The following is a 57,522-nucleotide window of genomic DNA, read 5'->3' as shown; positions in this document are numbered from 1 at the left end:
ACGATATTATTGGAACAGAATATGCTGCCATGTTAAAAAATATTTATGCAGTTGCAGCTGGTATTGCACATGGTTTGGGTTATGGAGATAATTTTCAGTCGGTTTTAATGAGCAACGCCATTAGAGAAATGAAACGTTTTATTAAGAAAGTTCATAAAATGAAACGTAACATTAATAACTCTGCTTATTTAGGAGATTTGTTAGTAACTGGGTATTCTGTTTTTAGTAGAAACAGGCAATTTGGTAACATGATTGGTAAAGGATATACTGTAAAATCTGCACAAATGGAAATGAGTATGATTGCAGAAGGCTATTATGCTACCAAAAGTGCTTACAATATTAAAGAAGATAACAAGGCAAAAACACCTATTATTTGTACAGTGCACAGTATTTTATACAAAGGAAAAGACCCTAAAAAAGAGTTTAAAAAGTTAACAGAATTGTTAGATTAATTCTTCTTTCTATTTCTTTGCGGTCACTTCATATTTTTAGTTTATTTTTGAACATTCGTTTATAAATTTAAACAAAAATCATGAAAACCATACAAGAGGTTGTAGAAAGCACCATTAGAAAAACACCTTTTATTGAAGAAGCTTTAAATGAAAAACTGATAAATGTTTCTTCTTTAGCAAGAATAATTTTACCAGAAGTAGCCACAATTTTAAAGAAAGACGTAAAAGTTGGCGCGGTTATGATGGCAATTAACAGGCTTTCTCCTGCAAGTGAATTGCGTATTAGAAAAAACATTAAAAAACTTGCCTTAGATTTGGGTGATGTTATTGTACGGTCTGATTTATGCGATTTTACTTTTAAAAATACTACTTCTTTACTTAAAGAAATTGCTAAAATATTAATGAAATCTTCAGAGAGTTCAGATTATTTTTTAACAGTTTCTCAAGGTATTTTTGAAACTAATATTGTTACTAGTAAAAATTTAGAACCTTTTGTAAAAGATATTTTTGAGAAGGAAACTATAATTTCTAGCGTGTTAGATTTGGCATCAATTACCATAAAGCTACCCAAAGAAAACCAAGAACAATCTGGTATTTATTACTTTATTTTAAAGCAATTGGCTTGGGCAGATATTCCATTACAAGAAATTATTTCTACTACAAATGAAATGACAATTGTGGTGAAAGAAGAAGACATTAATCAAACTTTTGCCATTTTAATGGACATGAAATTGACTTAAATTCATGTCTAAAAACGATCCTTACGCGGCACTTCGAATTAGAGAATTCAATATTTTTTTATTTGTTAGATTCTTATTGGTTTTTGGCTGGTCTATGCAATTTATTGTCATAGAGTGGCAAGTATATTCAATTACAAAAGACCCTTTATCACTTGGTATTATTGGCTTAATGGAAATTATTCCAGCATTTTCTATGGCACTTTTTGCAGGTCATATTGTAGATCAAAGAGAAAAAAGAAACTTACTTGCAATTTGTACAGCAGCTTTTTCTTTAATCAGTTTGGGTTTGTTTCTCCTAACGTCGGATGCAATAATTGGCAATTGGTCTACAAATAGTGTATTATATGCTATTTATGCATTGGTTTTTTTCGGCGGATTTTTACGTTCCTTTTTTGGGCCTACTATTTTTTCTTTAGTAGCACTTTTAGTTCCCAAAAAAATATATCATAATGCTGCAACTTGGAGCACAAGTACTTGGAAAACAGCATCTGTTTCTGGTGCTTTATTTGGTGGTTTTTTTATAAGCTGGCTGGGTGTAGACAAAACATTGTGCTTAGTGTTTATTTTAGTATTGCTCTCTTTCTGTTTTTTGTTTTTAATTAAAAAGAAACCAATTTTAAACAAAAAAATTGGTGAGCCAATGAAAGAAAGTTTAAAAGCTGGAGTAAAATTTGTATTTAAAACCAAAGAAATTTTAGGCGTTTTAACCTTAGATATGATTGCTGTTTTATTTGGTGGAACAGTAGCAATTTTATCGGTTTTTGCACAAGATGTTTTAAAAGTTGGACCAGAAGGTTTTGGTATTTTAAACGCATCTATTTCTATGGGAAGTATTGTAACCATGTTTCTAACAACCTACATTCCTATCAACAAAAACACAGGTACAAAAATGTTGGTTTCTGTTTTTATATTTGGATTAAGTATTATTGCTTTTGGGTTGTCTTCTATTTTTTGGGTAAGTGTGCTGGCATTGTTTATAAGTGGTGCTGCTGATGGAATTTCTATGGTAATAAGACAAACCATTTTACAGTTAAAAACACCAGACGATATGCGTGGTAGAGTATCTTCTGTAAACTCTATGTTTGTGGGTTCTTCTAACGAGTTGGGTGCTTTTGAAAGTGGTTTAGCAGCCAAATTATTAGGGCCAGTTGCAGCTGTAGTTTTTGGTGGAACAATGACCTTAATTACAGTAGTTACCATTGGTGCAGTAAACCCAACTTTAAGAAACTTAGATTTAACAAAAGAGATTGAAGAAAACGAAAAGGAAAGTGTTACAGAAACGAATGAAACCTAATATTTCGAACTTGAAACTTAGTTAGGAATCGTTCTAAAATTACCTAGTAAAAGCGTCCAATCATACGTTTTAAAATTTAAATTGTTTGGTTTTTCTGGTGTTATTTTATATTGATGTAGTATTTTTTTGGCTCCAGAAGTACCGTTAAAATCACCTCTAAACCAAGACATTAAAGCCACAGAAGTTGCCGTTTTTGTTTCAGAATTATAAGAAGTTTGTTCTTTTAAGTAAGCTGTGGTCATAAAATCAAATTCTTTGTCTAAATTTTCTGACGAATAAATGGCAACAGGAGGACAACTTTTTGCACCACAGTTTAAAGCAAAATGCACGCGCCAATCGATTTTGCCGTTAATGCGTAATTTACGTTCCCAATTTGGGTTAAACCATTTTCTAAGGTATCCTAAACTAATTTTAATTCTAGATTTTCTTATAATTCCATGCTCAATATCATCAAAAGATAAAATTTCTCCGGCAATTTTTACTCTTTTATCACTAAAAAAATCGCCTCTATTTTCGTACAATGCAGGTTTTTCAGTTAAAGAGATTTGTATAAAAGCATTGTAAACATTTACCCAAAATGCAATTTTCTGTTGGTCGGTTTTTAGTTGATTTACCAGTTCATTTAAAGTACTTTTCTCTAAAATTTGCACTTCTTTTTGGTAGGTATTACCTGCCATAATATTATGTAGCAATTGTTGTGAAATTGCTTCGTAATTTATTTTATCTTGTGAAAAACTTATAGAACTAAATAATAGTAGTGCACATAAAAAAAGCTGTTTCATATAAAAATACGTATGTTTAAGCATGATGTTAAGTATTATAATTCCTGTTTATAATGAACAAGAAAACCTTGTAAAAAGGTTGTCGTTTTTATGCGAACAAGCTAACAAATTTTCAATAGAAATTATTGTTTCCAATTCTCCAGAAACTACAGACGAAAGCGCTAAAGTTTGCAAGAACTTTGATAAAGTTAAGTATTTACAGTCAGAAAAAAAAGGAAGAGCTGCCCAAATGAATTTTGGTGCGAATAAGGCAAAAGGTGATATTTTGTTGTTTTTACATGCAGACAATCAATTACCAGAAGATTTTTATAATGAAGTTACAAATGCAGTAAATAAAGGAAATAAAGCCGGTTTTTTTGCCTATAAATTTGATAAAGAAACGTTTTTATTAAATGTAAATAGTAGGTTTACAACTAAAGATGGTCTTTTTGCAGGTGGTGGAGATCAATGTCAATTTTTTACAAAAGAGGTTTTTAAAGCACTTAAAGGATACAATGAAACCTTTTGTATTATGGAAGATTTTGAAATGATAGATAAGGTTAGAAAGCATAAAATTCCGTATACAATTATACAGTCTAAAGCCATAGTAAGTGCTAGAAAATACGAGCACAATTCTTGGCTTAAAGTAAATGCTATAAACGGTTATGTTTTTTTACTTTATAAATTGGGTGTAAACCCTTTAAAACTAAGAAAAACGTATAAAAGTCTCTTAAGAGAAAGTGTTTAAGCTACTTTTTAATGAAATGTGGTAGCAGTTTCTAACTCTTTTTCCAATTCTTGTAAATGTTTTGCTGTTGTTTTGGCATCCCAAGAAAAGGCTTCTTTAAATAGGTTTACCACAAAATCTTTATGTTCAATTACGCTAGGTGCGTTAAAAAATAGTCTTCCAGTTCTGCGCATAAAAAAGTCTGTAGGTGTGCAAGTCATTTCGTTTTGTATGGCAAATAAAACTTCTGCTTTTAGCATTTTTTTAGGTTCACCTTCTTCAGACATTTGTAAAGACAAATCATCATAAATTTGCAAAATACTATCTGTTTGTTGTCCATAATTATGCACCAAATATTCAGCATCTTTTCTGTTAAAACCAACTTCTGTTATTCTATTTTGTATGGCATCTGTATAACTTTTTACTTCATCGTAATTTTTAAAAGTACCGCCAGAAAGAATAATTTCTTTGGTTTTAATTTCGCCAAATTCTTTGTCAAATCTTCTTTTGTATTTTTTAGCTACTAAATCTACAATACGTTCTGCCATTTTACGGTAACCTGTTAATTTACCACCAGCAATAGAAATGAGTTCTGTATCAGACACAAAAATTTCGTCTTTTCTAGACAATTCACTAGCAGATTTTCCTTCTTCATGAATTAAAGGACGTAAACCTGCCCAAGAAGATTGCACATCTTCTATAGAAATATTAATTTCTGGAAACATATTGTTTACAGCAGCAATTAAGTAGGTTGCATCTACCAAGCTTGTGGTAACATTGTCTTTATCTTCTTGATAATTGGTATCTGTTGTACCAAAATACGTTACGTTTCCACGCGGAATTGCAAACATCATTCTGCCATCTGGCACATCAAAATAAACCGATTGTTTTACAGGCAATTTATCATGAGCAACTACCAAATGTACACCTTTTGTTAAGTGCAAACGTTTGCCAACTTTAGATTTGTTGGTTTGCCTTAAAGTGTCTACCCAAGGTCCTGTTGCATTTACTACATATTTTGCTTTTATGGCAAATTCATCACCAGAAAAAACATCTTTTACTTTTGCACCAACCACTCTATTTTCTTCATAAATAAATTCGGTTGCTGCTGTATAATTTATAATGTTTGCATTGTAATTTAAAGCCGTTTTTAAAACCTCTAAAGTTAAACGCGCATCATCTGTTCTGTATTCTGCATAATAACCTGCACCGTTTAAAATAGCTTCTGGTAAGAGAGGTTCTTTGGTTAAAGCCTCGTCTTTTTCTAGCATTTTACGTTTGTCTTCGCCTTCTACGGCTGCCAAAATATCGTATACTTTTAAGCCAATAGACGTTAACCAAGAACCGTAAGTTCCACCATCAATTAAAGGCAATAACATTTTTTCTGGCACAACTAAATGTGGTGCTAATTGGTGTACAATTGCACGTTCTGTACCTACTTCTTTCACCAACCAAAAATCGAATTGCTTTAAGTAACGCAAACCACCATGAATTAGTTTTGTAGACTTACTAGATGTTCCTGAAGCAAAATCTCCCTTTTCTATTAAAGCAACTTTCATACCTCTAGAGGCAGCGTCTAAAGCAATACCTGCTCCTGTAATTCCACCTCCAATAATAAGAACATCAAATTCAGTTGATTTTAAGTTAGCTGTAATTTTGGTTCTATTTAAATGTGAAAAAGTACTCATATATAATTGTTGTTTTTTAAAGTCTAAAAAAGAAGTAAGCCACTAATTTAAAATAAAATACAAAAGGGTAGTGTTATTTATGATTAAATATTTAACAAATTTTAAACATTATTTAGTATAGTTCTAAATAATTAATACGACCTAATTTAGAAAACATAAACATATGGGATTATCAGAAATATATACAAACGGAAAACAAAAGCAGAATAGAGGGCACTTTGCAAATATTGTAAAAATTGCAAAAGCAGATGATAAAATAACAGAAGAAGAGTATCTTTTTTTAAATTGTATGGCAAAAAGTTTAAACTTAAGTGTGCTTAGTTTTTGTAGAATTTTAGAGAATCCAGAAAGTTTTCCAATAAATCCACCAACAAATTTTGAAGAAAGAATAGCACGTTTACGAAATTTAACGCACATGATTTTAGCAGATGGTGATGTTACAGACAAGCAAGTAAAATTGTTAAATAAAATTGCTGTAGGTTTGGGTTTTTCTTCTAAAAATGTGACTAAAGTATGCCAAAGAGCATTAGAACTTGCCATAGCAAGAACAGATTTAGACACTTTTATAAAAGAGGTTAGTAAAGTAAATAGAGCAAGAGATTAGGTAATTTTTTTATCTGTATATTTCTTTTATGTTCGAAATGTTATATCTTTAAAGAAAAAAATATGGGATTATCAGAAATATATACAAACGGAAAACAAAAACAAAATAGAGGGCACTTTGCAAACATTGTAAAAATTGCAAAAGCAGATCATAAAATAACTATAGAAGAAGAACATTTGTTATTACAAATAGCAAAACGATTAAATATTAGTCAATCTAGTTTTATTAAAATTTTAGAGAATCCAGAGAAATATCCTATTAATCCACCAGGAAATTCAGAGGAAAGAATAACGCGTTTGCACGGTTTAACGCAAATGGTTTTGGTAGATGGAGAGGTGGCAGAAGAAGAGGTAAAATTAATGCGAAAAATAGCAATTGGTTTAGGGTTTTCTTCTAAAAATTTAGATGGTGTTTGCGAAAAAGCAATAGCCTTGGTAAAAACAAATATAGATTTAGAAGGTTTTATAACGGAAATTAAAAAAGTGAATAGAGCTTAAAATTAAATAGACTTATTTTAATAAGTTGGTAGGTAAACCATCTATACTGGTTTGATTTTTATCTTTCCAGTATTTTTGAATGCCTTCTTTTCCTTGCTTTGCTGCCCAATCATTAAGTTCATTTCTTTCGCCTTTGTAATCAAAAAAGGGAATGGACATGCCACAAGAAGTTTGGGCAGAGTCTATGGTAATGTCAAAAATTTGACGCGTTCCTGGTGTTTTTGGAAATAACGATATCAATTCGTCCCAAGAAGCATCACCTTCTTTTATTTCTTTTCCTTTTCCGTACAAACGTAAAATGTTTGGTGCACCTTCAAAAGAACAAAACATAAGTGTAATGCGTTTATTTTCTAGTAAATGCGCTGCAGTTTCGTTTCCACTACCTGTAACATTTAACCACAAAACACGGTTTTCATTTATAACTCTAAAAGAATCCATGCCTTTAGGTGATAAATTTATGCGACCAGAATTAGGCGCAGTGGCTACAAAAAATATTTTTTGAGCTGCTATAAATTGCTGAAGTCTTGCCGTTATTTTTTCGTAGAATTTAGACATTGATTTTATGTATTTTAAGGACTACAAATTTACAACATCTTAAAATATTAATTTGATTACCTTTAGCCAAATTATTTTTTTATGGAATACGGATTTCTATCAATATTACCACCAGTAATCGCCATTATTTTGGCATTAAGAACCAAGCAAGTATACATTGCTTTGTTGTTTGGTATTTGGTTTGCTTGGTTAATTATTAAAGGTTTTAATCCCTTAGAAGGCACTTTAGCCATGATAGAAGGTTTGGTAAACGTTTTTCAATCTAAAGGAAATACAAGAACCATATTATTTAGTGCTTTAGTAGGATCTTTGTTAATTTTTATTCAGTATTCTAAAGGCGTAGCAGATTTTATAAACATTATTAATAAAAAGTTAACCAAATTAGAAAGTAAAAAAACAGGGTATAGCAGAGTTATGGTGCAAATTTTAGCAGCTTTTACAGGTTTGTTATTGTTTGTAGAAACTAGTATTTCTTCTTTAACAGTAGGTACTTTGTACAGGCCAATTTTCGATAAATTAAAAATACCAAGAGAAAAACTCGCTTACATTGCAGATTCTAGTTCTGCGCCATCTTCTATTTTAATTCCCTTTAATGCTTGGGGTGCATTTATAATGGGTTTGTTGCTAACACAAGGTATAGACAAACCTTTCTCTGTAATGATAGCTTCTATAAAATACAATTTCTATCCGCTTTCAGCGCTATTAATTGTATTCATTATCATTTTATCAAAAAAGGATTTTGGCCCAATGAAAAAAGCCGAAAAAAGAACTTTAGAAACCGGTAAATTAATGAATGAAGGTGCAAAACCAATGGTTTCTGATGAAATTACTTCTTTTCCGCCAAAAGAAGGTATTAAAGCCAAAGCATATAATATGATTGTGCCTTTATTAACCATGGTTTTAATGATGCCAATAAATTTGATATACACTGGCTGGAGCTCTGTAAAAGAATCGACTTCATTTTTAAATCATGCTTCACAAGCAATTGGGCAAGGCTCTGGTTCTTCTTCTGTTTTATATGCAGTAATTACAGCAATTTTGGTAGCAATTACCATGTATTTCATCCAAGGAATTTTAAAACCAAAAGAAGCTGTAAACTTAACCTTGAAAGGCATTAGCGAGTTAATGCCTTTGGCACTTTTAATGTTGTTAGCATTTGCAATTGGAGATGCCTGTAAAGAACTAGAAACTGGTGTTTACGTTGCAAATGCCACTAAAGAATGGCTTTCTCCAGAACTATTACCAGCTGTTGTTTTTATTATCAGCTCTTTTATTGCGTTTTCTACAGGCACATCTTGGGGCACTTTTGCAATTATGTTAGCAATTGCAGTACCAATGGCAAATATTCATAATGCAGATATTACAATTGTTGTGGCAGCAACTTTAGGTGGCGGAATTTTCGGAGACCATTGTTCGCCAATATCAGACACTTCTATAATTTCCTCAATGGCTTCTGCCAGCGATCATATAGACCATGTAAAAACACAACTGCCTTATGCATTATTTGGTGGCGTAATTACGGTTTTTTTGTATTTAATTATTGGATTTTTAGGCTAGTTTATCGATTATTTTTAAAGTACCAATACACATTGTCTAAAGTCCAAGTATTGCCAGCAACCAAATCGCTAATTAAGGTTTTGTCTTCAAGCGTTTTTAAATTTTGGTAATTTACATTACGCTCTTTTTCTTGAAACAACTCTTGAATAGAATTAATGTTTTCTGGTGAATTATGTATGTTATCATAACGATTTTTAAGCGGTTTTTCTAAATAATTTTCTGTAAAAAAATCATACGAAGAAAACGTAACAAACTCTGTTATTTGCGCATAATTAAACCACACAAAAGCCCCAATATTTATATGAAGCCAATCATAAAAATCTAATAAGTTGCGCTCACTATAAGGCGTATTCATCAAGTTACTTTTGCATAAATTTTTAAGAACTGTGGTGTCTGCCTCAGTAAAATCATCAAAAATAAAATGCCCATCATCATCATGATTAAAAACAATGTATTGCAGTATTTCTTTATCAGTTAAGTTTGTGTTTCCTACAAAATCTAACTTTTTAAAATTAAAAGCAGGCTCATGCAAAACAAACTGATACATGGCTTTTAACGCATCTTTTACCAAAAAAACTGGCCACTCTTTATTATCGCCAATTAAAAGCGTTCTATGGTTTATTTTAAAAGGCAATGCACCTGTATCTGCTTTTAAAACATTAAATATGGGCCTGTTGCCTAAAACTCCAATTAATTCTTTCTCTACAAACTGTAACATGCAAAAGAAAATTACAAAATATTTGTTTTTTGGCTTAGTCGTTTTTTTACTTTCGTTTTATTTTTTACAATTCTAAATTATAAAAAAATTAGAAATAAATTTTGTGCTCTAAGCAACAATTAACAGATTTTTATATGGCATATTTTTCTTAAGCATTTTATTTTTTGGGCGTTACCACAAGGGGCGCGCTTTCCACTATATCTTTTTGTGAAAAACAAAAAGGATGCCGTTTCAATCGCTAACGCAGGCGTATTTAATAACAAATTACATAAGTAAAAGACGTAAGTTATTTTTTAGTGAGTAGCAATACCAATTAAACAGTAAAATAACCCATATAAATAGTTTCTTTTTACCTTTATCTGCGTTAAAATTTTAAACCATAGCTAAGGCTATGATTAAAAATTTCGCCTTTAAAAAGAAAAAAATAATACAATTTATTTATGTATCATTTTAAAATTTAATTGGTATAAGCACATTTTGTGATTTCAAGAAAAAGAAAGAAGGTAGAAGTAAGGCATAGATTTTATTCTAATAAAGTACAACTTAGCGCTACGTTAGCAAGTTTATGCGACTTCTCACTACGTTAGAAGTGACAAATCTTGTGGGTTTACGATTGCTTTATACTATTGTGAATTTGCGCTAGTTTTGGTGTGTATTTACTCATAATTTCATAATAGAATTCTATTCTTTTAAACGATAGTGAGAAAACACACAAGCAACACATCAAAAAGAAAGGAAAAAGAGTGTATTACTTTGCTAAAACGCCACGTTTTTTAATAGCATCAATAGTACGTAAAGCACCTTCTTTAACTGTATTTTCTTTAAAGAGAAAGGTTTTTTCATACAAAGTATTTTCTTCAAAAAAAGTAACCTGAAAACGATTGTTTAAAGCAAACAATTCTGGCTGAATCAATTCTATTTTGGCAAAAGAATTGGCAGGTAATTTTTCTACCTTTTTACGCAATAAAGAAGTAGTTTTCGTATCCGAAAAACCTTGAGAAACAATAACCACCATTTCTAAATCAACATTTTTATTGTTGATGAGGTACACATTCCAATCGTTAGTGTTATAGATATCGTTAAATTCATAAACGATAGCCATTTCTACGTTGGTTACTTCTGGTATTTTTATGTCTTTTTTCAAAATTAGTTTGTAAAGTTTTTATGGTTTAAAGTTGTAAAGTGAAACTACTTTATACCTACATCTTTATTCATTTTTCTAATAATTAAGACTAAACTAACTATAGAAAGTATCATAATTAGTAAAGAACCTGTTCTCTTATTTTCAAAAGGTAGAAAATCTAAAATAGCATTCAACCCAAAAAAAATTAAACCAATACTAGGCAACAAAAGTAGTACACCAAATATATCAAGCTTTTTCATAAAATGAGTTTGTAAAGTTTGAAAGTAAAAAGTTTATAAAGTTGCAAAACTTTTAAACTTTAAGAACTTTAAACTTTTTAACTAACTATATAACCGACTTAAATTGCTCTAAAAATCGCTTATCATTCTCATAAAACATTCTAATATCTGGTATTTGATACAATAACATAGCAATACGTTCTATTCCCATACCAAAAGCGTAACCAGAATATTTTGTTGGATCTATGTTTGCGTTTTTCAACACATTTGGGTCTACCATACCACAACCCATAATTTCTAACCAACCTGTACCTTTTGTAATTCTATAGTCTGTTTCTGTTTCTAAACCCCAATAAATATCTACTTCTGCACTTGGCTCTGTAAACGGAAAGTAAGAAGGACGCAATCTAATTTTAGACTTGCCAAACATTTCTTTGGTAAAATATAATAAGGTTTGTTTTAAATCTGCAAAAGAAACATCAGTATCTATATACAAACCTTCCACTTGATGAAAAATACAGTGTGCTCTCGCAGAAATATCTTCATTTCTAAAAACTCTACCTGGAGAAATGGTTCTAATTGGCGGTTCATTTTCTTCCATATAACGTACTTGTACAGAAGAAGTGTGTGTTCTTAGTAAAATATCTGGATTTTGCTCTATAAAAAACGTGTCTTGCATGTCTCTTGCTGGGTGATATTCTGGCAAGTTTAATGCTGTAAAATTATGCCAATCATCTTCAATTTCTGGTCCTTCAGAAACCGTAAAACCAATTCTATTAAAAACCTCTATAATTTGGTTTCTTACTAAAGAAATTGGGTGTCTAGAGCCTAAATTAATAGGTTCTGCTGGTCTTGTTAAATCGCCATAAATACCTTTTTCTTCAACAGCATTTTCTAGAGAATCATTTAACTCAGCTACTTTACCTTCAGCAGATTGTCTAAGATTATTTAACGCTTGGCCAAGGTCTTTTTTAAGTGATGCATCTACATTTCTAAATTCTGTAAACAATCCTTTAAGCAAACCTTTGCTTCCTAAATACTTAATTCTAAACGCTTCTACTTCTTCTTTAGAAGTTGCTTTAAACGCTTGTACATCTCCAATTAACTCTTTTACTTTATCTAACATGTTCAAATATCATTAGGCTACAAATTTAATCTTTTTTAAATAGTTTACTTGGCAAAATGTAAGAAAAGCGAATTATCAAGACAAACTTAGGGTAATAGTTTATAATAGATAATGCTGTTTTTTTAAGAAAACTTTTTAATATTATCATATTTAAAATGAACTATATTTGTCAAGTTAAATTTTTATTAATATCATAAAAAATTATGGAAGAAAATATAAAATCCAAAATTGAAGGTTTCATGGAGTTGGTAAAACAACGTAATGGACACGAACCAGAATTTTTACAGGCTGTACAAGAAGTAGCAGAGACTGTAATACCCTATATTATTGCAAATGATATTTATTGTGGTAAAAATATTCTGTTAAGAATGGTAGAGCCAGAAAGATTAATTTCTTTTCGTGTTTCTTGGGTAGATGATGATGGTGAAATTCAAGTAAATAGAGGGTATAGAGTACAAATGAACTCTGCAATAGGACCTTATAAAGGAGGTTTACGTTTTCATAAATCTGTAAATGCAAGTATCTTAAAGTTTTTAGCTTTTGAGCAAGTGTTTAAAAACTCGTTAACTACTTTACCAATGGGCGGTGGTAAAGGAGGTTCTGATTTTGATCCTAAAGGAAAATCAGACAACGAAATTATGCGTTTTTGTCATGCTTTTATGACTGAATTATTTAGACATATTGGGCATAATACAGACGTACCTGCAGGAGATATTGGAGTAGGTGCAAGAGAAATTGGTTTTATGTTTGGTATGTATAAAAAACTTAACAATACGTTTACTGGAGTTTTAACTGGTAAAGGACAATCTTGGGGTGGTTCTTTAATTAGACCAGAAGCTACAGGTTATGGAACCGTTTATTTTGCAGAAAATATGTTAAAAACAAAAAACGATTCTTTTGAAGGAAAAACAATTGTAATTTCTGGTTCTGGAAATGTAGCACAATTTGCGGCAGAAAAAGCAATAGAATTGGGCGCTAAAGTACTTACACTATCAGATTCTGGAGGTTATATTCTAGATGAAGATGGTATTGATACAGAAAAGCTAGAGTTTGTTATGGATTTAAAAAATAACAAAAGAGGTAGAATAAGTGAATATGTGTCTAAATATCCTAATGCAAAATATTTTAAAGGAGAAAGACCTTGGTCTGTAAAATGTGACATCGCTTTACCTTGTGCAACTCAAAATGAATTGAACGGAGAAGAGGCAAAAGCATTAATTGATAATGGTTGTATGTGTGTTTCTGAAGGAGCAAACATGCCATCTACACCAGATGCAATGCATGCTTTTCAAAAGTCAGGAATTTTATTTGCGCCAGGTAAGGCAAGTAATGCAGGTGGTGTTGCAACTTCTGGATTAGAAATGAGCCAAAACTCACTAAGAATTTCTTGGTCTAGAGAAGAGGTAGATAGAAGATTAAAAGACATTATGGAAGATATTCATGATTCTTGCGTGCAATATGGTAAAAATGATGATGGTTCTATAGATTATGTAAGGGGTGCAAATATTGCTGGTTTTGTAAAAGTTGCAGATGCAATGTTAGCACAAGGTGTTATCTAAAAAGATCTTTTTAGAATATATAAATATAAAGCGCATCATTTTATGATGCGTTTTTTTTGCATTAAAATTTAGAATATACTATTTAACCATATAATACCAATTAAACAGTAAAATAACCCATATAAATAGTTTCTTTTTACCTTTATCTGCGTTAAAATTTTAAACTATAACTAAGGCTATGATTAAAATTTTGCCTTGATAAAGAAAAAAATAATTCAATTTATTTATGTATCATTTTAAAATTTAATTGGTATAACTTTGTAAAATGACAAGCTTTCTGCTCTTTATTTTTGGGTTTTTATTTTGTTTTGGCGGTTCTATAACACCAAGCATGTTAAATATGACTGCCTTAAAAATTAGCTTAGAACAAGGTCAGAATCAAGTAAAAAAATATGCTTTGGGCATTTCTTTGGTTGTAATTCCGCAAACTATAATTGCTATTTTTTTGACAAGGTTACTTTCAGAAAACCCAACAATTTTACAAACTTTAGAAAAGTCAGGAATTGTAATTTTTATTGTACTATCCTTTTATTTTTACAGAGAATCTAAAAAAGAAACAACGCCAACAAAAGCAAATACAAACCATTATAAAAGTGCATTTATAGTGGGTATTACACTTTCTATTTTAAATATGTTTGCCATACCTTTTTTGTGTGGCACAATTATTTTCTTAGAAGAAATAGGGCAGTTTAGTAGGGCTATTATTCCACTACTGTTTTTTATTTTAGGCTGTCCAATAGGCACTTATTTTATTTTGATTTTGTATGGAAAATATGCCAAAATAATTCAGAAGAAAACTGGAAAACTAACCAAAAACATCAATTTAATTTTAAGCTTTTTAACTGCTTTTGTGGCTATTTTTACGTTGATTAAACTATTTTTTTAATACCAAAAACGTAATTTTTATAAACAAAAACCGACTTAAAATATCACAAACTATAGCACATGATTATTGTTTTTCTTTTTGGATTTCTCTTCTCCTTTTTTGGTTATATGTTTCCAAGCGTATTAAACATGAATGCTTTAAAAATTAGCCTAAAAGGAAATAATAAACAGCTTACACATTTTGTTTTTGGTGCGTCTTCTATAGTTTTTTTACAGGCCTATTTGTCTGTGTATTTAACCGTTTTTATTAGAGAAAACCCTTCATTTTTAATTTTTCTAGAGAAAACTGGTGTGTTTATTTTACTGGGTTTATCAGTTTACTTTTACACACAAAACAAGAAAGATAGAAAACAAATAACAACTAGAAAAGTAAGTAAAAATGGATTTATAACTGGGGCAACTTTGTCTTTATTAAATATGTTTTCAATTCCGTTTTTCTTTGGTAGTGCATCTTTATTAATGGCTTTTGATAGCATAACTTTTGATTTTTATGCCAAAACGTTTTTTGTTTTAGGCGCTGTTTTGGGGTGTTTTTTTATATTGAATTTGTATGGCAAATACGCTACAAAAATTCAACAGAAAACAGGTACACTTACAAACCACCTTAATTTAATATTATCTTTTATAACTGCTATTTTTGCTGTATTTACTTTTCTTAAATTTGTTATATAAATTTTTATAAATGAAAATTCTAAAGAATATAATTGTTAAGGGGCAACACCAAAAACCTATTGTAACAGACGTTTTTTACAAGGAGAATCATCAACCAAAAAAAATAGTAGTTTTTTGTCATGGTTACAAAGGTTTTAAAGATTGGGGCGCTTGGAATGTAATGGCAAAGGCATTTGCAGCAGCAGGTTTTTTCTTTGTAAAATTTAATTTTTCGCACAATGGAGGAACATTAGAGCAACCTATAGATTTTCCAGATTTAGAGGCTTTTGGCAATAACAATTACTCCAAAGAATTAGACGATTTGGGTAGTGTTTTAGATTGGGTTTCATCCGAAGAAAAATTTAAAAATGAAGCAGATGTAAACCACATTGCTATAATTGGCCACAGTAGAGGTGGTGGTATTGTGTTGTTAAAAGCAAATGAAGATGCTAGAGTTAAAAAAGTAATTACTTTTGCTGGTGTTTCCGATTATAAGAGCAGATTTCCTAAAAAAGATAATTTTGTAAAATGGAAAGAAAAAGGTGTTTTTTACGTTAAAAATGGTAGAACTTATCAAGAAATGCCTCATTTTTTTCAATTTTATGAAGATTTTGTAAAAAATGAACAGCGTTTAAACATTCAGAAAGCAACACATCATTTAAAAATACCACATTTAATAATTCATGGGGACAAAGACACTTCTGTAAAAATTAAAGAGGCAGAAAATTTACATGCCTGGAATAAAACGAGTCAATTTGAGATTATAAAAAACGCAGATCATGTTTTTAACGTTTCCCATCCTTGGAAAACAGAAGTAATCTCTAAAGAATTAAACGAGGTAATTGGACTTTCCATAGATTTCTTAAAAGCATAATTCAGCTTTGCTAATTTGCAGATTTTGTGTTTAACTTCGTAAATTAGTCACATGGAATTGCAGCCTCCTTTTAGAAAAATAATTCATGTAGATATGGATGCCTTTTATGCATCTGTAGCAGCATTAGACAATCCAGAATTAAAGGGAAAAGCCATTGCAGTTGGCGGTGGTGGAGATAGAGGCGTAGTTTCTGCGGCTAGTTATGAAGCGCGTAAATTTGGCGTAAAATCTGCCATGAGCAATGTTTTGGCAAAGCAAAAATGCCCACATATAATTTTTGTAAACTCAGATTTTGCTAGATATAAAGAACTTTCTGCACAGATTAGAACAATATTTTTTGACTATACAGATTTGGTAGAACCACTTTCTTTAGATGAAGCTTACTTAGATGTTACCCAAAATAAAAAAGGAAATCCGTCTGCAAATGCTATTGCTAGAGAAATAAGAGAACGCATTTATAAAGAAACGGGTTTGCAGGCGTCTGCTGGCATTTCTATCAATAAATTTATTGCAAAAGTTGCTTCTGATATTAATAAACCTAATGGTCAAAAAACGGTGCATCCAGATGAGGTAATTCCTTTTTTAGAAGAATTGCCAGTACATAAATTTTACGGAGTTGGTAAAGTTACTGCAGCAAAAATGTACAATTTAGGAATTTTTGTGGGGAATGATTTAAAGCAAAAATCCTTAGAAGAATTGGTAAAATTATTCGGTAAATCTGGTGTGCATTATTACAATATTGTACGCGGAATTCATAATAGTGCTGTTAAACCCAATAGAGTTCGAAAATCTTTAGCCGCAGAACGCACTTTTAGAGAAAACTTATCTTCAGAAATTTTTATGATAGAAAAATTAGATAAGATTGCAGATGAATTGGAAAAAAGAATGCTTAAAAATAATACCAAAGGAAAAACAATTACTTTAAAAATAAAGTATTCAGATTTTACACAACAAACAAGAAGCAAAACCAAACCGCATTTTATGCAAACTAAAAAGGAGTTTTTTCCTGTCGTAAAAGAGTTATTGTATCAGGATAAATTGGTAAATTCTGTGCGTCTTTTAGGCTTGTCTTTTGGCAATTTAAATACAGAAATTAAAGAGCCTTTTTGGGTGCAATTACAGTTTGAGTTTTAGTAAAAATTAAGTTGATAATTAAAATTTAAGAACACATTTATAATTGTTTTTAAAACGTATAAATAACAATGAACACAAATTTAGACATAATAATAATTGGTGGCGGTTTAGCAGGTTTGTGCAATGCAATTCACCTATCTAAATTTGGTAAAAAAGTTTTGCTAATAGAAAAAAACAGCTATCCAAAACATAAAGTTTGTGGTGAATATATTTCTAATGAAGTTTTGCCTTATTTGAAATATTTAGATGTAAATCCGTTTGAATTTGGCGCTGTAAAAATTGATGAATTTCAATTATCAACCACAAAAAATAAAGTAATTGCCGCAAAATTGCCTTTGGGTGGTTTTGGTATTTCGCGCTATACTTTAGATTTAGAATTGTATAAAAAAGCCAAAGAAAACGGAGTTACTATTTTACAAGATACAGTTGTAGATGTTATTTTTAAGGATGATTTTTTTACAGTAGAAACCAAAGAAAATAATCAGTTTCAAGCAAAAATTGCAATTGGTTCTTTTGGCAAACGAAGTGTGCTTGATGTAAAAATGAACCGTGATTTTATCCAACAAAAGTCGCCCTATTTGGGCGTAAAAATACATGTTAAAGGTAATTTTCAGCAAAATTTGGTAGCACTTCATAACTTTAAAGGCGGTTATTGTGGGGTTTCTAAAGTAGAAAATAATGCAATTAATTTGTGTTATATCACTAGTTTCTCAGCATTTAAAAAGTATAAAAATATTCCAGATTTTCAAGAACAAGTGGTTTTTAAAAATAAGTTTTTAAAAGAAATATTTAAGAATTCTAAGCCAAACTGGGAACAGCCACTTTCTATCAGTCAAATTTCTTTTGCCACTAAAAAGCCTGTAGAAAATCATATTTTAATGTCTGGTGATGCTGCAGGAATGATTCATCCACTTTGTGGAAACGGAATGAGTATGGCCATACAATCTGCACAAATGGCATCTAAATTGATTCTAAATTATTTAAACGGAACAGTTAAAGACAGAAAAACGCTAGAAAAACAATATATTAGACAGTGGAACAAAAAATTTAGTTTGCGTTTAAAAGCTGGGCATTTTATTGCCATGTTGTTTAGAAAAGATAAAATAGCGTCCTTTTTATTGCAAGTTTTGAAAAAACTCCCTTTTTTGTTACCTAAAATTATAAAACAAACGCACGGTAAACCCATGAAAATATAATGGCTTTTTTAGCAGATACTTCTAAACGTTCTGACCAAGAAGAAATGATGGACGATTTTTCTATTGGTGGCGATTTGTTACGTGATGTTTTAGATAAATTAGAAAGCATAAATCGTTGGTTAGGTGGTAATTTGGTTACTGTAAATGCCGTAAAAGCAGTTTTAAAAAACCACCCAAAAGAACAAGAAATTACCATTGTAGATTTAGGTTGTGGACATGGAGATATTTTACGTGATGTTGCAAAGTTTGGAAGAAAAAATGGTTATAAATTTAAGTTGATTGGTGTAGATGCCAACCCAACTGCAATTGATTATGCCAATGAATTATCTGTTGATTTTCCAGAACTGTCATTTAAAATACAAGATATTTTTTCTGATGATTTTAAAAAACAACAATTTGATGTAGTTTTAGCGACTTTGTTTTTTCATCATTTTAAAGAAAAACCTTTAGTTTCATTTTTAAAAGATACTTTAAAACAGACAAAAATAGCCATAGTTGTAAATGATTTGCATAGGCATAAAGTGGCGTATTATTTATTTAAATTATTGGCTGTTTTTATAACCAATAAAATGATTATTCATGATGGTTTGGTTTCTGTTTTAAGAGGATTTAAAAGAAAAGATTTAGAGGCAATGTCTAAGCAATTACAACAAACGGAACCAAATATTAAAGCAGTAGAAATTACTTGGAAATGGGCATTTCGTTGGCGTTGGACGCTGAAAAAGAGTTCATTTTAAACACACAGCATTTAAAAAACTATTAAAATATTCTTTTGAAGAATTTTTAAGATTTATGCCAAAATATAAAGAAAACCTATGAGTGTAAAAATAACAGCAGTTGCAAAACAATTGCCAGAATATTATAGAGAAACTAAAGATATTATTCCGTTTGTAGAAATGTGGATGGAAGGGCAAGAATCTCGTTTTAAAAGAAAAGTAATTAAACTTTTTGAAGGTGCAGCTGTAGACAAACGTTACTCTATTATGGATCCTGAGGAAGTTTTTATGGCAACTTCTTTCCAAGAAAAGAATGATATTTATGCAAGAGAGGTTGTAAAATTAGCCGAAAAATCTCTTAAAAAATCTTTAGAAAAAGCCAATTTAAAAGCAACAGATATCGATTATATAATTACTGTAAGTTGCACAGGTATCATGATTCCGTCTGTAGACGCGTATTTAATTAATTCTTTAGGGATGAAACAAAATATTGTGCGTTTGCCAGTTACAGAAATGGGTTGTGCAGCAGGTGTTTCTGGTATTATTTATGCAAAGAATTTCTTAAAAGCAAATCCTAATAAAAGAGCAGCTGTAGTTGCTGTAGAGGCACCAACAGCAACGTTTCAATTAGATGATTATTCTATGACAAATATAGTAAGTGCTGCCATTTTTGGTGATGGTGCTTCTAGTGTAATCCTTTCTTCTTTTGAAAAAGATAATGGTCCTAAAATTATAGACCAAGCCATGTATCATTTTTATGATGCTACTAAAATGATGGGGTTTAATTTGGTAAACACGGGCTTGCAAATGATATTAGATAAAGAAGTTCCCCAAAAAATTGCAGCTCATTTTCCAGATATTATTCACCCGTTTTTAGAAAAAAATAAGTTAACTATTAAAGATATAGATCATTTAATTTTTCATCCAGGAGGAAAAAAAATTGTACAAACTGTAGAAGATTTGTTTGGTAAACTAGGCAAAAATATTAACGATACAAAAGAAGTTTTGCGTTTGTATGGTAACATGTCTAGTGCAACTGTGCTATACGTTTTAGAACGTTTTATGGATAGAAATCCTGCCAAAGGCGAACGTGGAATTATGCTAAGTTTTGGTCCAGGTTTTTCTGCACAACGTGTTTTGTTGGAATGGTAAATGCTTTAATTCCTGCGAAGGCAGGAATCGAAACAATCCATAATATTGTCATTTCGACGTTAGGAGAAATCTCACTAAAAATTAACATACTATTTTAGCCTTTTTATGAGATTTCTTTCAAAAGGTTGAAACGACAAAACTGAGAACAGAAAGTTAATTATTATAAATGAACCAAACAGAAATCATAAAAAACCTTCCATATCAAAAACCTTTTTTGTTTGTTGATGAACTTACAGCAATTTCAGAAAACGGAATTACAGGCAATTATACATTTACACAAAACGAGTTTTTTTACAAAGGTCATTTTAAAGAAAATCCAATTACACCAGGTGTAATTTTAACAGAAACCATGGCGCAAATTGGTTTGGTTTGTTTGGGTATTTTTTTGTTGAAGGATGAAATTTCATCAGAAAAAAAACCACAAATTGCACTAACTTCTAATCAAGTAGATTTTTACAAAACGGTTTTACCAGGTGAAAAAGTTACTGTAGTTTCCGAAAAAGTGTATTTTAGATTCAATAAATTAAAATGTAAAGTAAAGTTGTTTAATGCCAAAGAAGAATTGGTTTGTAGAGGAGAAATTTCTGGAATGTTGGTAATGTAACATTTTATAAAACCTCACAGGTTTTAAAATTATTAAGAAAAATTAAAAAATAAGAACTGAATAATCAGATTCTTAAAAATCATTAAAATTAGTGTCTAAAAATAGAGTAGTAATTACAGGTTTAGGAGTTGTAGCGCCAAATGGTGTGGGTTTATCAGCATTTACAGATGCTATAAAAACAGGCAAATCTGGAATTACATTTCATCAAAATTTAAAAGATAAAGGATTTTCTTGTTGTATTGGTGGTATACCAGACGTTTCTGAAGAAATAAAAGCAAGCTATTTAACTCCATTACAATTACGTGACTTTAACAGTACTTCTATTTTATATGGCGTTATGGCTGGCGTTGATGCTTGGAAAGATGCTGGTTTTTCTGTTGATGAAAATTCGGCTTTAGATTACGATACTGGTTTAGTTTTTGGCGCAGGAACTTCTGGAATTGAAAAGTTTAGAGAATCCATTTATAAGATAGACGACCAAAAAGTAAGACGTTTAGGAAGTACTTCTGTTTTGCAAACAATGGCAAGTGGTATTTCTGCTTATTTGGGTGGTATGTTAGGTTTGGGCAATCAGGTAACTACAAATTCGTCTGCTTGTACAACAGGCACAGAGGCACTTTTATTAGGTTTTGATCGTATAAAATCTGGTAAAGCAAAACGCATGTTGGTAGGTAGTTCTAGTGATAGTAGTTTATATACTTGGGGTGGTTTTGATGCCATGCGTGTAATGAGTTATAAGCACAATGATACTCCAGAAAAAGGTTCTAGACCCATGTCTGCAAGTGCTGCTGGTTTTGTACCTGGAAGTGGAGGAGGAGCTTTGGTTTTGGAGTCTTTAGAAAGTGCTTTAGCAAGAGGAGCTACCATTTATGCAGAGGTTTTAGGCGGAAATATGAATTCTGGCGGACAGAGAAACGGAGGTACTTTAACTGCACCAAATGCTGAAGCCGTGCAAAGATGTGTTACAGACGCAATTATGGATGCTAAGATTACTGCAAATGATATTGATGTAATCAACGGACATTTAACAGCCACAAGTAAAGACAGTTTAGAGATAGAAAACTGGACGAAGGCGTTGCAAAGAAAAGGAACGGATTTTCCTTATATAAATTCTTTAAAATCCCAAGTAGGGCATTGTTTGGCTGCTGCAGGTGCTATAGAAGCTGTAGCTTGTGTTTTGCAAGTAAAAGAACAGTTTGTATTTCCAAATATTAATTGTGAAGACATGCACCCAGAAATAACCAATTTTATAGCGAAAGATAAAATTCCTGTAAAAAAATTAAATACAAATATTACTTATTTGGCCAAAGCAAGTTTTGGTTTTGGTGATGTAAATGCTTGTGTTATTTTTAAAAAATATCAATAGTACATATCATAAAAAAAAGCATTTCGATTGCTCAAAATGCTTTTTTAAATATAAAATAATATTTTTTTAATCTATTTCAGATACTCTTAAGGTATTTACCATTCCTTTTTCTTCTACAGGCATAGATGTAAGGTTTATCATAAAATCGCCTTCTTTTACGTAGCCTTGTTCTTTAGAAATATTGTTGATATCTACAACAGTATCATCTGTACTTAAATTTTTATCGTAATAAAAAGCTCTAACACCCCAAAGTAAATTTAGTTTTCCTAAAATTCTTCTTTCCGAAGAAAAAGCCAATATTTTAGATTGTGGTCTCCAAGCAGATATTTGAAATGCTGTATAACCACTGTTAGTTAGCGTAGAAATTGCTTTTGCTCCTATATTATTTGCCATTAAAGCAGCATGATGACAAACTGATTTTGTAATAAATCTGTTGGTTTTAATATGTGGTGCTTCATGAGGTACTTTAATCATTCTAGAGTTTTCTACAGCCTTAATAATCTCAGCCATTTTTTGAATAACTCTTAGAGGGTTTTTGCCTACAGAAGTTTCTCCAGAAAGCATTACTGCATCTGCACCATCCATAATAGAGTTGGCTACATCATTTACCTCTGCTCTTGTGGGTACAGAGTTTTCAATCATAGTTTCCATCATTTGTGTTGCAATAATTACAGGAATTCTTGCTCTTTTGGCACGTCTTACTAATTTCTTTTGAATTAATGGTACGTCTTGCATTGGTATTTCTACACCTAAATCTCCACGAGCTACCATTAAACCATCACAATAAGGTATTAAAGAATCTATATTTGCTACGGCTTCAGGTTTTTCTATTTTCGCAATTACAGGCACTCTATACTCAGAATGTTGCGAAATTAAGTCGCGTAACATTCTTAAATCTTCTGGTGTTCTTACAAAAGAAAGCGCCATCCAATCTACTTCTAAGCCTAAAGCAAAAATGGCATCTTCTTTGTCCTTTTCTGTTAAGGCAGGTAAAGAAATGGCAGTATTTGGCAAGTTTACTCCTTTTTTAGATTTTAAAGGACCACCAACAATAGTTTTAACGACTACTTCTTTGTCTTTATCTGTAGAAACTACTTCGAATAATAGTTTACCATCATCTACTAAAATTTGCTCACCAACTTTTACATCTTTAGGAAAACGTTGGTAGGTCATAAATGCTTTTTCTTTATTACCTATACATTTTTCTGTAGTAAATGTAAATGAATCACCGTCGTTTAAAACAACACCATCTTCCATTACACCAACACGTAATTTAGGACCTTGTAAATCTGCCAAAATAGCTACATTAAAATCATTTTCTGCATTTATTTCTCTAATTCTAGTTACATTTTGCTTTACAACTTCATAGTCTGCATGAGAAAAATTTATTCTGAAAACATTTACACCAGCAATGGCTAAAGCTCTCATTTTTTCTTTTGTATTAACTGCAGGACCTAGGGTTGCAACTATTTTGGTTTTTTTGTATAATTCCATATTTAAAATATTAAATAGTCTTTAGACTTTAATGTATTTTTATCTATTGGGTAAGCCGTAATTACTTGCTCAATATTTTTTATTTTATCTAATTTTTTAGAAACGTAGCTATTTGTTGTTTCTCCAGATATTTTAATAAAATAATCTATTTTTTTTTTTTCTGGTATTAAATAAGTTCTAGTTTCTGCTGTTAGTAAAAGCTGACTAATATCAGTTTGATTTTCCTTTTTAAAGCTATTTGCAATTAAAAACCATTCAAAATCGTATTTTTTACTGGTGTAATTATAAACAGAAAAAGTCGATTGTTCTCCGTTTTTAGAGAATTCTAAATCGCTTTTAGATTTAGAAAACTTTGTGTCTAAGTTTTTATTTAACAAATAGGCTAGTCTGTAGTCTTCTAATGTTGTGTGTATGCCTATTAAGGTATACTGTTCTTCACAAAAATCGTTTAAACTTAAAGCATGAATTTGCATATTTGTAAATATACTTATTAGTCTTATGTAATAAAACAAAGCTACTAATAGTTTACGAGTTTTCGTGCTTATTTTAACGAAAACGTTATCGCTATTTTTGCTAGAAAGTGTGTTATTTTAACTCTTTTACAAAAATTATGAGGTTTTTAAAGGTGTGTATCTGAGTTTTTTTATAAAAAATAGTTACGTTTTTAAGCTTTCTATTTAGTTTTATGGAGTAACACGCTTTCATTTGATTCGAAATGTTTAGTTTCACTAAAAAAAGTGAGCTATGAGATATTTACTACTTTTAACTATATTATTGGTTTCATTTTCTTGTGTATCATCAAGATATATACATATCCCTCCATTAATTTCAAATTTAGAAGAAAAAGGAGATTATGCAGTTTCTGGAAGTATTGCCACCAGCAGTGGTGTAAGAACGCTTAATGCAAATGCTTACTATGCCATTTCAGACCATTTTGTAGCACATATAGGTTTTACAGAAAGTAAAGATTATGTAAAAGATAGGTTTAATGCACAAGGTAATGTTACAAATATGGCTTTGGGTTATACTAATAACAATAAAAACAAAACCTTTTACATAGAAAACTTTTTAGGTTACGGCTTTGGAAATATTAGAAATACAGAATTACAAAATGCCGATAGTTTTGCAGACTTCTCTTTTTCAAATATATACAACCAATTTAATTTGAATTTAAAACGGAATGATGGAGGTGTAAAACGTGAAAACTATTTTTCTTTTCACTTGCCTATAAGGGTAGAGTATGTGCAGCTAAACAGTTTAGCATTTACTAATTATGATATTGCAGAAGAACGTAATATAAGAGATAACCCAAATTTGCTAATTTTTACAGTTAGTAAAGCAATACATTATAATTTTAAGCATTTCACCTTAGGTCTTTTTGTCTCTTATCATTCGCCAACAAATGGTTTGGAATTGCTTACAGCAGAAAACGCATACATTGGTTTTACAGCAAATTGGAGAAGTTTTTTGAAGGGTAAGAAAAAGAGATAAGCGGTACTTTTAATCTAAAGAAATTTCATCTTGAAAAGCATAGTAAACCCTTTTAGAGGCTTGCTCTTCAGCTTTTTTCTTTGAAGTTGCTCTGCCTTTAGCAATCTGCTTGCCATCTATGCTAATTTTTACGCTAAAGTGTTTTATGGGATCATTACCTGTATCTTCGTAAGAATCAAAATTGTATTTTTTCTTTTGTTTTTGACACCATTCAATAATTAAACCCTTGTAACTGGTAATTTTACCCTCTAGTTTTTCAATATCTACATAAGGTACAATAACCTTGTTATAAATAAATTTCTGACAAAAATTATAGCCTTTGTCTAAGTAAATTGCGCCAATTAAAGCTTCAAAAATATTACCATGTATATTGTCGCCAACATTGGATTGATCTATGTTACTTTTTACAAATTTAATAAGGTTTAAATCTTTACCTAACTCATTTAAATGTTCTCTATTAACAATTTTAGAACGCATTTGTGTTAAGTAACCTTCAGTGCCTTTAGGTACTTTTTTATAAAGATAGGCTGCAATTACAGATCCTAATATAGAGTCTCCTAAAAACTCTAAACGCTCGTAATTTATAGGAATGCCATTTTTGTCTAACATTTGCACAGATCTGTGTGTAAATGCTTTTTTATATTGGTTTATTTTTCTTGGAGAAAAGTGGAGTAATTTTTTCAATTCGCCATATAGCTCTAAATCTTCTTCAGACCTAGATTCTATGATATTACGAATAAACCCCATAAATGATTAATTATTATTCTTCTAATTTCTTAAAAGCTACACAAGCATTGTGTCCGCCAAACCCAAACGTGTTGCTCATGGCAACTTTAATTTCTCGTTTTTGAGGTTTGTTTAAGGTTAAGTTTAATTCTGGATTTATATTTTCATCTATGTTGGCGTGATTTATGGTTGGTGGTACAATACCATGTTCCATTGCTAAAATAGACGCAATAGACTCTATAGCACCTGCAGCACCTAATAAATGCCCAGTCATAGATTTTGTAGAATTAATATTGATGTTTTTAGCATGGTCACCAAATACTTCTGAAATTGCCTTAAGTTCTGCAACATCTCCAAGTGGAGTAGAGGTTCCATGTGTGTTGATGTGATCTACCTCTTCTGGTTTAATACCAGCATTTTCTAAGCAGTTTTTCATTACAGCAATTACACCAATTCCTTCAGGATGTGGTGCAGTAATATGGTAAGCGTCAGAAGACATTCCTCCACCAATTACTTCTGCGTAAATTTTTGCGCCTCTTGCTTTAGCGTGTTCATAACTCTCTAAAACAATTGCACCTGCTCCTTCACCTAAAACAAACCCATCTCTTTCAGCATCAAAAGGTCTTGAAGCTGTTTTTGGATCATCGTTTCTAGAAGATAAAGCGTGCATTGCACTAAAACCACCCATACCTGCAATAGTAACACAGGCTTCAGAGCCACCAGTTACAATAACATCACAAGTACCTAATCTAATGTAGTTCATGGCATCTATCATTGCGTTAGCAGAAGATGCGCAAGCAGATACTGTAGTATAATTTGGCCCCATAAATCCATTTTTAATGGAAATATTTCCTGGCGCAATATCTGCAATCATTTTTGGGATAAAAAAAGGATTAAATCTAGGTGTACCATCTCCCTCAGCAAAGTTTAATACTTCGTTTTGGAAAGTTTCTAGACCACCAATTCCTGCTCCCCAAATTACACCAACGCGTAATTTGTTTACTTTTTCTAGATCTAATTTTGCATCTGCAATTGCTTCATCAGAAGCTACCATTGCATATTGCGTAAATCGATCCATTTTACGGGCGTCTTTTCTATTGATAAAGTCGGTAACCGTAAAATCTTTTAATTCACAGGCAAAACGAGTTTTGAACTTGGCAGCATCATAATATGTTACAGGTGCTGCTCCGTTAACGCCGTTAACTAAGCCATTCCAATACTCTTCTATATTATTACCAATTGGCGTTAATGCGCCAAGTCCAGTGACTACAACTCGTTTTAATTGCATATAAATTTTACTTTTTTGCTTCTTCTATATAGCTAACTGCTTGACCTACTGTTCCAATGTTTTCAGCTTGATCGTCTGGAATTTGAATATCGAATTCTTTTTCGAATTCCATAATTAACTCAACAGTATCCAAAGAATCTGCTCCTAAATCATTTGTGAAGCTAGCTTCTGTTGTTACTTCATTATCGTCTACGCCTAATTTGTCTACGATAATAGCTTTTACTCTTGATGCAATGTCTGACATAATTTTTTAATTTTAAATTTTAAATCTCGGCAAAAATACAAATCTTATTAATTATAACTAATTTTTGATCGAAAAATGATTATTAAAAGTAAAGAAAAATATTTAATCTTCACTAAAAATAATCGGTTTGTTAATAATTATTCTTTTTTTTGTAGCTTAGAAAGATAGATATGAAGCGTATTGTTATTTTTGGATCTGGTTCTGGATCGAACGCAGAGAATATTATAAAGTTTTTTAATCACACTAAAACCGCTAAGGTTACTCAAGTGCTATGTAACAATGAACATGCCAAAGTTTTTGAAAGATGTAAAAACCTAAAAATAAGATGTTTACACTTTAATAGAGCCGATTTTTCTAAGACAGATAAAGTACTAAATCTTTTAAAAGAACAAGCAGATTATATTATTTTGGCTGGTTTTTTATGGCGAATTCCACAAAAAATTGTGGATGCTTTTCCGAATAAAATTATAAATATTCATCCTGCATTATTGCCAAATTATGGTGGAAAAGGCATGTATGGAATGCATGTTCATAAGGCTGTAAAAGCAAATAATGAGCCTGAAACTGGTATTACAATTCACTATGTAAATGAGAATTATGATGAAGGCGCCATTATTTTTCAAGCAAAAACCGCTTTAAATGATGCAGATACTGCAGAAAGTATTGCTGCCAAGATTCATGTTTTAGAGCAACAATATTTCCCAAAAGTAATTGAAGAGGTAATTTTAACTACCAATGAGTAAAAAAAAGTTTTATGTTGTTTGGAATGGCCGAAGAAAAGGCGTTTTTTCTTCATGGAATGTATGCAAAAAGCAAATTGATGGTTTTGAGCACGCACAATACAAATCTTTTATCAGTTTAGATGAAGCAGAAAAAGCATCTAAAGGCAAGTATGAAGACTATAAAGGTAAAACCACAAATAAAGTAGTTTTATCTGCAGCTGAAAAAGCAAAATATGGCAAACCTAATTTAGAAACCATTGCTGTAGATGCTGCTTGTGCTGGTAATCCTGGTAAAATGGAATACAGAGGTGTTTTTACACACAATAAAAAAGAAATTTTTAGAAAAGGGCCTTTTGAGAAAGGCACCAATAATATTGGAGAGTTTTTGGCATTAGTGCATTGTGTTGCTTTGTTAAAATCTAAAAATAAAGAAGATATTCCTATTTACTCAGATTCTAAAATTGCCATGAGCTGGGTGCGTCAAAAAAAATGCAAAACCAATTTACGTTTTGATGCTTCAAACAAAGCTTTATTAGATTTAATTAAAAGAGCCGAAAACTGGCTGAGAGAAAACACCGTTAAAAATCCTATTTTAAAATGGGAAACCAAAGCTTGGGGAGAAATTCCTGCAGATTTTGGGCGGAAGTAAATCCCATCCCAACCTTCCCAAAGGGAAGGGGCTAGCAAGTTTGTGTGAAATTAAAATAACTTCTTATTTATAATCTCTTTTTTGATGTGAAATACGCTGTATGTACATTGTGTTTTTATCAACCAAATAATGAATACCAAAAGGAAATTTGCGCGTAAATATTATTTTTATATTTCGATATCTTTGTTGAAAATGATTTGGATTTTTAGCTATTCTTGCAACAATCTCTATTAACTCTTTATGAAAAATTAATAATAAAATTGATGAAATTTTACCATAAAAATTTCTCGTTTCTTTAATATCTAGTTTGGCTTCATCACTAATTATAGCTTCATAAACCATTATTTTAAGAAGTCTTTTTTAACTTCACTCCAAGGTGTATAATTTGTTTTTCCTTCAATATGGTTGCTTATCATTTTATCCATCATTGTTTTATATGCCTCTGAAGGCTAAAAAGCGTAAGCATTTTCTTTTAAAACATTTTCCATATAATTTTTTAAATTACGCCCTTCACTTTCTGCTTTATATTGCAAAATAGCAAGTGTTTCTTCATCTAAAATAATCTCTTTTCTTTTTTTGGGAATCATATTTATGTGTTTATTACGATAAATACACGTAAATTAACCGATAATTAAATTCTAGTTTATGAAAAACCTAAAATGCCCTATTTATCAAACTTACACATAAATACATAGCGTACACATCCTTATCCGTTTGATATTCCTGCTATAAAATATGTTAAGAATTTAGACTTTTCTAAACGTGTTAGTTTTTTGGTTGGCGAAAATGGCTCTGGAAAATCCACTTTGCTAGAAGCCATTGCTTGCAGGTTGCAATTGCCACATATGGATGGCAGAAGTTATGCAAAAAACAGTTTTGATGCCGCTAAAAAATTGCTACCTTTTTTAGAATTGACTTGGCAAATAGAACGTTCTGTGGGTTTCTTTTTTAGAGCTGAAGATTTTGGAGATTACTTAAACAGTATTCATAGAGTTGGCACCACTATAGAAAATCAAATGGGCGATTTAGGGCCTGATGTTCCTACACACATTATCAATCAAATGAAAGAAAGTGCCAATTATCAATTAAAACAAATGCGCAGCAATTACGGCCAAGAGCTCAATGCTTTTTCTCATGGTGAAGCTTATCTTCATATTATGAATGAAATGATAAACACGAGAGGAATTTATTTACTTGATGAGCCTGAAGCTGCACTATCTCCCGCAAAACAGCTTACTTTAATTGCTTTTATAAAAAACCATTTAAAAGCACACAATTCGCAATTTATTATAGCCACACACTCTCCAATATTGTTGGCTTTTCCTGAAGCGAGTATTTTTGAAATTACTGAAAACACTATGGAGAAAAAGAATTTAGAAGAAACGGAACATTTTAACATTACAAAATCGTTTTTAAATAATCCTGAAGCTTATTTAAGGCATCTTTAGTTTAGTTGGCAGTTTTACAGTCTTCAGTATGCAGTCTGTTACGAAATGGAAACCAAAAACTGAATCCTATAAACGATTGTTTATTATATTAAAAAGCAATTTTATAATTTAAATTGATAAAACTACCAACTTGATGAATTTCTAAATCTATAAAATTATCAAAATTATAATTGTAGTTTATTAGTGATAAACCGTAAGAAACATCAATAGAAAATTTATTTTCCTTTTTTTGTATAAAATGCAATGATAATGGAGCAGAGTATAGATGATTTTATGCAGGAATTTAAGCGAAGAGAAAGGTCTAAAATGGAGAGGGAAATAAAGAAGACTCAACTGTTTAGAAAGCGAATTACTATTTTAAGGAAAATAGCAAAGGAAAGGCAAAAAGCAGGTTTATCTCAATATGATATGGGAATTAAAATAGGGTTAACAGAAAGTGGCTATTTTAAGGTAGAAAAAGGAGCCACCAAGTTAGATTTAGAAAGGTTATTGGAGATTTTAGATGTTTTAAATATTACACTTATCAATTTTTTTAAAGATATAAATGAAGATTAAATTAAAAAACCCAAAACGATATTTCGTTTTGGGTTTTTTAGTATTATTTAAGATTTCTCGATACAATTCCGCTAAAAAGCGGAATCACTCGAAATGACATCTGTTATTCCTTATAAACAGATTGTTTTACTGTCGTTCGCTATGAATCTTATACAGACGCTTTCATTAATTCTCTGTTCATTCTGGCAATGTTGTCTAAAGAAATTCCTTTAGGGCATTCTACTTCGCAAGCACCAGTATTTGTACAGTTACCAAAACCTTCTAAATCCATTTGAGCAACCATGTTTTGTACTCTATCTGCAGCTTCTACTTGTCCTTGGGGCAATAAAGCATATTGAGATACTTTTGCACCTACAAATAACATTGCTGATGAGTTTTTACAAGTAGCAACACAAGCACCACAACCAATACAAGTGGCTGCATCCATTGCTGTATCTGCAGCTTCTTTTGCAATTGGTATTGAGTTTGCATCTTGTGTATTACCAGAAGTGTTTACAGAAATGTAACCACCTGCATGCTGTATTCTATCAAAAGCAGAACGATCTACAACTAAATCCTTAACTACAGGAAATGCTGCCGCTCTCCAAGGTTCTATAGTAATTGTATCGCCATCTTTAAACATACGCATGTGTAACTGGCAAGTTGTTACACCTCTATCTGGGCCATGTGCTTCACCATTAATATACATAGAACACATACCACAGATTCCTTCTCTACAATCATGATCAAAAGCTACTGGCTCATCACCTTTATTAATGATTTGCTCGTTCAAAACATCCATCATTTCTAAGAAAGACATGTGCTCTGAAATTTCAGATACTTTATAATCTGTCATTTGACCCTTTGAATTAGCGTCTTTCTGTCTCCAAATTTTAAGTGTTAAATTCATTTTATTAGTTTTTGGTTATTGGTTGTTGGTTGTTAGTTTTTTGGTATTTACCACAAACTATCAACCACAAACCATCAACTATTTGTAACTTCTTTCTTTTACTTCTATATTCTCATAAGCCAAATCTTCTTTATGCAATACAGCATCTTTTGGCTCGCCTTTATACTCCCAAGCAGAAACAAACTGGAATTCTTTTAAACGTTTTGCTTCTCCTTCTGGTGTTTGGTGCTCTTCTCTAAAGTGTCCTCCAGCAGACTCTTCTCTAACTAAAGCATCTTTTGCAAACAGCTCTCCTAATTCTAAGAAATCTGCAACTCTACCTGCTTTGGCTAACTGCTCATTGTATTCTTTATCGGTTCCTGGTACATTTACATTTTCCCAGAAATCTTTACGTAAAGCAGAAATTTCTTCAATGGCAGATTTTAACCCTTCTGCATTTCTAGACATTCCACATTTATCCCACATAATTTTACCTAATTTTTTGTGGTAATAATCTACAGAATGCGATCCTTTATTGTTTACAAAGAAATTGATTCTTTCTTTTACTTCGTTTTCTGCAGCCTCAAATTCTGGAGTTTCAGTAGAAATTTTTCCAGTTCTAATATCATCAGCTAAATAATCTCCAATAGTATATGGTAATACAAAATAACCATCTGCTAAACCTTGCATTAATGCAGATGCTCCTAATCTATTTGCACCATGATCAGAGAAATTTGCTTCTCCAATTGCGTAACAACCAGGTATGGTAGTCATTAAATTATAATCTACCCAAACACCACCCATTGTGTAATGTACTGCAGGATAAATCATCATTGGTGTTTCATACGGATTTTCATCTACGATTTTCTCGTACATCTGAAATAAGTTTCCGTATTTAGCTCTTACAATTTCTTGCCCTAATTCTTTTATTTTAGCTTCAGAAGGATTTTTAATTCCTTGTATTTTTGCTTGCTCTGTTCCATAACGTACAAAAGAGGCAGCAAAATCTAAATATACAGCTTCACCAGTTGCATTTACACCATAACCAGCATCACAACGCTCTTTTGCTGCCCTAGAGGCAACATCACGTGGTACTAAGTTACCAAATGCAGGATATCTTCTTTCTAAATAGTAATCTCTATCTTCTTCTTTTAATTGTGTTGGCTTTAAAGTTCCTGCTTTAATTGCCTCAACATCTTTTAAATGTTTTGGAACCCAAATTCTACCATCATTACGTAAAGACTCAGACATTAATGTTAATTTAGACTGATAATCTCCAGAACGTGGTATACATGTTGGGTGAATTTGTGTATAACAAGGATTTGCAAAATACGCTCCTTTTTTATGCACTTTCCAACCAGCAGTTACATTAGAACCCATTGCATTTGTAGATAAGAAATATACGTTTCCATATCCGCCAGAGGCGATAACCACTGCATGCGCAGAATGACGTTCTATCTCACCAGTAACTAAGTTACGTGCAATAATTCCTCTTGCTTTTCCATCAACAACAACAACATCTAACATTTCATGTCTGTTAAACATCTCAATTTTACCACGAGCAATTTGTCTATTCATTGCAGAATATGCTCCTAATAATAATTGTTGACCTGTTTGTCCTTTGGCATAAAAAGTTCTAGAAACTAAAACCCCACCAAAAGAACGGTTATCTAACAAACCACCATAATCACGTGCAAAAGGCACACCTTGTGCCACACATTGATCGATGATATTTGCAGAAACCTCTGCTAAACGATAAACGTTTGCTTCACGAGATCTGTAATCTCCTCCCTTTACAGTATCGTAAAATAATCTGTAGGTAGAATCTCCATCTCCTTGATAGTTTTTTGCTGCGTTAATTCCTCCTTGTGCTGCAATAGAATGCGCTCTTCTTGGAGAATCTTGATAAGCAAATGCTTTTACATTGTAGCCTAATTCTGCTAAAGTTGCAGAAGCAGAACCACCTGCTAAACCTGTACCAACCACAATTACATCTATATGACGTTTGTTGGCAGGATTTACCAAGTTAATTTTATTTTTATAATCTGTCCATTTATCTTTTAATGGACCTTGAGGTACTTTTGAATCTAAAGCCATAATTGTTTAAGATTAATGGTTAAAAAAATGATATAATGCAATAAATATAAAGCCGAAAGGAATTATTACTGAATAAGCAATACCTACTTTCTCTAATTTTTTACGTAATGAAGCTGCTCCTACAGACTGAAAAGCCGAGGTAAAACCGTGTGCTAAGTGTAATCCTAAGAAAATAAAAGCAACTGCATAGGCAACAACTCTTATTGGGTTCATAAACTTGTGCACTAATTCTTCGTGATATCTAAAACCATCTACACCAGGCATGGTACCAGACCAATCTCCTTTTATAAATTTTGTGTTAATTTCTGGAAACCAAAAATCAATAAAGTGCAAAGCGATAAATGCTAGAATTGTAATTCCGCTAATTACCATGTTTCTACTAAACCAACTAGAGTTTGCAGCACCATTGTTTTTAGCATATTTAGAACCATTTGCTTTTCTGTTTTTAATGTCTAGGATAAAACCCATTACAAAGTGAAAAACTACTGCAAAGATTAAAACAGGTTGCAATGCAAATTGAACCACCGGATTTGTGCCCATAAAGTGAGATACTTCATTAAATAAATCTGGGTCTACAACCGATAAAATATTAATTGATAAGTGCTGAAGTAAGAAGAACATTAAAAAAAATGCTGAAAGTGCCATTGACACCTTTCTTCCAATTGAAGATTTGAAAAATCCGCTCATTGTATAATTAATTATTAATTTAGTATACAAAAATAAGGGTAAAGACTTATGAAAACAAAGATTTCACAACGTTTTCACGTGTATTTAGATTAATTTTAAATAACATGGTTAAACGTTTAACAAAAACCGATGTAATTGTTAAAATTTAAAGATTAGAATTTACTAAACATTTGTTGTTTTTCCATTTTCCTTTTAAAGATTGTTTAGAAATTATATTTCCTGAACAGGTTAAAAAATTACCCTTTTTATCTTTCTTTATAATTCTCATTTTACCAGATTTTATGGCGTTTATTATTTTATAAATGAGTGTTTTTCTAGAGGTTTTAGCATTCTTTTCAATAAGTTGTAAACCTTGCTCATTGTTGTGTAAATCCATTTCAGAAGAAATTTCATCGGGTACAATACCATCTTCTAATTTTGTTTTTTTGAAGGTAATGTAGTTGTCTTTCTCGTGAGCTTCACCTAAAGAACGCGCCGCTTTTTCACCTAAATCTTGTTTTAAGCGCGCCAACCAATAGGCATGTCTAAAAGCATCTACTTGTCCGCCACTTTTGTCTTTATCTAGTGCATTTGTTTTGGCAATAGAATCTGATACTTTATTAGTTTCTAAGGCAATTCTGTAAGATTTTTTTGCTTTAAACGGATGAAATAGCACCCACATTTTTATAGGTGTAGAAAGTTCAAAGAAACTTTTAGGTTTGGTTTGGGCGTTTAAAGATATTGTTATTGAAAACAAGAGTAAAAAGAATACTTTTTTCATTTGATGAAAATATAGATAGATTAATGTTTTATGAAATTTATTTTATAGTAGATTTTCTCTTTTTCCACTCAGTTTTGTCATTTCGATCGCAGAGAGAAATCATTGAACACTATATTCTTTTTCATTTTTTAGTATTACCCTCAAAGGGTTTTAAACCCTTTGAGGGATGAATTATAATTATTACTTTATCTCAAACTCACTTTCAGCAGCACCAATTTTAACGGTGTATTTTCCTTTAGGTAAATAATAAACTCCATTTTGTGCCTGTTTTAAGGCAGAACTTGCTGACGAATTTTTATTCGCTCTTTCAAATGCTTTCTTTCCTTTTTTAGAGAAAGAAAGGTCAAATAACATTTGGTTAAAACCTTTGTTTGCATTTGTAGTAATTGAGTTTACTTCTGTATTTTCAGCATAAATTTTTGCAGTTACTTTTTTAGCAGCATTTGTGTAAAAGGGAATTGTAATTTCTGGAGTATACGTATCTTTCCACTGACTAAAAGAACGGCCCCAATTGTTGTTTTTTCTGATGGATTTAATCGCAAAAACATGGTTTTCTTTTGCTAAAACTTCAGGTGTCATTTCTTGTAAAGGTGCAATGTTGGCTTTGTATAAACTTCTACCATGTGTACCTACAACTAATTCTTTTGCCGTGGGCTGAATTACTAAATCGTGCACAGCTACATTTGGGAAATTGTTAGCAAACGCTTCCCAAGAATTGCCTTTATTAAAAGAAACGTACAAACCATTATCTGTACCAACATATAAAACGTTTTCATTTGTTGGGTCTTCTTTAATTACATTTACTGCTGCTGTAGGAATTGAATTCCCAATATTTTTCCAAGTCGCACCAAAATCATCAGACATAAAAATAAAAGGTGTAAAATCGTCAAATCTGTAACCGTTTAAAGTTGCATAAACACGTTCTTTTTTGTGTGCTGAAGCAATTACTCTAGAAACCCATAAATTTTGCGGTAAATTGTTAGAAATTCTTGTAAAACTGCCACCACCGTTTTTGGTTAGGTTGATGTAACCATCATCTGAACCTGTGTAAATTAAACCAAATTGAAACGGACTTTCAGAAATGGTGGTTAACGTTCCATACGCAACATTTCCTTTTTTGCCACCTGTTGTTAGATCACCAGAAATGGTTTCCCAAGAATTTCCCTGATTTAAAGATCTGTGTAATTTGTTACCACCCAAATATAAAATATCTTGATTGTGCTTGCTTAATAAAATTGGAGTTTGCCAATTAAAACGATATGGAGTTTCGCCTAAAGTATGTTTTGGTTGAATGTATGCTCTATCTCCATTTGCCCTGTTAATTCTAAAGTAATTACCAAATTGGTAACCAGTATACACAATATTTGGGTTTCTATCATCTACTTGAACTTGCATACCATCTCCACCCATAATAGATTGATATGGATTTTGCCCTGTTTGATGCCAACGTTTGTTTACAGTAGCATTGTTGTTGGCAACCCAAACCCCATTGTCTTGCAAACCACCATACACTTTGTAGTTTTTTTGATTGTCTGCATAAACAGAATAAAATTGCCCAACAGGCGGATTGTTTAGTTTGATGTAACTCTCACCATCATCATAAGAAATATTTAAGCCACCATCATTACCATTAATAAGATGACCAGATTTTTGTGGATTTACCCACAATGCTTGATGATCTGAATGCACATTTTCTCTGCTAATTAGTGTAAAGTTTTTGCCTGAATCTTTAGATTTTATAATTTGAACTCCAAGCACGTAAATGCCATTTTCATCTTTTGGATCTACTCTAATTTCACCAAAATAATAACCATAAGAATTGTAAATGCCATCTAAATAATTTTTGTGTGTTTTTTGCCAATTTTTACCGCCATTTGTAGTTTTAAAGACTTCTGAACCAATTACTTGTGTATCAAACAACATAGCGTTTGCGTCTTCTAAATAACTGGCTAAATCTATTGGTTTTACAGAGCCTACGCGCACCATTTGTTTTACGTTTTGTGCCCTGTATTTTTCTTGAAATCCGTTGTTTTTTAAGTAGGTGTTTAGTTTTTTATTGTCTAAATTTAAAAACGCGTTTGCAGACATGGTTTTAAAATCTTCTTTTGTTAATCCGTTTGAAGCTTTTTTATTGTTGTCTTTTGGTCTTCTGTATTGACTATCATGCAACGCATAAACTGTATTTTCATTAAAAACAGCTAAGCCAATTCTACCAACTCCATTTCCTGTTGGGAAACCAGAATTTTCTGAAATTTTAGTCCATGAAGAACCTGCATCTGTACTTTTGTAAATGGCAGAATTGTTTCCGTTTCCTGTAAAATTCCATGCTTTACGTTCTCTTTGCCAAGAAGCAGCATACATTACGTTAAAATTTTCTGGTGCAAAGGCAACATCTATAATTCCTGTATCATTATTTATAAAAAGCGATTTTGTCCAAGTTTGTCCGCCATCTGTAGTTTTAAAAATACCACGTTCTGCGTTTGGCGAATACAAATGCCCAATAACACCAACTACAACTTCGTTTACATTATTTGGGTTGATTACAATTCTACTAACATGATGTGAATCTGTTAGACCCATATTTTGCCACGTTTTACCATTATCTGTAGATTTTAGCAGCCCAATACCTGCATAAGAAGAGCGTGAAGAATTTTTTTCTCCTGTACCAACCCAAATTGTTCCAGATTTAAAATCTATAGCAATATCGCCTATGTTTTGTGTTGGCGAATTGTCTAACAAAGGTGTAAAAGTTGTACCATTATTTGTGGTATGCCATAAACCACCAGAAGCATAGCCTACGTAAAATTCTGTGGGATTGTTTGGGTTTACAGCAATATCTGCAACACGACCACTCATAACTGTTGGGCCAATATTGGTAAACTCAATATTTTTAACCAAAGAAGATTGCATCATTTTTGATTTTTGAGTTAATGCTTGTTGCACAACCTTTGAGCTTGTTGGTGTTTGTGCGAAAGTTATAGCAGATAAAAAGAAGAAAAACTTAAAAATAGATTTCATTAGAATGTAGTTTAGTTTTAAAGTGATGAAATTACTACTTGTAAAATCAATATCAAAAAAATTAACATGTTTTGGGGATTTAGACATTGATATGCTCATGTTTAATGACTAAATTTTATGGATAAGCAATTTGCGTTAGGGATTGAAACGGCATCCTTTTTATTTCTTTTTCTGAAATAAAAAGATATAGTTGAAAGCCCGTTAAAACCTGCCTACCGCAGGCAGGCGCCCAAATAAAATATAAAAAAAGGGTTATGATTTCTTCTATTTTAAACAACGTATCTTTGCCACTGAAAACGCTACATAAAGCGCTTTTTATAATTAGTATTTATGACATTTAAAGATTTAGGTTTATCTGATGCAATTTTGAAAGCTGTGGAAGAGAAAGGATATACCAAACCATCGCCCATACAAGAAAAGGCGATTCCACATATTTTAAACGGTAAAGATCTTTTAGCATCTGCCCAAACAGGAACCGGAAAAACAGCGGGTTTTACCTTGCCTGTTTTAAATTATTTAGTAGCTACAAAACACCCAAAATACAGGCCTTTGCGCGCCTTGGTTTTAACGCCAACAAGAGAATTGGCAGCGCAGGTTTATGATAATGTTCGGGAATATAGCAAGTATGTAAACATAAAATCTGCGGTAATTTTTGGTGGTGTAAATGCAAAACCACAAATAGCAACTTTAAAAAGAGGTGTAGATATTTTGGTGGCAACACCTGGTAGATTGCTGGATTTACACGACCAAAAAGCGGTTTCTTTTAAACGTGTAGATGTGCTTATTTTAGATGAAGCAGATCGTATGTTAGATATGGGTTTTGTTAGAGATATTAACAAAATTATGAGTTTTATGCCTGTTAAACGTCAGAATTTGATGTTTTCTGCAACATTTTCTAAAGACATAAAGCAATTGGCAGCTGGTATTTTAAGAAATCCTGTAGAGGTAGAAACGGCGCCGCAAAATTCTACTGCAAAAAAGGTTACGCACAATGTGTACCAAGTTGATAAAGGCAAAAAAACGGAGTTTACCATAAAATTGATAAAAGACAACAACTGGAAACAGGTGTTAATTTTTACGAGAACAAAACATGGTGCTAATAAATTAACTAAAAAGTTGATTCAGGCTGGCATTTCTTCGGCTGCAATTCACGGTAATAAAAGTCAGGGAGCAAGAACCAAAGCCTTGCAAAATTTTAAAGACAATACTATTAAAATTTTGGTAGCTACAGATATTGCTGCAAGAGGTTTAGATATTCCGCTTTTACCAAACGTAATTAATTTTGAATTGCCAAATGTACCTGAAGATTATGTACACAGAATTGGTAGAACAGGTAGAGCAGGAGCTGCAGGAGAAGCCATTTCTTTGGTTTGTAGTGAAGAAACAGAATACCAAAATGAGATTGAAAAATTATTAAAACAGAAAATAAAATCTACCGTAGTTGAAGGTTTTGAACCTACAGATACTGCACCACCAAAACGTGCTGCTACAAGTAAAAAATCTTTTGGTAAGAAAAAAGGTGGTGGAAATTCTGGTAATAAAAGCGCTGGAACAAGTGCTTCACAAAAAAGAAAACCGCATTTTAAAGGTAATAAACCAAAACCAGCTACTGGAAGAGGTAGAAGTGGAGCGCCTAAAAAGAGAAGATAAATTAGTAGCAGTTGTTATTTTGATTTTTTTTGGAGAAGTTTTATAAGAATGAGTATTGTTATTTCTTATAGCAACTTATGTTTAGTTTTTTGTGAGATTTCTCTCTGTAGTTCGAAATGACAGGATTCACACGAAAACTAGGCAAACCCACAAAACCCGCAACAGTTGTCACTTCAAAAGGCAGAGAGAAGTCTCACAAGCGCGAGCAACTTTATTTAATATAGTAACTTATCTTTAAGTTCTCTTGAGCTTTCTCTCTAGTGTTTAAAATTTTAGGATTTACATAAAGGGAATTCTACGATAACCTATAAAAAAAACAGCCAATAAACCCTACACTAAATTTCTTACCTTTGTTTTTCAACATAAATAATCACGTATGAAATACGACAAAATAGACGCTAAATTATTTGTAAAAAATCGCAAGAATTTTATGGCTGCAATGCAACCCAAAAGTATGGCAGTTTTTAATTCTAATGACGTTTATCCAATAGGAGCAGATAGTACAATGCCTTTTCAGCAAAACAGAGATATTTTTTATTTATCTGGTGTAGATCAAGAAGAAAGTGTGTTGGTATTGTTTCCAGATTGTCCAGATAAAGAGTTACGTGAAGTACTTTTTGTTACAGAAACTAATGCACATATTGCAGTTTGGGAAGGCGAAAAATTAACCAAAGCAGCTGCTACAAAAACAAGTGGCGTACAAACAATTTTTTGGTTACAAGATTTAGAAAAAGTATTGTTTGAAATGGCATCTTACGCAGATACATTTTACATTAATACAAACGAACATTATAGAGCAAATGTACAAACAGAAACACGCGAAGACAGGTTTACAAAATGGTTATTAGCCAAATATCCTGCACATACTGTAGCAAAAAGTAATCCTATTTTACAACGTTTACGTTCTGTAAAAGACCAAATTGAGTTAGATTTAATGCAACACGCTTGTAATATTACAGAAAAAGGTTTTCGTAGACTTTTAGATTTTGTAAAACCTGGCGTTTGGGAATATGAAATTGAGGCAGAATTAATTCACGAATTTGTTAGAAATCGATCTAAAGGCTTTGCATACACACCAATTATTGCTTCTGGTAATAATGCCAATGTTTTGCATTATATAGAGAACAATCAACAATGTAAAAGTGGCGATTTAATTTTACTAGATGTAGCAGCAGAATATGCAAATTATTCTAGTGATTTAACAAGAACAATACCTGTTTCTGGGCGTTTTTCTGAAAGACAAAAAGCGGTGTATAATGCTGTAAATCGTGTTAAAAAGGAAGCTACAAATATGCTAATTCCAGGTACAATTTGGAAAGAATATCATATTGAAGTTGGTAAAATTATGACTTCAGAATTATTAGGTTTGGGGCTTTTAGACAAAGCAGCTATACAAAATGAAGACAAAAATTGGCCAGCCTATAAAAAGTATTTTATGCATGGCACTAGTCATAATATTGGTTTAGATACGCACGACTATGGTTTGTTGCACGAGCCAATGCAGGCAAATATGGTATTTACTGTAGAACCTGGTATTTATATTCCAGGAGAAGGTTTTGGTATACGTTTAGAAGATGATGTTGTAATTCAAAAACAAGGAGCACCTTTTAATTTAATGGGCAATATACCTATAGAAGCAGATGAAATTGAAGCGTTAATGAACAAGTAAAATCTTAAAATAAGAAATTTAAAAGGCTATTTAAAAAGTAATTCCAAGCTTTTATTTTAAGTAGTTGTTTCAAACTGTTGTTTGAAGTTGTCATTTCAACTTTATGGAGAAATCTTACTTAATCTTAATGAAATATGTTTTTTAGCTTCATTTCAGTTGAAATGATAAAAAAAAATTTGCAGACAGCCTTTTTTTTATGCCAAAGAAGAAATAAATTTTATGGTTTGGTTGTTAAAAGTTTCAGGCTGATCTACATTAACCACATGCCCACAATTGTCGATTACAAATAAAGTAGAAGTAAGGTGCTCTGAAACTATTTTTTTAATAGAAGGCAAAAACAAATGATCTTCTGCACCCATTACATACAACGTAGGTATTTTAATATCTTTTGCTCTAAAAAAACGCAAAAGCGGATTTATTTCTGAGGTTAATTTAAACCAACGGATAAATTCTTTTTGATATAATTTTTTGGCTTCGTTTACAAAAAGTAATCGCGATTTTTTATGATTTTTCTTTGGCATTATAATAAATGCAAAGAGTTTATACAACATCATATAAGGCACAACAGATTTAAAAATGTTTCCTACTTTCATTAAAATTTGCGAGCGGAAATTCATTTTAATAATAGCACCACCCATAATCATACTTTTTACCAATTGTGGTCTTTTTTCGGCTAAATTTCGTATTAAAATTGTACCCAAAGAAATACCCACAAAATGCGATTTTTCTATTTTAAGATAATCAATAACTTCTAAAATATCTGCAGTAATAGAATCGAAAGTATATTTTGTTTTAAAGGTATCTTTTAAAGAAGGTTGGCTGTTTCCATGGCCTCTTAAATCTAAAATTAATACATTAAAGTGCTTTTTAAAATCTCTAATTTGTTTGAACCAAATAGAACTACTACCACCTGCACCGTGTACAAAAGTTACCCAATCTTTAGAAGTCTTATGTGGATATGTGTAGTAATTTAACAAAATTATATTCTTTTACAAACGCTAAATTAACGCATATTTAGAGTTTTACAGAATTTTTGTGCTAGTTATTTCCTTTTGTTAGTTAAAATTTAACGTAAAAATCTAATAAATACTATCTTTGCAAAAATTTTTTTCTTGAAAAAAACCTTTTGTATCATATTATTTTTAGCGTTGGCTGTTAGACCTGTTTATCATTTAGGGTATATTGGTTATTTTGCGTTAAATATAGATTACATTATAGAAACTTACTGTGTTAACAAAGAAAAGCCACAGTTGCAATGTAATGGAAAATGTCATTTAGCGAAAAAAATTGCACCAAAAGTAGATGTAACTAAAGATGATGTACAAGGTTTTACAGTAGCCTCAGATGCTTTTTTTCCTGTTTTTCATCAGCAAATAGCAAGCTTTGTTTTGCAGCAAATTACCTTCCAAAAAAGGAAACTTATTTTTAAGAAAAACTCTTTATATGCTAAAAATTTTAGCAGTGGTTTAGAGCAACCGCCAGATTTTCATTTGTAAATACCCGTTTTTGTATAAATTAATTTATACCACCTTTTGCGTTGCGTTTTTATCTTTTTTAGGATAAAAGCATAATGTATAACAACACATTTATTTACAACAAATTAAAACTTCAATATAAAATTGAAGTGAAAAATATTAAAAAATGAAAATTTTAAAATACTTAACAGCTACTGTTGTAGCACTTACCATTACAGCTTGTTCTTCTAATGAAACTGAAATTTTAGAAGGCGAAGGTTCTTTAACCTTAGAATTTGATAATGCATACAAAACGTCTGATTTATTATTAAAAACAACACCTTATAAAGCAAACGAAACGGAACAAATTAAAATTTCTAAAGTAAAATATATTGTAAGCAATGTTCGCTTAGAAACTTCAGATGGTACTGTTTTTACATACCCTAAAAACGAATCTTATTTTATTGTAAATGAAGAGGTTACTGCTTCTCAATTTATTACTTTAAATAACATTCCAGAGGAAGATTATACCAAATTAACATTTGGAATTGGAGTAGACCAAGAAAAATATTTAGAAGGTGCTACAGGACAAGGTGATTTTTTAAGTTTGGCAAAAGATGCTGGTATGATGTGGAGCTGGCAAGCAGGTTATAAATTTATGGTTTTTGAAGGTGTGTATACTTCTACAAATACAGTAGAAGAAACTGCTTTTGCATTTCATATGGGAAGTCATGGTAGTGCTTTAGACAACTACAAAGAAGTAACTTTAGACTTAACAAATTCTGCAAGAGTTAGAGTAGATGCAACTCCAGAAATTCATGTTGTTGCAGATGTTGCTAACATTTTACAGGGAAATACAAAATTTATGTTAGATGATGCTGCACAAATTCATGTAGATGGTGTAAAATCTCCACAGATTGCAACTAACGTAAACGGAATGTTTACTATAGATCACGTGCATAACTAAAAACTTATTTGAGAGGGTCTAAAAAGTAGATCTGTTTGTTATTTTCAGCGGAATGTAATGGATTAGAAAAATATATTCAATAGTTTATATTTCTCCATAAAGTTGAAATTACAGATAGAAATTACTTTTTAGACCAGCTCTATTTTATTTTAAAAATATGAGAAAATTATTTTTAATTAGTGTAGGTTTTTTGTTATTGTTTTCTTGTTCTGCGGAAGAAGAGGAATATGTAAAAATTCCTACAAATATCGATTTACAGATACCGAGTAACTTTCCTGATATCGATTACGATTTGAGTAAAAATCCTTTAACAGAAGAAGGAATTGCTTTGGGTAAAATGCTTTTTTATGAAGGTAGATTAGCTTCTGATGGAATAATTTCTTGCGGATTTTGTCATGAACAGGCCTCTGCTTTTACGCATCATGGGCACACTACAAGTCATGGTGTAGACGGTAAAACAGGTTTTAGAAATGCACAACCCATACAAAATTTAGCTTTTTTTAGCGAATTTACTTGGGATGGAGCTGCAATTCATTTGGATTTGCAACCTATAATTCCAATTACAAGCGATTTTGAAATGAATGAAACCATACCTTCTGTAATTTCTAAATTAAGTAGTTATAAAGAGTATGATATTTTGTTTAGTAATGCTTTTGGTGATGCAGAAGTTACCTCAGAAAGATTGTTAAAAGCATTATCTCAATTTATGGTTACTATGATTTCTGGCGATTCTAAATATGATAAAGTAATTAGAAAAGAAGAGAACGCTGCATTTACAACTAAAGAAGAAAAAGGCTTTCAAATCTTTAGTAATAAATGTGCTTCTTGTCATTCTGGAGCCTTATTTACTGATAAGAATTACAGAAATAATGGCATACCTGTAAACTCTAGATTTCCTGAAGAAGAAGGTAGAAAACGTGTTTCTGGTTTTGCAGAAGATTTTTACAAGTTTAGAGTACCTAGTTTAAGAAATGTTGAAATGTCCTTTCCTTATATGCATGATGGCAGATTTGGAACTTTAGAAGACGTTTTAAATTTCTACACAGACGGAATGGTAGAAAATGGTAGTGAGGTAGACCCAATTTTACGAAAAGCAGATGGCAGTTTGGGTATAGATTTAACCCAAGAAGATAAAGAAAATGTAATTGCATTTTTAAAAACATTAACAGATAACACTTTTTTAAATGATGAGCGTTTTGCAGAATTTTAAAAAACAAACTTTTCTTTTTTTGCTGATTTTTTGTGCGGTTTCAACACAAAATTATGCGCTTGAAAATGAAAATTTATGCAGCGCCCATGAAGTAGGTTCTTTTGAATATTACTTTTGTGATTTATGTGGCTGTGCAACAAGTAGTGGTAGTTTTGGTGCAGGAACATTAAATAATGCTAGTTTTGTAGGAGTAAGATATATTTATCAGAAATTTGTTTCTAGAGATGGCATTTTTTCGAATTCGCCCACAAGTACAGAGAATTTTAACACCTACCAACTTTGGAGTAGAATACCAATAACAGACAAGTTTTATGTAAGTGCTATTTTGCCTTATCAAGATTTAAAAAGAGCATTTACAGATAGAAATGAGAATATTAATGGTTTTGGAGACGCTACAGTTGTGGGTTGGTATAAAATTAGATTTTATAAAAAACCAGATGCCAAAAAAGTAAAATTATATACTAATGTACCCAAAGAACCTTCTGGCCATTCTATAGAAATTGGTTTGGGTGCAAAATTACCAACAGGCAAATTTGAACAAGTTTTAGCAGATAGAGTAAACCCAGGTTTTCAATTAGGTACAGGTAGTTTAGATGGTATTTTTGGTATAGCTCACAATTATGGAAGCGATAAATTTGGTGTAAATACAGCCTTAACATATTATTTTAAAGGAGAAAACAAAAACGAATACAGGTTTGGGAATCAGTTTAGTTATGCCTCTAATTTATTTTATGCAATAGCTAAAGAAAAGTTTATGCTATTGCCTTTTGTAGGTTTTTCTGGTAATATTTACAATAAAATAGAACAGTTTGGTGAAACTATTGCAGCTACAGATGGTAGTGTTTTTAACGGAACATTGGGTGCAGAAATAACTACACAAAAATTTATTTTTGGTGCCAATTATACGGCGCCAATTTCGCACAATTTGTTTGGTGGTAATGTAACGCCACAACAATCTATTGCTGTGTATGTAAATTTTAATTTAAATACAAAATAAAAAAGGCGAGCACATTTGTGCTCGCCTTTTTTATTAAAATTGGTAGTAAAAACTACTCTACAATTAATTTGTATTGTGGTGTTTTGTTAAAAGGACAAAAGTATTGGTATGTTCCTTTTTTTAAAGTTACTGGTTTAGAAGATTCTGTTTTACCATGCTTTACCATTTGTGTAACGTAAGCGTTTTTTATATGGTTTTCTGCATTTTTACCATCTTTACCACTTTCAATTAAAACCAAACCTACTTCTTTTGCAGCATTATTATTGCTCACTTTAAAAATATAAGTTCCTTCTGAAATTTTAATTTCTTTTTGGGTAAACTCGCCTTTAGTTTGTTCTAAAGAAACTGTTTTTACAGTGTTGCTTTGTGCATTTGTGTTAAATGCGAATGCTAATACTACTACTAAAATTGCTATTACTTTTTTCATCTTACTATTGTTTATTTATTATTGTGTTAATTAATTTTTAATACTTATGCTACTGTTTCTAATACTTTTGCTATTGGGAAATCTACAGGTACTTCTGTTGTTTTATGAAAGTAATTGGTAATGGTAATTTCTCCTATAACTAAAATAGCGTCTGCTAAATTTCCTTTTGTAAAGCCTGCATTGTAAAAAGCAGTTATACTTTCTGGGCTTGCTGCTCCTCTGTTAATTGCTACACTTCTTGCAAATTTTGCTAAAGCGTCTAATTTTTCATTAAAAGTGGCATTTCCTGCTCTTAATTCTAATATTTGATCGTCAGAAAAACCGTTTAATTTTCCTATTGCAGTGTGTGCAGATAAACAGTAAACGCATTCGTTTACTTGACTTACAGCTAGGTTTATTACTTCTTTTTCTTTAGCTGAAAAGCTTGTTTTTGCATTACCAATTGCTAAAAAGTTTTCTAAAGCAGTATCACTGTGCGCTAAAGAAGCGTATAAGTTTGGTACAAAACCTAGTCCTTTTTCTAATTGTGCAAAAATGGCTTGGTTGTTTTCAGATACTTCGTTTTTTGTAGGTACGTTAAATGTGCTCATAATTTTTATTGTGCTGAATTTAGTTCAGTCTGTTTTTGTTATTATTTACTTTTTTTAATTTGGTTTGCTAAATTTATTTTAGCGTATTTTTTTATTTTGTGGTGCAAACTTGGTTATTGCTATTTTGCTCATCGTAAGTTTGGTAACCCCAACAATTTGGGCAATGTGTTTCTGTTATTGTTTTCATGTTTTCTATTTTTTATTGTTGTTACTATTTAATGCTAAATCAAGTTTGGTTGTTTGCCACTGCAAAGATGCAACCGATTTTAACCTTAAAAATTGGACAAAAGTTCCTACTGTTTGGACAGCGTAAAAAAGGTTACTTTAAACGGTCTATTTTTTGTCTTAAATTTCTTTCTGTAATTAAGCCTGTATGTTTGTCTACTGCTTTACCATCTTTAAAGAAAATTAATGTTGGTATGTTTCTAATGCCAAATTCTGCAGCCAATTCTTGGTAATTGTCTACGTTTACTTTTTTAATAACTACATCTTCTTTTAACTCGTCTGCTAATTTGTTTATAGTTGGTAATAATGTTTGGCAAGGGCCACACCAATCTGCATAAAAATCTAATAATACGTTTGGGTTATTTTGAATGATGTTTTTTACGTTTGTTTCTGTTATTGTTTTCATGTTTTCTATTTTTTATTGTTGTTATTATTTAATGCTAAATCAAGTTTGGTTGTTTGCCACTGCAAAGATGCAACCGATTTTAACCTTAAAAATTGGACAAAAGTTCCTACTGTTTGGACAAGGAAAAAAGTTGGCAAAAATGCTTGCGTGAAGGATTGAAATGGCATCCTTTTTTATTGGTCTGTTTGTAGTGATAGCGAAAAATTGACCAATAAAAAAGATATAATGGAAAGCCTGACCACACTTTTTTGTGTGGGCACGCCCAAAATGAAATATATCTAAAAATTTGAATTTTAAGCTATAAGCTGGTTGCTTTTATAAAACTGTAATTCTTGTTAGAATATAGTATTTATGGTAGTTGTAAGATTTTTTAACTGCGCTTGAAGTGACTTGCGCACTGAAAATTTTTTAGTTTTAATAGTCTTTTTTAAACTGTAGTGGCGATTTTTCTATAGCTTTTGTAAAAAAACGTGTAAAGTATGCAGGGTCATTAAAACCTAACTCGAAAGCAATTTCTTTTACGTTTTTTTCTGTGTAGATTAACAGGCGTTTTGATTCTAATAAAATTCTGTTTTTTATAAATTGAGACGGTGTTGTAGCGCCTAATTTTTGAAAGTGTTTGGTGATTGATTTTGGTGAAACGCCCAACCTGTTTGCGTAATCTGTAACAGCATGTAGGGTTCTAAAATTTTGCTCTACCAATAAGCTAAAGTCTTTAAATAAACGGGTTTCTGTATCTTCTTTTATAACGTGGTTTTCTTTTTGTACGCGTACTGCACAAATCATAAATTGTTTTAGGTAAGCTTGCAACATGTCATATTGCGCGGTTTCGTTTTGTTGAAATTCCTCTATTAAACTTTCTAAAATAAATTGTAGTTTTTGTGTGTCTTTTTTGCAAGGTTTTACAAACGGCGTTTCATAGATGTTGTTGAACAAAATGCCGTTACAAGCCACTTCTTTATCGTGCGTTTGTATGCAGTAAAAATCTCTTACAAAGCTGAATTTGTAGGCTGTTTTTATTTGTTCTGAATCTACTGTAAATACTTGGCCTGGTGTTAAGAAAAACAGTACATTGTCTGTAAATTCATATTTTTCGAAATCGATATTATAGGTTCCTTTTCCTTCTTGAATCCAATAAATAGAATAGGCATTTTTTTGCACAGAATGATCTATTGTACATGCTTTTTCAAATTCTACGGTACTTAAAGTAAAAAGGTCTTTATAGGTGTGTTTTATGATTTCTTGAACTGCCATTTATTTGGTTTTCATGGTTAGTAAAATTACAGTAATTTTTGCTAAAAAGAGTATTATGGGTTAACTTTATGGAATATCGCTACTTAAAAGTATTTCTTCTTTATCTAAAAACTCTGTAAAATTTTGTGCTGCTGGATGGCCTAAAAAGGGTGCATGAAAAAAGGTAGTCATATCATTTCGCCAAATCATTACATAAGAAATGCTGCTGGCTCTAATGGCTTTGTACAAGCTTTCTGTAAACCAATTGTGCTGCACTACGTTTGTTAAGCCAGTTTCTGTTAATGCAAAAAGTTTATTTTTTTCGATACTTATATTTTCTACAATTTCTAAATTTCTAATTGCAGTTGTTAAGAATCTTCTGTTTCTAAAATCGTAAACATCTATACCTAAAATATCTACAAATTGGTCTCCAGGATAATTTTTTAAGTATTCTGCACGACTTCCAACAAAATTAGGCGCGTAAACATATAACAAATTGTGCACGTTAAAATCTTCTGATAAAATTTGAATGGTATCTTGCCAAAGCTGAATATATTCTTGAGTAGTTCTAAAGCCTTCTCCCCAAAAAAAGAAATCGCCATTCATTTCATGCCAAGGTCTAAATAAAACAGGAATAGAGTTTCCATTAGCATCTACCAAATTATTTAGTAACCTTGCAGCTCTTGCAAGACGTCTAATATATAGTTCTCTAAATTCGCCTCCTTCTAAAAACCCTTTTACCACATTATTAAAACTGCCATCATTTGGCGTACCAAAACCTCTTGGGTTTACATGATGCCAGCTTATGGTAATTATACTGCCGTTTTCATGCGCTTTTTTTATAGCTGCTGTAAATTGATTTATAAATTCGTCTAAAAGAAAAGCAACATTAGAGTCTGTATCTGGTTGCAAACCTATGAGTTCTAAATCAAAACCGGCTATTGCTGGGTAATCTCCAACTACTTCAAAAAAGTCGTTTTCTAATTGATTGGTTACTGGAAAATTATTTCCTGTACCAAAAGGTTGCTGTTGGCCAAAGGCGATGCCTTTTTGAGTGCTATTAATTAAACGTTTATATAAATCTTTAGCTTGTTGATTTAAATTTGGATCTGCAAAATTAGTGGGAACATTAAAAACTGGTGGTATTCTTTCTGCATTTGGATTGAAAAAATCGTCTTCGTTGTTACAACTGATAAAAATTGAAACAAATACTACTAGTTTTAAGATATCGACTTTCATAAATACTCTGTCGTATAAAGCGTTTTTTTTTTACAAGAATCTTAGAAATCTCAGTATAATTATTTACAATTTTTAAATACGCTTAGCTGTTTTTTTGCCAAAAAAAGGAAGGTTGGCAATTAAAAAAGTAACTAAAGCAGGTAAAATCCAACCTAAACTAAATTTTCCTAAAGGAATTAAGTTTTGTAAATCTTGCGCAATTATTTTAAAACCAGGAATAAAACCTAAAAAATCTGGAATGCTAAAAATAAAAGTAGCCAAAACTACACTTCTAAAAACTAATGTAGACGTAAATTTTTCTGGCAAAACGTTTAGTAAAATTAATACAATAGTAATTGGATATAAAAACATTAATGCAGGTACTGCTAACGTTATAATAAAATCTACTTGATAGCTGCCCACAATAACACCTACAATAGAGGCAAAAGCAGCAGTGCTAACAAATGCAGTTTTAGAGTTATGGCAAATGCCTTTTATATAATCTGCTGTACCTGTTACAATACCCACAGCAGTTGTAAAACAAGCCAAAGCTACTAAAATACTTAAAAAAGTAGTACCAAAACTGCCTAAGGTTTGTGTGCTTAAACTAGATAAAATTGCGGTTCTAGATATACTTTCTGCAAACGTTGATGAAAATAAAGCACCGCTTAAAATTAAGCCACCATAAATTAAAAATAAACCTGTACCTGCAATAAAACCGGCTTTTCTAATGAGTTTTCTTTTTTCGAAAAAAGTGGTGTGATTGCTATAATTTAAAGAAATAATAATTACTGCACCCACTACAACACCTGCAATAGCATCAAAGGTTTGGTAGCCTTCTAAAATACCATCTACAAACGGATTTTTAAAAGTAGACGCTTGCAATGTGCCTGGTGCTACAAAAAAGGAAATGCTTATAATTACTAATAGAATAATTACAATTATGGGTGTTAAAAACTGCCCAATTAAACTTATAATTTTTGTTCTATTAATGGCAAAAAGAAATACCAAAACAAAATAGACAATACTTGTTATTAATGGTGACGAATTAAAAAAAGGCTGTATTGCCATTTCATGTGTTACTGCTGCAGTTCTTGGAGATGGTATGGCAAAGGCAATCACGTAAATTAGAAAACAAAAAACAGTGCTAAAAATGGGCGATACTTTTTTACCAAAATCGTACAAAGTACCTTGTAATTTGGCATGTGCAAAAATGGCTAAAATTGGTATGGCTATTCCTGTAATTATAAAACCCAAAACCACAATAAACCAATCTGCACCAGATTTTGCACCTAAACTTGGTGGTAAAATTAAATTACCAGCACCAAAAAACAGCGAGAATAAGGCAAAACCAGCAATCCAAATTTCTTTTGTTTTGTTCATGATTAGATGAATTATTATTCTTGAAATATACATATTTTTGTTTGATGCAAAAATCGATCACTTTTAAAAATGCAAACATTTCTTTTTCTGATGTAGGTAAAGGAACTGCAGTTGTTTTAATTCATGGTTTTTTAGAGAATTCCACAATGTGGGATAAAATAGTACCAGCGTTAGTTAAAAGAAATAGAGTTATTACTGTTGATGTTTTAGGGCATGGAAAGACAGATTGTTTGGGTTATGTACATACTATGGCTTTGTTTGCAGAAGCTATAATTTTTGTTTTAAAGCATTTAAAATTACGTAAATATTTTTTGGTAGGACATTCTTTAGGAGGCTATATTTCTTTGGCACTTGCCCAAAAAAATACTAAGCAAATAAAAGGGTTGTGTTTATTAAATTCAACATCTAATGCAGATGATGAAGAACGTAAAAAAATACGTTTTCGTGCCAATAAAATGATACAAGATAATTTCAGTAATTTGGTGAGAATGTCTTTTGTGAATTTATTTGGTGAAAAAAGTAGAGAGCACTACAAAAATGAAATAAATTTAGCTTTAAACGAAGCTTTACAAACGCCTATTCAAGGTTATATTGCTGCCAACGAAGGTATGCGAATTCGTGTAAATAGAAATGATGTTTTAGCAAATAATAATTTTAAAAAGTTATTTATTATTGGTAAAAATGACCCTGTTTTAAATTCTGAAAGTTTAATTGAAGAAGCTAAAGAAACAAATTCTGAATTTGTGGTTTTAAATGGTGGGCATATGAGTCATATAGAAAATAGAGAAGAGTTAATTTTTACATTAAAAGGTTTTTTAAAGTCTTATAAACGGCAGTAATAACATGTTTTAAAATATTGTTTTTGCCTTTTTTACAATTTTCAACTATTTTAGTGGAACAACTACTGTAAAGATTGAAGTTGTTTTTAACAATTTAAACCGATAAAGTAATGGATAAAAAAAGAAGAAATATTTTAAAGGGCTTAGCAGCAGCACCATTAATTTTGAGTACAAATGGTCTTTTTTCAAATACTTTATCAGAAAGCAAAAAGATAAAAACAGCGGCTAAAGTAAAGTTTAGTGTAAATGCATATACCTTTAATGATCAATTGAGAAGTGGTAAAATGAATTTTTATGACATGATGGATTTTGCTGCAGATTTAGGTTTAGATGCAGTAGATTTAACAGGTTATTATTTTGATACTTACCCAAATATACCAGAAGATAAAACTCTTTTTCAGCTTAAAAAAAGAGCTTTAGAATTGGGTTTAAATATAACTTGGACAGGTGTTAGAAATAGTTTTATAACAGGTAATAAAGTAAAAAGAACGGCAGATATTGCTTTAATAAAGGAGTGGTTAACAGTGTCATCTAAACTAGGAGCTTCTATTATGCGCGTTTTTCCAGGTTTTGGTAAGCACAAAGGTTTTTCTAAAGACCAGGTAAAAGAATGGATGGTTGCAGATTTTAAAGAATGTGCCAAATACGCAGAAAAAACAGGTGTTTTAATAGGTATGCAACATCATAATGAGTTTTTGTACAAAGCAGACGAGGTTTTAGATATTTTAAAACGAGTAGATTCTGAGTGGTTTGGTTTAATTTTAGATGTGGGTAGTGTTCGCAGAGGAAACCCTTATGAAGAAATTAAAAAATTAGCACCGTTTGCAAATTATTGGTTTCTAAAAGAATTGGTTTATACAAATGGTGTTCCAGAGCAAGTAGATATGAAAAAAATAGCGCCCATTTTAAAAGAAAATAACTACAAAGGTTATGTTTCTTTTGAAAGCCTAACAGAAGGTGATCCCAAAGAAATTGTTACACGTATGTTTAACGATTTTAATGATGCTTATGGAGCCATTTGATAGTTTTACCTTATTTGGTTTAGTATAAAGTTGATAAATGTTTACTAAATTAAAATTGGGTAAGGGAATTAAAAGATAATACATCTATAATGTTTGATTACCTTTTTTGTATTTAATTTAGTTTAAGAAATTCGGATAACGTTAAAATTTCTGTTTTATTAATTTTTTCTAAAATTAATAAATCTTTATCGCCAGTAATTAAGTAATCTGCTTTTGAATCAATTGCTAAGTCTAACAGAAAGTTATCTTTTTTGTCTCTACAAATATTCATTTTAGATTTGACTTTCACTAATTCTGCAAACTGATCAAAATACTTAAGAATTTTCTCAACATCTTTCTTTGAAAAGTATTTTTTAAATTTTGGTCGGTTTACAACATCTATAAACTCTTCAAGTAGTTCGTTTGAAAAGATTAATATTAATCCCTTGTTTTCAATTAAGTCGTCAATATCACTAAATTTTTTAGAAATTAAAAAACTAATCCAAAGATTTGTATCAAGGATTATTTTCCTATTTTTCATAACGTGATTTTCTCACTTCTTCAACTTCTTTTGTTATCTCATCTAATGAAATTTCTGTATTAGACTTTGATCTTATTTTTTTTAAAAGATTAGAAAATTCAGCTTTGTGATTTTCTTTATTAATTTTAATTAAATTTAAGTCAGCTAAATCTTTAATGAGCTTTATTGCCTTGGGATTTATGATATCAATTCTTATAGTTTCCATTTTCGCTTTATTAATTCTTAAAGTTACTAATTTACATTCAATTTACGAAATTTCGATTGTTAGTGGAAAAACTATAGATATATTTAACTTATTATTCCTTCAACGCATTCCAACCTTGGGCTTTCAATTCCATTTCTTGGCCAGCTCTTGTAATTAACTGCAAACCTTGGTTTTCGGCAGTAATGTGTCCAACAATAGAAAAATTTGGGTTGTTTTTAATGGCATCAAAATCTGCAATTGGCACTGTAAATAACAATTCGTAATCTTCGCCACCACTTAAAGCAACCATTGTAGAATCTAGTTCAAATTCTTCGCAAGTAGAAATTACTTGAGGGTCTAAAGGCAATTTATCTTCATAAATTTTACAACCCACTTTACTTTGTGTACAAATATGAAATAATTCTGAAGACAATCCGTCAGAAATATCAATCATAGACGTTGGTTTTACCTTTAATTCTTTTAACAAACCAGCAACATCTTTACGCGCTTCTGGTTTTAATTGGCGTTCAATTAAATAGGTATAATTGTCTAAATCTGGCTGATTGTTTGGGTCTACTTTAAAAACTTGCTTTTCACGTTCTAAAACTTGCAAACCTAAATAAGCAGCACCTAAGTCTCCAGAAACCACAATTAAATCGGTTTCTTTTGCTGTATTTCTGTAAACAATATCTTCTTTTGCAGCTTTACCAATGGCAGTTACAGAAATTAAAATTCCTTTGGTAGAAGAGGTAGTATCTCCACCAATTAAATCAATTTTATAGGTATCACAAGCCAACTGAATTCCAGCATACAATTCTTCAATAGCTTCTAAAGGAAAACGGTTAGAAACCGCAATAGAAACCGTAATTTGTTCAGCTTCGCCATTCATGGCATACACATCAGAAAGATTTACCATAACAGCTTTGTAACCCAAATGCTTTAAAGGCATATAACTTAAATCGAAATGCACACCTTCTACTAACAAATCTGTAGTTACTAAAGTTTGATTTTTGGAAGCATCTAAAACAGCTGCATCATCGCCAACCCCTTTTATAGAGGAAGCATTATTCAACTTAAAATATTGTGTAATATGTTTAATTAAACCAAACTCACCAAGTTCAGCCAACGACGTTTTTTGTGGATTTTTATCTGCTAACATATTGCAAAGATAATTACAATTAAAAAGAATAAAGAGTTAGTTTAGCAGAGATGTGTAAATATTTTATATTCATATGGTTTTTTTTGATGAACATCTTAGTGTAAGGCGTTAAATTGCTAAAATTATGTTAGTATTGTAATGAAGTTCGCTGTAAGTTGCCAAACCGAAAAAAATTTACATAGATTGAGTAGAAAACACTTTCATACATTTGATGCGCTAAGATTTTTCGCTTTTCTATTGGTCTTTCTCTTACATTTACCAAAAACCGGGAATCTCTACATTGATTTTTTTCTTAAAAGTGGCGGAATTGGTGTAACCTTCTTTTTTGTTTTAAGTGGTTTTCTAATTACTTATATTTTACTTTATGAAAAAGAACAAAAAAAGAAAATATCTTTAAAGAAGTTTTTTGCTAGACGAGTGCTAAGAATTTGGCCCTTATTTTATCTGATGATAGCCTTTGCATATGTATCTCCATATATTTTAAACGCTTTAAATTTACCTTTTACTAATACAGGCTATAAACCTGATTTATTGACATCGATATTTTTTGGCGAGAATTATAAAATGATGATGACAAATACATTTCCTGATGGAGCACCTTTAAGGGTAATGTGGTCTCTTTGTATAGAAGAGCATTTTTATATTTTTTGGGCAGTAATCCTGCGTTTTCTTTCTTCAAAAAAAATCCCTCACCTTATTTTTGCAAGTATTATAATTGCTCATATTTCTCGGTTAATTTACACCCATTTTGGTATAGCGCATATAGATTTATTTTCGCATCTTGATTATTTTGCGTTTGGAGCAATACCTGCATATATTTTGATGCACAAAAAAAGTGCTTTACATTATTTAGAAATAATTCCAAAATATTTAAAATATATCTTTTTAATTGTAACCATAGCAATCGTTTTTATCATACCAAATAGTAACGTACTATTTTTTGACTATTTTTCTCCTTTTATCTTAAGCCTTTTATTTTCAATTACAATACTATTTACATTAGGAAAGAATGCTTTATATATAAGTGACAGTTTATGGTTTAGCAAATTGGGTAAGTATACTTATGGCTTATACTTATACCATACTATAATTATATTAGCACTTGTTTATGTTTTTAAATATCTTTCTTTTTCTAATTGGTATGTATTAGCAATAGTTTCTTTACTCATAACAATAGGTATTAGTATACTATCTTATCATGTATTTGAAAAACAATTTTTAAAATTAAAAAGATATTTTTACTAAATTAGAAAATCAAATATTACGGTTTATACCTTATATTTTTATTAGCTTGTTAGAGAGTATTCTTTCTAAATTTTAATTAGGTAAATATTTAGTAACTTTACACAACATCAGTGCAACTAACCTTTAATAAATACGTTATATTTTATGTATTAAATACAAAATCATGAAAAAAATATTTCTCTTCTGTTTTTTATTGGCATTTAGTTGTACTAAAAAAGATGTTTTTGAACCGGAAATTTTTGAACCGGAAATTATATCTGAAGAATTACCTCCAGAAGAAGAAATAACGCCCACAGTTTTACATGCTTGTGAAAACGGTTTTGCTGGAGATTATCCTTGTAAAGATTACGATTTATTAGCACACATTACTTTAGAAGAAATGGCTGGTGCAAATACAGAAGGTAATGATTCTTGGGGCTGGGTAGACCCAATAACGCAAAAAGAATACGCACTAATGTGCACAAACAAAGGGGTTTCCTTTATAGATATTACCAATCCTTTAGAGGCAACAATTATTGGTTTTTTACCTACAAGAACCGTAAATAGTCCTTGGAGAGACGTTAAAGTATATAATAACACGGCTTATATTGTAAGTGAAGCTGCCAATCATGGCATGCAAATTTTCGATTTAAATAGACTTAGGGCTGTTACAAATACGCCAGAACAATTTACAGAAGATGCTGTATTTACAGGTTTTGGTAATGCCCATAATATAGTAATTAATGAAAAACAAGGCTATGCATATCCTGTAGGTACAAGTAGGCAAGCTACTTTTAGAGGTGGTCCTTTGTTTATAAATATTCAAAATGTTTTTGAGCCAAAGGCAGAAGGTGGTTTTTTAGATTATTCTCATGATGCC

At 31.2% G+C, this 57,522-nt stretch carries 62 protein-coding genes (2 of these 62 cut by a window edge); 32 read left to right on the top strand and 30 right to left on the bottom strand.

Annotated elements, in window-relative coordinates:
• The 3 genes from Q0684_RS08115 to Q0684_RS08105 form a co-directional block, all read left to right on the top strand.
• Window positions 1-452, top strand: the 3' end of a protein-coding gene (locus tag Q0684_RS08115; RefSeq protein WP_299015001.1) for an NAD(P)H-dependent glycerol-3-phosphate dehydrogenase. It extends 544 nt beyond the left edge of the window; 452 of the gene's 996 nt are visible here — the last part of the coding sequence; its start codon lies beyond the left edge, outside the window; the stop codon is at window positions 450-452.
• Between the two features lie 80 nt (window positions 453-532).
• A complete protein-coding gene (locus tag Q0684_RS08110) occupies window positions 533-1,192 on the top strand; it encodes a hypothetical protein (RefSeq protein ID WP_299014998.1) in 660 nt (219 codons plus the stop codon).
• Between the two features lie 4 nt (window positions 1,193-1,196).
• Window positions 1,197-2,486, top strand: coding sequence for an MFS transporter (locus Q0684_RS08105; protein ID WP_299014995.1), 1,290 nt, complete (start codon window positions 1,197-1,199; stop codon window positions 2,484-2,486).
• 17 nt (window positions 2,487-2,503) lie between these two features.
• Here Q0684_RS08105 and Q0684_RS08100 read toward each other — a convergent pair whose 3' ends face one another.
• Window positions 2,504-3,268, bottom strand: coding sequence for a DUF547 domain-containing protein (locus Q0684_RS08100; RefSeq protein WP_299014992.1), 765 nt, complete (start codon window positions 3,266-3,268; stop codon window positions 2,504-2,506).
• Between the two features lie 22 nt (window positions 3,269-3,290).
• On the opposite strand from Q0684_RS08100, the gene Q0684_RS08095 reads away from it, so the two are divergent.
• A complete protein-coding gene (locus Q0684_RS08095) occupies window positions 3,291-3,995 on the top strand; it encodes a TIGR04283 family arsenosugar biosynthesis glycosyltransferase (RefSeq protein WP_299014989.1) in 705 nt (234 codons plus the stop codon).
• A gap of 8 nt (window positions 3,996-4,003) precedes the next feature.
• Here Q0684_RS08095 and Q0684_RS08090 read toward each other — a convergent pair whose 3' ends face one another.
• Window positions 4,004-5,662, bottom strand: coding sequence for a glycerol-3-phosphate dehydrogenase/oxidase (locus Q0684_RS08090; protein WP_299014987.1), 1,659 nt, complete (start codon window positions 5,660-5,662; stop codon window positions 4,004-4,006).
• Window positions 5,663-5,825: 163 nt separating this feature from the next.
• On the opposite strand from Q0684_RS08090, the gene Q0684_RS08085 reads away from it, so the two are divergent.
• Together Q0684_RS08085 and Q0684_RS08080 are read left to right on the top strand one after the other, a co-directional pair.
• The gene (locus tag Q0684_RS08085; RefSeq protein WP_299014985.1) at window positions 5,826-6,266 is read left to right on the top strand and encodes a TerB family tellurite resistance protein; all 441 of its coding nucleotides are present in this window, start codon (window positions 5,826-5,828) and stop codon (window positions 6,264-6,266) included.
• A gap of 62 nt (window positions 6,267-6,328) precedes the next feature.
• Window positions 6,329-6,763 (top strand): TerB family tellurite resistance protein, encoded by a 435-nt coding sequence (locus Q0684_RS08080; protein WP_299014982.1) that lies wholly within the window; start codon window positions 6,329-6,331, stop codon window positions 6,761-6,763.
• 12 nt (window positions 6,764-6,775) lie between these two features.
• Here Q0684_RS08080 and Q0684_RS08075 read toward each other — a convergent pair whose 3' ends face one another.
• Window positions 6,776-7,318, bottom strand: coding sequence for a pyridoxamine 5'-phosphate oxidase family protein (locus Q0684_RS08075; RefSeq protein WP_299014979.1), 543 nt, complete (start codon window positions 7,316-7,318; stop codon window positions 6,776-6,778).
• Between the two features lie 81 nt (window positions 7,319-7,399).
• Here Q0684_RS08075 and Q0684_RS08070 point away from each other — a divergent pair, with 81 nt between their 5' ends.
• Entirely contained in the window at window positions 7,400-8,875 is a 1,476-nt protein-coding gene (locus tag Q0684_RS08070) for a Na+/H+ antiporter NhaC family protein (protein WP_299014975.1), read from the top strand.
• Between the two features lies 1 nt (window position 8,876).
• Here Q0684_RS08070 and Q0684_RS08065 read toward each other — a convergent pair whose 3' ends face one another.
• From Q0684_RS08065 to pheS, 4 genes are all read right to left on the bottom strand, one after another.
• Window positions 8,877-9,593, bottom strand: a complete 717-nt coding sequence (locus tag Q0684_RS08065) for a hypothetical protein (protein ID WP_299014972.1) — start codon at window positions 9,591-9,593, stop codon at window positions 8,877-8,879.
• 748 nt (window positions 9,594-10,341) lie between these two features.
• Window positions 10,342-10,737, bottom strand: a complete 396-nt coding sequence (locus Q0684_RS08060) for a hypothetical protein (RefSeq protein ID WP_299014969.1) — start codon at window positions 10,735-10,737, stop codon at window positions 10,342-10,344.
• A 44-nt stretch (window positions 10,738-10,781) separates the two neighbouring features.
• Complete coding sequence (locus tag Q0684_RS08055) at window positions 10,782-10,976, bottom strand: hypothetical protein (RefSeq protein ID WP_299014966.1); 195 nt, start codon at window positions 10,974-10,976, stop codon at window positions 10,782-10,784.
• A gap of 85 nt (window positions 10,977-11,061) precedes the next feature.
• On the bottom strand, window positions 11,062-12,081 hold the full coding sequence (pheS, locus tag Q0684_RS08050; protein ID WP_299014963.1) for a phenylalanine--tRNA ligase subunit alpha: 1,020 nt from the start codon (window positions 12,079-12,081) through the stop codon (window positions 11,062-11,064).
• Window positions 12,082-12,296: 215 nt separating this feature from the next.
• On the opposite strand from pheS, the gene gdhA reads away from it, so the two are divergent.
• The 10 genes from gdhA to Q0684_RS08000 all read left to right on the top strand — a co-directional run bounded on the left by gdhA (window position 12,297) and on the right by Q0684_RS08000 (window position 22,218).
• The gene (gdhA, locus tag Q0684_RS08045) at window positions 12,297-13,640 is read left to right on the top strand and encodes an NADP-specific glutamate dehydrogenase (RefSeq protein WP_299015551.1); all 1,344 of its coding nucleotides are present in this window, start codon (window positions 12,297-12,299) and stop codon (window positions 13,638-13,640) included.
• 265 nt (window positions 13,641-13,905) lie between these two features.
• Complete coding sequence (locus tag Q0684_RS08040) at window positions 13,906-14,526, top strand: glutamate dehydrogenase (protein ID WP_299014960.1); 621 nt, start codon at window positions 13,906-13,908, stop codon at window positions 14,524-14,526.
• Window positions 14,527-14,585: 59 nt separating this feature from the next.
• A complete protein-coding gene (locus tag Q0684_RS08035) occupies window positions 14,586-15,197 on the top strand; it encodes a LysE family transporter (RefSeq protein ID WP_299014958.1) in 612 nt (203 codons plus the stop codon).
• Window positions 15,198-15,207: 10 nt separating this feature from the next.
• Window positions 15,208-16,050, top strand: a complete 843-nt coding sequence (locus tag Q0684_RS08030; protein ID WP_299014955.1) for an alpha/beta fold hydrolase — start codon at window positions 15,208-15,210, stop codon at window positions 16,048-16,050.
• A 51-nt stretch (window positions 16,051-16,101) separates the two neighbouring features.
• Window positions 16,102-17,184 (top strand): DNA polymerase IV, encoded by a 1,083-nt coding sequence (gene dinB, locus Q0684_RS08025; RefSeq protein WP_299014952.1) that lies wholly within the window; start codon window positions 16,102-16,104, stop codon window positions 17,182-17,184.
• A gap of 68 nt (window positions 17,185-17,252) precedes the next feature.
• The gene (locus Q0684_RS08020) at window positions 17,253-18,380 is read left to right on the top strand and encodes an FAD-dependent oxidoreductase (RefSeq protein ID WP_299014915.1); all 1,128 of its coding nucleotides are present in this window, start codon (window positions 17,253-17,255) and stop codon (window positions 18,378-18,380) included.
• Window positions 18,380-19,117 carry a methyltransferase domain-containing protein gene (locus Q0684_RS08015; RefSeq protein WP_299014913.1) on the top strand — a complete coding sequence of 246 codons (738 nt, stop codon included), beginning with the start codon at window positions 18,380-18,382 and terminating at the stop codon, window positions 19,115-19,117. Before Q0684_RS08020 ends, Q0684_RS08015 begins: the two co-directional genes overlap by 1 nt.
• Before the next feature lie 78 nt (window positions 19,118-19,195).
• A complete protein-coding gene (locus Q0684_RS08010; RefSeq protein ID WP_299014910.1) occupies window positions 19,196-20,248 on the top strand; it encodes a type III polyketide synthase in 1,053 nt (350 codons plus the stop codon).
• Between the two features lie 166 nt (window positions 20,249-20,414).
• Window positions 20,415-20,852 carry a hydroxymyristoyl-ACP dehydratase gene (locus Q0684_RS08005; protein WP_299014907.1) on the top strand — a complete coding sequence of 146 codons (438 nt, stop codon included), beginning with the start codon at window positions 20,415-20,417 and terminating at the stop codon, window positions 20,850-20,852.
• A 91-nt stretch (window positions 20,853-20,943) separates the two neighbouring features.
• Complete coding sequence (locus Q0684_RS08000; protein ID WP_299014905.1) at window positions 20,944-22,218, top strand: beta-ketoacyl-[acyl-carrier-protein] synthase family protein; 1,275 nt, start codon at window positions 20,944-20,946, stop codon at window positions 22,216-22,218.
• 66 nt (window positions 22,219-22,284) lie between these two features.
• On the opposite strand, the gene pyk is transcribed toward Q0684_RS08000, so the two are convergent.
• Window positions 22,285-23,712 (bottom strand): pyruvate kinase, encoded by a 1,428-nt coding sequence (pyk, locus tag Q0684_RS07995; protein ID WP_299014903.1) that lies wholly within the window; start codon window positions 23,710-23,712, stop codon window positions 22,285-22,287.
• 2 nt (window positions 23,713-23,714) lie between these two features.
• Window positions 23,715-24,185 (bottom strand): IPExxxVDY family protein, encoded by a 471-nt coding sequence (locus tag Q0684_RS07990; protein ID WP_299014901.1) that lies wholly within the window; start codon window positions 24,183-24,185, stop codon window positions 23,715-23,717.
• A 271-nt stretch (window positions 24,186-24,456) separates the two neighbouring features.
• On the opposite strand from Q0684_RS07990, the gene Q0684_RS07985 reads away from it, so the two are divergent.
• Window positions 24,457-25,203 carry a hypothetical protein gene (locus Q0684_RS07985; RefSeq protein WP_299014899.1) on the top strand — a complete coding sequence of 249 codons (747 nt, stop codon included), beginning with the start codon at window positions 24,457-24,459 and terminating at the stop codon, window positions 25,201-25,203.
• Between the two features lie 9 nt (window positions 25,204-25,212).
• Here Q0684_RS07985 and rnc read toward each other — a convergent pair whose 3' ends face one another.
• The 3 genes from rnc to Q0684_RS07970 are packed head-to-tail and all read right to left on the bottom strand — an operon-like array spanning window position 25,213 to window position 27,461.
• On the bottom strand, window positions 25,213-25,950 hold the full coding sequence (rnc, locus tag Q0684_RS07980) for a ribonuclease III (RefSeq protein WP_299014897.1): 738 nt from the start codon (window positions 25,948-25,950) through the stop codon (window positions 25,213-25,215).
• Window positions 25,951-25,963: 13 nt separating this feature from the next.
• On the bottom strand, window positions 25,964-27,217 hold the full coding sequence (fabF, locus tag Q0684_RS07975; protein ID WP_299014895.1) for a beta-ketoacyl-ACP synthase II: 1,254 nt from the start codon (window positions 27,215-27,217) through the stop codon (window positions 25,964-25,966).
• 7 nt (window positions 27,218-27,224) lie between these two features.
• Entirely contained in the window at window positions 27,225-27,461 is a 237-nt protein-coding gene (locus Q0684_RS07970) for an acyl carrier protein (protein WP_004569249.1), read from the bottom strand.
• 170 nt (window positions 27,462-27,631) lie between these two features.
• Here Q0684_RS07970 and Q0684_RS07965 point away from each other — a divergent pair, with 170 nt between their 5' ends.
• Together Q0684_RS07965 and Q0684_RS07960 are read left to right on the top strand one after the other, a co-directional pair.
• Window positions 27,632-28,204: a phosphoribosylglycinamide formyltransferase gene (locus tag Q0684_RS07965; RefSeq protein WP_299014892.1), complete on the top strand. Its 573-nt coding sequence runs from the start codon at window positions 27,632-27,634 to the stop codon at window positions 28,202-28,204.
• Entirely contained in the window at window positions 28,197-28,832 is a 636-nt protein-coding gene (locus Q0684_RS07960; RefSeq protein ID WP_299014889.1) for a ribonuclease H family protein, read from the top strand. Before Q0684_RS07965 ends, Q0684_RS07960 begins: the two co-directional genes overlap by 8 nt.
• 63 nt (window positions 28,833-28,895) lie before the next feature.
• Here the strand turns inward: Q0684_RS07960 and Q0684_RS07955 are convergent, their stop codons facing one another.
• Window positions 28,896-29,174: a type II toxin-antitoxin system RelE/ParE family toxin gene (locus Q0684_RS07955; RefSeq protein ID WP_299014886.1), complete on the bottom strand. Its 279-nt coding sequence runs from the start codon at window positions 29,172-29,174 to the stop codon at window positions 28,896-28,898.
• 107 nt (window positions 29,175-29,281) lie between these two features.
• On the bottom strand, window positions 29,282-29,419 hold the full coding sequence (locus tag Q0684_RS07950) for a hypothetical protein (RefSeq protein WP_299014868.1): 138 nt from the start codon (window positions 29,417-29,419) through the stop codon (window positions 29,282-29,284).
• A 132-nt stretch (window positions 29,420-29,551) separates the two neighbouring features.
• Between Q0684_RS07950 and Q0684_RS07945 the strand changes: the two genes are divergently transcribed.
• Complete coding sequence (locus Q0684_RS07945; RefSeq protein WP_366140200.1) at window positions 29,552-30,280, top strand: AAA family ATPase; 729 nt, start codon at window positions 29,552-29,554, stop codon at window positions 30,278-30,280.
• An 88-nt stretch (window positions 30,281-30,368) separates the two neighbouring features.
• Here Q0684_RS07945 and Q0684_RS07940 read toward each other — a convergent pair whose 3' ends face one another.
• On the bottom strand, window positions 30,369-30,524 hold the full coding sequence (locus Q0684_RS07940; protein ID WP_299014865.1) for a hypothetical protein: 156 nt from the start codon (window positions 30,522-30,524) through the stop codon (window positions 30,369-30,371).
• 5 nt (window positions 30,525-30,529) lie between these two features.
• Here Q0684_RS07940 and Q0684_RS07935 point away from each other — a divergent pair, with 5 nt between their 5' ends.
• Window positions 30,530-30,835, top strand: a complete 306-nt coding sequence (locus Q0684_RS07935) for a helix-turn-helix transcriptional regulator (protein ID WP_299014862.1) — start codon at window positions 30,530-30,532, stop codon at window positions 30,833-30,835.
• Between the two features lie 148 nt (window positions 30,836-30,983).
• On the opposite strand, the gene Q0684_RS07930 is transcribed toward Q0684_RS07935, so the two are convergent.
• The 5 genes from Q0684_RS07930 to Q0684_RS07910 all read right to left on the bottom strand — a co-directional run bounded on the left by Q0684_RS07930 (window position 30,984) and on the right by Q0684_RS07910 (window position 38,265).
• On the bottom strand, window positions 30,984-31,724 hold the full coding sequence (locus tag Q0684_RS07930) for a succinate dehydrogenase/fumarate reductase iron-sulfur subunit (protein ID WP_299014859.1): 741 nt from the start codon (window positions 31,722-31,724) through the stop codon (window positions 30,984-30,986).
• A 78-nt stretch (window positions 31,725-31,802) separates the two neighbouring features.
• Window positions 31,803-33,800 carry a fumarate reductase/succinate dehydrogenase flavoprotein subunit gene (locus Q0684_RS07925; RefSeq protein WP_299014856.1) on the bottom strand — a complete coding sequence of 666 codons (1,998 nt, stop codon included), beginning with the start codon at window positions 33,798-33,800 and terminating at the stop codon, window positions 31,803-31,805.
• Between the two features lie 12 nt (window positions 33,801-33,812).
• Complete coding sequence (locus Q0684_RS07920; RefSeq protein WP_299014854.1) at window positions 33,813-34,487, bottom strand: succinate dehydrogenase cytochrome b subunit; 675 nt, start codon at window positions 34,485-34,487, stop codon at window positions 33,813-33,815.
• 145 nt (window positions 34,488-34,632) lie between these two features.
• On the bottom strand, window positions 34,633-35,247 hold the full coding sequence (locus Q0684_RS07915; protein ID WP_299014851.1) for a hypothetical protein: 615 nt from the start codon (window positions 35,245-35,247) through the stop codon (window positions 34,633-34,635).
• A 180-nt stretch (window positions 35,248-35,427) separates the two neighbouring features.
• Window positions 35,428-38,265, bottom strand: coding sequence for a glycosyl hydrolase (locus tag Q0684_RS07910; RefSeq protein ID WP_299014848.1), 2,838 nt, complete (start codon window positions 38,263-38,265; stop codon window positions 35,428-35,430).
• Between the two features lie 330 nt (window positions 38,266-38,595).
• Between Q0684_RS07910 and Q0684_RS07905 the strand changes: the two genes are divergently transcribed.
• Window positions 38,596-39,915: a DEAD/DEAH box helicase gene (locus tag Q0684_RS07905; protein WP_299014845.1), complete on the top strand. Its 1,320-nt coding sequence runs from the start codon at window positions 38,596-38,598 to the stop codon at window positions 39,913-39,915.
• A gap of 376 nt (window positions 39,916-40,291) precedes the next feature.
• Complete coding sequence (locus Q0684_RS07900) at window positions 40,292-41,584, top strand: aminopeptidase P family protein (RefSeq protein ID WP_299014842.1); 1,293 nt, start codon at window positions 40,292-40,294, stop codon at window positions 41,582-41,584.
• 194 nt (window positions 41,585-41,778) lie between these two features.
• Here Q0684_RS07900 and Q0684_RS07895 read toward each other — a convergent pair whose 3' ends face one another.
• Complete coding sequence (locus tag Q0684_RS07895) at window positions 41,779-42,561, bottom strand: alpha/beta hydrolase (protein ID WP_299014838.1); 783 nt, start codon at window positions 42,559-42,561, stop codon at window positions 41,779-41,781.
• 135 nt (window positions 42,562-42,696) lie between these two features.
• On the opposite strand from Q0684_RS07895, the gene Q0684_RS07890 reads away from it, so the two are divergent.
• From Q0684_RS07890 to Q0684_RS07875, 4 genes are all read left to right on the top strand, one after another.
• A complete protein-coding gene (locus Q0684_RS07890) occupies window positions 42,697-43,080 on the top strand; it encodes a hypothetical protein (protein ID WP_299014835.1) in 384 nt (127 codons plus the stop codon).
• Between the two features lie 145 nt (window positions 43,081-43,225).
• Window positions 43,226-44,005: an MbnP family protein gene (locus Q0684_RS07885; RefSeq protein WP_299014831.1), complete on the top strand. Its 780-nt coding sequence runs from the start codon at window positions 43,226-43,228 to the stop codon at window positions 44,003-44,005.
• 157 nt (window positions 44,006-44,162) lie between these two features.
• Window positions 44,163-45,215, top strand: coding sequence for a cytochrome c peroxidase (locus Q0684_RS07880; protein ID WP_299014828.1), 1,053 nt, complete (start codon window positions 44,163-44,165; stop codon window positions 45,213-45,215).
• A gap of 19 nt (window positions 45,216-45,234) precedes the next feature.
• Window positions 45,235-46,212 carry a hypothetical protein gene (locus Q0684_RS07875; RefSeq protein WP_299014824.1) on the top strand — a complete coding sequence of 326 codons (978 nt, stop codon included), beginning with the start codon at window positions 45,235-45,237 and terminating at the stop codon, window positions 46,210-46,212.
• 52 nt (window positions 46,213-46,264) lie between these two features.
• Here Q0684_RS07875 and Q0684_RS07870 read toward each other — a convergent pair whose 3' ends face one another.
• From Q0684_RS07870 to brnQ, 6 genes are all read right to left on the bottom strand, one after another.
• Window positions 46,265-46,639 carry a cupredoxin domain-containing protein gene (locus tag Q0684_RS07870; RefSeq protein WP_299014821.1) on the bottom strand — a complete coding sequence of 125 codons (375 nt, stop codon included), beginning with the start codon at window positions 46,637-46,639 and terminating at the stop codon, window positions 46,265-46,267.
• Window positions 46,640-46,683: 44 nt separating this feature from the next.
• Entirely contained in the window at window positions 46,684-47,229 is a 546-nt protein-coding gene (locus Q0684_RS07865; RefSeq protein WP_299014818.1) for a carboxymuconolactone decarboxylase family protein, read from the bottom strand.
• A gap of 319 nt (window positions 47,230-47,548) precedes the next feature.
• Complete coding sequence (gene trxA / locus Q0684_RS07860) at window positions 47,549-47,860, bottom strand: thioredoxin (RefSeq protein ID WP_299014812.1); 312 nt, start codon at window positions 47,858-47,860, stop codon at window positions 47,549-47,551.
• A 414-nt stretch (window positions 47,861-48,274) separates the two neighbouring features.
• Complete coding sequence (locus Q0684_RS07855) at window positions 48,275-49,114, bottom strand: helix-turn-helix domain-containing protein (protein WP_299014809.1); 840 nt, start codon at window positions 49,112-49,114, stop codon at window positions 48,275-48,277.
• A 66-nt stretch (window positions 49,115-49,180) separates the two neighbouring features.
• On the bottom strand, window positions 49,181-50,332 hold the full coding sequence (locus Q0684_RS07850) for a glycosyl hydrolase (RefSeq protein ID WP_299014806.1): 1,152 nt from the start codon (window positions 50,330-50,332) through the stop codon (window positions 49,181-49,183).
• A 72-nt stretch (window positions 50,333-50,404) separates the two neighbouring features.
• Window positions 50,405-51,694, bottom strand: a complete 1,290-nt coding sequence (gene brnQ, locus Q0684_RS07845) for a branched-chain amino acid transport system II carrier protein (protein ID WP_299014803.1) — start codon at window positions 51,692-51,694, stop codon at window positions 50,405-50,407.
• 44 nt (window positions 51,695-51,738) lie between these two features.
• Here brnQ and Q0684_RS07840 point away from each other — a divergent pair, with 44 nt between their 5' ends.
• Both Q0684_RS07840 and Q0684_RS07835 read left to right on the top strand, forming a co-directional pair.
• Window positions 51,739-52,533, top strand: coding sequence for an alpha/beta hydrolase (locus Q0684_RS07840; protein ID WP_299014800.1), 795 nt, complete (start codon window positions 51,739-51,741; stop codon window positions 52,531-52,533).
• A gap of 110 nt (window positions 52,534-52,643) precedes the next feature.
• Window positions 52,644-53,555 carry a sugar phosphate isomerase/epimerase family protein gene (locus Q0684_RS07835; RefSeq protein WP_299014797.1) on the top strand — a complete coding sequence of 304 codons (912 nt, stop codon included), beginning with the start codon at window positions 52,644-52,646 and terminating at the stop codon, window positions 53,553-53,555.
• A 112-nt stretch (window positions 53,556-53,667) separates the two neighbouring features.
• Here the strand turns inward: Q0684_RS07835 and Q0684_RS07830 are convergent, their stop codons facing one another.
• The 3 genes from Q0684_RS07830 to thiL form a co-directional block, all read right to left on the bottom strand.
• On the bottom strand, window positions 53,668-54,075 hold the full coding sequence (locus tag Q0684_RS07830; RefSeq protein ID WP_299014792.1) for a putative toxin-antitoxin system toxin component, PIN family: 408 nt from the start codon (window positions 54,073-54,075) through the stop codon (window positions 53,668-53,670).
• A complete protein-coding gene (locus Q0684_RS07825) occupies window positions 54,065-54,280 on the bottom strand; it encodes a hypothetical protein (RefSeq protein ID WP_299014789.1) in 216 nt (71 codons plus the stop codon). Before Q0684_RS07825 ends, Q0684_RS07830 begins: the two co-directional genes overlap by 11 nt.
• Window positions 54,281-54,371: 91 nt before the next feature.
• Complete coding sequence (thiL, locus tag Q0684_RS07820) at window positions 54,372-55,418, bottom strand: thiamine-phosphate kinase (RefSeq protein ID WP_299014786.1); 1,047 nt, start codon at window positions 55,416-55,418, stop codon at window positions 54,372-54,374.
• Window positions 55,419-55,601: 183 nt separating this feature from the next.
• Between thiL and Q0684_RS07815 the strand changes: the two genes are divergently transcribed.
• Window positions 55,602-56,663 (top strand): acyltransferase, encoded by a 1,062-nt coding sequence (locus tag Q0684_RS07815; protein ID WP_299014783.1) that lies wholly within the window; start codon window positions 55,602-55,604, stop codon window positions 56,661-56,663.
• A gap of 163 nt (window positions 56,664-56,826) precedes the next feature.
• Window positions 56,827-57,522: the 5' portion of a choice-of-anchor B family protein gene (locus tag Q0684_RS07810; protein ID WP_299014780.1), read on the top strand. The gene runs 561 nt beyond the window's last position; the window shows 696 of its 1,257 coding nt (coding positions 1-696); it begins with the start codon at window positions 56,827-56,829; its stop codon lies off the right edge, out of view.

The sequence above is a fragment of the uncultured Polaribacter sp. genome (assembly GCF_947503875.1).
Classification (GTDB): Bacteria; Bacteroidota; Bacteroidia; order Flavobacteriales; family Flavobacteriaceae; genus Polaribacter.
The sequence above is the reverse complement of the archived record's forward strand: the minus strand, read 5'-3'. Positions and strand labels throughout refer to the sequence as shown.

Coding starts and splice junctions, on each gene's coding strand:
- Q0684_RS07965 (WP_299014892.1), top strand. CDS start 27,632: ATGAAGCGTATTGTTATTTTTGGATCTGGTTCTGGATCGAACGCAGAG.
- brnQ (WP_299014803.1), bottom strand. CDS start 51,694: ATGAACAAAACAAAAGAAATTTGGATTGCTGGTTTTGCCTTATTCTCG.
- Q0684_RS08080 (WP_299014982.1), top strand. CDS start 6,329: ATGGGATTATCAGAAATATATACAAACGGAAAACAAAAACAAAATAGA.
- Q0684_RS08105 (WP_299014995.1), top strand. CDS start 1,197: ATGTCTAAAAACGATCCTTACGCGGCACTTCGAATTAGAGAATTCAAT.
- Q0684_RS07900 (WP_299014842.1), top strand. CDS start 40,292: ATGAAATACGACAAAATAGACGCTAAATTATTTGTAAAAAATCGCAAG.
- pheS (WP_299014963.1), bottom strand. CDS start 12,081: ATGTTAGATAAAGTAAAAGAGTTAATTGGAGATGTACAAGCGTTTAAA.
- Q0684_RS08035 (WP_299014958.1), top strand. CDS start 14,586: ATGATTATTGTTTTTCTTTTTGGATTTCTCTTCTCCTTTTTTGGTTAT.
- Q0684_RS07930 (WP_299014859.1), bottom strand. CDS start 31,724: ATGAATTTAACACTTAAAATTTGGAGACAGAAAGACGCTAATTCAAAG.
- Q0684_RS08075 (WP_299014979.1), bottom strand. CDS start 7,318: ATGTCTAAATTCTACGAAAAAATAACGGCAAGACTTCAGCAATTTATA.
- Q0684_RS07915 (WP_299014851.1), bottom strand. CDS start 35,247: ATGAAAAAAGTATTCTTTTTACTCTTGTTTTCAATAACAATATCTTTA.
- Q0684_RS08095 (WP_299014989.1), top strand. CDS start 3,291: ATGATGTTAAGTATTATAATTCCTGTTTATAATGAACAAGAAAACCTT.
- fabF (WP_299014895.1), bottom strand. CDS start 27,217: ATGCAATTAAAACGAGTTGTAGTCACTGGACTTGGCGCATTAACGCCA.
- Q0684_RS08110 (WP_299014998.1), top strand. CDS start 533: ATGAAAACCATACAAGAGGTTGTAGAAAGCACCATTAGAAAAACACCT.
- Q0684_RS07910 (WP_299014848.1), bottom strand. CDS start 38,265: ATGAAATCTATTTTTAAGTTTTTCTTCTTTTTATCTGCTATAACTTTC.
- Q0684_RS08055 (WP_299014966.1), bottom strand. CDS start 10,976: ATGAAAAAGCTTGATATATTTGGTGTACTACTTTTGTTGCCTAGTATT.
- Q0684_RS07865 (WP_299014818.1), bottom strand. CDS start 47,229: ATGAGCACATTTAACGTACCTACAAAAAACGAAGTATCTGAAAACAAC.
- Q0684_RS08085 (WP_299014985.1), top strand. CDS start 5,826: ATGGGATTATCAGAAATATATACAAACGGAAAACAAAAGCAGAATAGA.
- Q0684_RS07990 (WP_299014901.1), bottom strand. CDS start 24,185: ATGCAAATTCATGCTTTAAGTTTAAACGATTTTTGTGAAGAACAGTAT.
- Q0684_RS07880 (WP_299014828.1), top strand. CDS start 44,163: ATGAGAAAATTATTTTTAATTAGTGTAGGTTTTTTGTTATTGTTTTCT.
- Q0684_RS07870 (WP_299014821.1), bottom strand. CDS start 46,639: ATGAAAAAAGTAATAGCAATTTTAGTAGTAGTATTAGCATTCGCATTT.
- Q0684_RS08030 (WP_299014955.1), top strand. CDS start 15,208: ATGAAAATTCTAAAGAATATAATTGTTAAGGGGCAACACCAAAAACCT.
- Q0684_RS07840 (WP_299014800.1), top strand. CDS start 51,739: ATGCAAAAATCGATCACTTTTAAAAATGCAAACATTTCTTTTTCTGAT.
- Q0684_RS08010 (WP_299014910.1), top strand. CDS start 19,196: ATGAGTGTAAAAATAACAGCAGTTGCAAAACAATTGCCAGAATATTAT.
- rnc (WP_299014897.1), bottom strand. CDS start 25,950: ATGGGGTTTATTCGTAATATCATAGAATCTAGGTCTGAAGAAGATTTA.
- Q0684_RS07970 (WP_004569249.1), bottom strand. CDS start 27,461: ATGTCAGACATTGCATCAAGAGTAAAAGCTATTATCGTAGACAAATTA.
- Q0684_RS07920 (WP_299014854.1), bottom strand. CDS start 34,487: ATGAGCGGATTTTTCAAATCTTCAATTGGAAGAAAGGTGTCAATGGCA.
- Q0684_RS08040 (WP_299014960.1), top strand. CDS start 13,906: ATGACAAGCTTTCTGCTCTTTATTTTTGGGTTTTTATTTTGTTTTGGC.
- dinB (WP_299014952.1), top strand. CDS start 16,102: ATGGAATTGCAGCCTCCTTTTAGAAAAATAATTCATGTAGATATGGAT.
- Q0684_RS07855 (WP_299014809.1), bottom strand. CDS start 49,114: ATGGCAGTTCAAGAAATCATAAAACACACCTATAAAGACCTTTTTACT.
- Q0684_RS08070 (WP_299014975.1), top strand. CDS start 7,400: ATGGAATACGGATTTCTATCAATATTACCACCAGTAATCGCCATTATT.
- Q0684_RS07850 (WP_299014806.1), bottom strand. CDS start 50,332: ATGAAAGTCGATATCTTAAAACTAGTAGTATTTGTTTCAATTTTTATC.
- Q0684_RS07935 (WP_299014862.1), top strand. CDS start 30,530: ATGGAGCAGAGTATAGATGATTTTATGCAGGAATTTAAGCGAAGAGAA.
- Q0684_RS07825 (WP_299014789.1), bottom strand. CDS start 54,280: ATGGAAACTATAAGAATTGATATCATAAATCCCAAGGCAATAAAGCTC.
- Q0684_RS07960 (WP_299014889.1), top strand. CDS start 28,197: ATGAGTAAAAAAAAGTTTTATGTTGTTTGGAATGGCCGAAGAAAAGGC.
- Q0684_RS07950 (WP_299014868.1), bottom strand. CDS start 29,419: ATGATTCCCAAAAAAAGAAAAGAGATTATTTTAGATGAAGAAACACTT.
- Q0684_RS07835 (WP_299014797.1), top strand. CDS start 52,644: ATGGATAAAAAAAGAAGAAATATTTTAAAGGGCTTAGCAGCAGCACCA.
- trxA (WP_299014812.1), bottom strand. CDS start 47,860: ATGAAAACAATAACAGAAACAAACGTAAAAAACATCATTCAAAATAAC.
- Q0684_RS08065 (WP_299014972.1), bottom strand. CDS start 9,593: ATGTTACAGTTTGTAGAGAAAGAATTAATTGGAGTTTTAGGCAACAGG.
- Q0684_RS07925 (WP_299014856.1), bottom strand. CDS start 33,800: ATGGCTTTAGATTCAAAAGTACCTCAAGGTCCATTAAAAGATAAATGG.
- Q0684_RS07985 (WP_299014899.1), top strand. CDS start 24,457: ATGAGATATTTACTACTTTTAACTATATTATTGGTTTCATTTTCTTGT.
- Q0684_RS08100 (WP_299014992.1), bottom strand. CDS start 3,268: ATGAAACAGCTTTTTTTATGTGCACTACTATTATTTAGTTCTATAAGT.
- Q0684_RS08020 (WP_299014915.1), top strand. CDS start 17,253: ATGAACACAAATTTAGACATAATAATAATTGGTGGCGGTTTAGCAGGT.
- Q0684_RS08005 (WP_299014907.1), top strand. CDS start 20,415: ATGAACCAAACAGAAATCATAAAAAACCTTCCATATCAAAAACCTTTT.
- Q0684_RS08015 (WP_299014913.1), top strand. CDS start 18,380: ATGGCTTTTTTAGCAGATACTTCTAAACGTTCTGACCAAGAAGAAATG.
- pyk (WP_299014903.1), bottom strand. CDS start 23,712: ATGGAATTATACAAAAAAACCAAAATAGTTGCAACCCTAGGTCCTGCA.
- Q0684_RS07955 (WP_299014886.1), bottom strand. CDS start 29,174: ATGGTTTATGAAGCTATAATTAGTGATGAAGCCAAACTAGATATTAAA.
- Q0684_RS07905 (WP_299014845.1), top strand. CDS start 38,596: ATGACATTTAAAGATTTAGGTTTATCTGATGCAATTTTGAAAGCTGTG.
- Q0684_RS07830 (WP_299014792.1), bottom strand. CDS start 54,075: ATGAAAAATAGGAAAATAATCCTTGATACAAATCTTTGGATTAGTTTT.
- Q0684_RS07885 (WP_299014831.1), top strand. CDS start 43,226: ATGAAAATTTTAAAATACTTAACAGCTACTGTTGTAGCACTTACCATT.
- thiL (WP_299014786.1), bottom strand. CDS start 55,418: ATGTTAGCAGATAAAAATCCACAAAAAACGTCGTTGGCTGAACTTGGT.
- Q0684_RS08090 (WP_299014987.1), bottom strand. CDS start 5,662: ATGAGTACTTTTTCACATTTAAATAGAACCAAAATTACAGCTAACTTA.